Raw genomic sequence first — 54,077 nt, 5'->3', positions numbered from 1 at the left:
CCGCGCGTCGTCGACCTGCGCGTCGTAGTAGGTGAGGCCGCCGACGAGCGCGTCGTTCGACAGCGACGGGATCGCGCGCATCACTTGGCGCTTCGACAGGTGCCGGTGGTGCGGAACGCCGGGCGGGCGCCCCCCGGTGTAGCTGAAGATGTCGTAGAGCATCATGCCCGCGCCGATGTAGAAGCGCTCGAACACGCGCTTCTTCAGCGGGTACAGGAACCGCACGGGCTTCACGAGGTGCGGGGCGATGCGCTGCAGCAGCAGTCCGCGTTCGATGAGGGCCTCGCGCACCAGCCTGAAGTCGAGCTGCTCGAGGTAGCGGATGCCGCCGTGCACGAGCTTCGACGACCGGCTCGACGTGCCCGACGCCCAGTCGCGCGCCTCGAGCAGCCCGGTCGACAGGCCTCGCGTCACGGCGTCGAGCGCCGCCCCCGTGCCGACGATGCCGCCGCCGACGACGAGGATGTCGAGCTCCTTCTCCTTCAGGCGGGAGATCGCCGCCTCGCGTTCGTCGGGGCCGAGCTTCGTCGACCGGGCGACGGATGCCGGGGCCTCCGTCGTGGTGGCCTTCGCCCTCGACTTCGTCGCGGGCTGTGCCGCTGCGGACCTCTGTGTCGCCATCGTCGTCCCCATCCTCGCGATCGCAGACGGCGACCGCGTGATCCGGGTTCAACGCTACCCGAGCGTCGGCCCGATCAGGAGGGGTTCACAGCTCGATCGCGGGAATCAGCGATCAGACCGACTGGTACGGCGCGACGACGACCTCGACGCGCTGGAACTCCTTGAGGTCGGAGTAGCCGGTGGTGGCCATCGACCTGCGCAGCGCGCCGACGAGGTTCGCCGTGCCGTCGGCGGCGGGCGCGGGTCCGTAGAGCACCGACTCGAGCGTGCCGACCTGGCCGACCTCGACCCGGCGGCCGCGCGGCAGCTTGGCGTGGTGCGCCTCGGCGCCCCAGTGGTACCCGCCGCCGGGCGCATCGGTCGCCCGCGCGAGCGCCGTGCCGAGCATGACCGCGTCGGCGCCGCACGCGACGGCCTTCACGATGTCGCCGGAGGTGCCGAGTCCGCCGTCGGCGATGACGTGCACGTACCGCCCGCCAGACTCGTCGAGGTAGTCGCGACGTGCGCCTGCCACGTCGGCCACGGCGGTGGCCATGGGTGCGTGGATACCGAGCGTCGCGCGCGTGGTCGAGGCCGCGCCGCCGCCGAAACCGACGAGCACGCCCGCGGCGCCCGTGCGCATGAGGTGCAGTGCCGCCGTGTAGGTGGAGGCGCCGCCCACGATGACGGGCACGTCGAGCTCGTAGATGAACTTCTTGAGGTTGAGGGGCTCCACGTTCTTCGACACGTGCTCGGCCGAGACCGTGGTGCCGCGGATCACGAACAGGTCGACGCCGGCGGCGACGACGGTCTCGTAGAGCTCCTGCGTGCGCTGCGGCGACAGCGCGCCCGCGACGGTGACGCCGGCGGCGCGGATCTCGGCGAGGCGCTGCGTGACGAGCTCGGGCTTGATGGGCTCGGAGTAGAGCTGCTGCATGCGCACGGTCGCCTGCTCGGGCGCGAGGTTGCGGATCTCGGCGAGCACGGGCTCCGGGTCTTCGTACCTGGTCCAGAGGCCCTCGAGGTCGAGCACGCCGAGGCCGCCGAGCTGCCCCATCATGATCGCCGTCTGCGGCGACACCACCGAGTCCATGGGCGCGGCGATGAAGGGGGTGTCGAACTGGTACGCGTCGATCGACCAGGCGACCGAGACGTCTTCGGGGTCGCGCGTGCGCCGGCTCGGCACGATGGCGATGTCGTCGAACGCGTAGACACGACGGCCCCGCTTGGAACGGCCGATCTCGATCTCCTGAGTCACCATGACAGCCTATCGAACGGATGTCGCGGGGCCGGGCGGATGCCGCGTGCACGCGTCCGCACGCGGCATCCGCTGCCCTGCCGATCGCCGCCGGTTCACCGCACGCGCTCGACCCGCGACTCGTCCCAGACGGGCGCGTCGGTCTCGGCGACCCGCCCGTCGGAGCGGAACACGACGAACCGGTCGAAGCTGCGCGTGAACCAGCGGTCGTGCGTGACCGCGAGCACCGTACCGTCGAAGCGCGAGAGCGCGTCCTCGAGCGCCTCGGCCGAGACGAGGTCGAGGTTGTCGGTCGGCTCGTCGAGCAGCAGCAGGGTCGCGCCGGAGAGCTCGAGCAGCAGGATCTGCAGTCGCGCCTGCTGCCCGCCCGAGAGCTCGTCGAACCGCTGCAGCGCGGCGCCCGCGAGCCCGTAGCGGTCGAGCGCCGAGCTCGCGGCCTCGCGCGCCATGCCGTCGCGGTTCGCGTCGCCCCGGTGCAGGATGTCGAGCAGCGTGCGCCCGCGGAACTCGGGATGCTCGTGGTTCTGCGCGAACCAGCCGGGCACGACGCGGGCGCCGAGCACCGCGCGACCCTCGTGCGGCACGCGCGCGAGCGTCTCGCCCACGCTCGTGACGTGTCCGAGCGTGCGGTCGGGCACGGTGCCCCCGCCCGCGAGCAGGCGCAGGAAGTGCGACTTGCCCGAGCCGTTCGAGCCGAGCACGGCGACGCGGTCGCCGTACCAGACCTCGAGGTCGAAGGGCTTCATGAGCCCGCTGAGCTCGAGGCCCTCGCACACGACCGAGCGCTTGCCCGTGCGGGAGCCCCGCAGGCGCATCGACACCTCCTGAGCCGGTGGCCGCTCCTCGGGCGGGCCGGCCTCCTCGAACTTGCGCAGGCGCGTGAGCGCGGCCTGGTACCGCGAGGCCATGCCGTCGTTGTACGTGGCCTTGACCTTCAGGGTGTTCACGAGGGTCTTCAGCGCGAGATGCTGCTCGTCCCAGCGGCGACGCAGCTCGTCGAGCCGTGCGAAGCGCTCCTCGCGGGCCTCGTGGTAGCCGCCGAACCCGCCGCCGTGCACCCACGCGCTGCTGCCGGCGGGCGACGCCTCGAGCGTCACGATGCGGTCGGCCGCGTTCGCGAGCAGCTCCCGGTCGTGCGAGACGAGCAGCACGGTCTTCGGCGTCGCCTTCAGGGCGCCCTCGAGCCAGCGCTTGCCCGGCACGTCGAGCGAGTTGTCGGGCTCGTCGAGCAGCAGCACCTGCTCCGGCCCGCGCAGCAGCGCCTCGAGCGCCAGGCGCTTCTGCTCGCCGCCCGAGAGCGTCGAGAGCTCGCGCCACCTGGCCCGCTCGAACGGGATGCCGAGCGCGGCGGACGTGCAGTGGTCCCAGACGACCTCCTGCTCGTACCCGCCCGCCTCGGCGTACTCGGCGAGCGCCGACGCGTACCGCATCTGGTTCGCCGTGTCGTCGGCCTCGATGAGCGCGTTCTCGGATGCCTCGAGCTCGAGCGCCGCGGCACGGATGCGGGTCGGCGCGACCGACACGAGCAGGCCCGCGACCGTCGTCGGGCGTGCGGATGCGGCATCCGCCCACTGATCGTCTGCGGCAGCGCCCGCGTCGGAGCCGACGGCGGCCGAGCGGCCCACGAACTGGTCCATGACGCCGAGCCCGCCGTCGACCTGTACGCTGCCCTCGTCGGGGCGCAGCTCGCCGCGGATGATGCGCAGCAGCGTCGACTTGCCCGCGCCGTTCGCGCCGATGAGCGCGGTCGTGCGCCCATCGACCACGCGGAACGCGAGGTCCGAGAGCAGCGGCCTGCCGTCGGGCAGCGAGAAGGAGACGCCGTTGACGTCGATGAACCCCATGGGACGATCCGTTTCCGATTCGCGTCGCACGTCGGGTGACGGGTGCGAGGCGGCGCCGAGGCAGCCGATCAGGATACATGCGCGCGGCGCGGGCCGCGACCGCGCGGGCCGCGGGCCGGTCGCGGTCGCGCGATCGGGGGCCGCGAGGAGGGCGGCTACGCCTGACCGGGGCTGCGCGGCAGGGAGGCCGGCCCGAGACATCCGCCGACCGGATGCCCCATGCTGGAGGCATGCCCGCACTGCACCGCATCCCGGCCGATCCCATCGACGCGCTGCGCCTGCGCACGAGCGTCAAATGGCGCGCCTACCCCGACGACGTGCTGCCGCTGTTCATCGCCGAGATGGACTACCCGCTCGCCGGGCCGATCGCCGAGGTGCTGCACGACGCGGCGCGCCGCTCCGACACCGGCTACGCCGGGATGCTGCCCGCATTCGCCGAGTCGTTCGCCGGGTTCAGCGCCGCGCGGTTCGGCTGGCGCGTCGATCCGGCCAGGGTCTCGCTCGCGAGCGACGTCGGCACGGGCATCGTCGAGGTGCTCCGCGCTTCGATCGAGCCGGGCTCCGGCGTCATCCTCACTCCCCCGGTCTACCCGCCGTTCTTCGGATACGTCGGCGAAGCGGGTCACCGCCTCGTCGAGGTGCCCATGCACGGCGGCATCGACGACGGATGGGCGCTCGACCTCGACGGCATCGACGCCGCGTTCGCCGCGGGCGCCCGCGCCATCGTGCTGTGCAACCCGCACAACCCGCTCGGGTACGTGCCCGACGCCGCGTCGCTCGCCTCGCTCGCCGAGATCGCGCACCGGCACGGCGCCGTCGTCGTCGCCGACGAGGTGCACGGGGCGCTCGCCTACGCTTCGTCGGCCGCATCGGGTTCATCGGGTGCGTCGGGTTCTCCGGGTGCGTCGGCGGATGCCGCGTTCACGCCGTTCCTCACCGTGTCCGACGCCGCACGCGAGGTCGGCGTCGTGGTGACGGGCGCGACCAAGGCCTTCAACCTCGCGGGGCTCAAGGCCGCCGCGATCGTCACCGACTCCGAGCGCGCCGACCGCGTGCGCTCCCGCATGCCCGAGGCCGTCGGCTGGCGTGCGAGCCAGTTCGGCGTGCTCGCCTCGATCGCGGCGTTCGCCGAGGGCACGTGGTGGCTCGACGGCGTGCTCGGCTCGCTCGACGACAACCGGCGCCTGCTCGCCGACCTCGTCGCCGACCAGTTGCCGGGCGTGCGCTACCGCGTGCCCGACGCCACCTACCTCGCCTGGCTCGACCTCGGTGCGCTCGGCTGGGGCGACGACCCGGCCGCCCACGCGCTCGAGCACGCGCGCGTCGCGCTGTCCGCCGGCCCGGAGTTCGGCGCCCCCACCGGCCGCGGCCACGCCCGCCTCAACTTCGCCTGCGCGCCCGAGGTGCTCGCCGAGGCCGTGCAGCGCCTCGCCGACGCGCGCGTCGCACCCGCGGATGCGTGACCCGCGCCACCGGATGCGTGACCCGCGTCGGCCGGGTGTGACCAGCGTCGGCCGGCCAGCCTAGGATCGCTGGACAGGCCCCGACGCGCTCGCCTCGGGGCGGACTCGACGACGAGAAGGGGTCACGCGATGGAGCGCGACATCTACGACGAAGACCACGAGGCCTTCCGCGACCTGGTGCGGGAGTTCGTGAAGCGGCACGTCACCAACGCCGACCGCGCCCGCTGGGACGCGGACGGCGAGGTCGACCGCGACACGATGAAGGCGGCCGCCGAGGCCGGCATCCTCGGCCTCTCGGTGCCCGAGGAGTTCGGCGGCGGCGGCATGCTGCAGGACTACCGCTTCCGCACCGTCGTGAACGAGGAGATCATCGCGGCGGGCGCCGGATCGCTGGCGGGCGCGTTCGGCATCCAAGACGACCTGGCCGTGCCCTACCTCGTGCACATGGGCACGCCAGAGCAGCAGGCGAAGTGGCTGCCCCGAATGGCGACCGCCGAGGTCATCGGCGCACTCGCGATGACCGAACCCGGTGCGGGTTCCGATCTCCGCGGCATCCGCACGACCGCGAAGAAGGTCGACGGCGGCTACCTCGTGAACGGCGCGAAGACGTTCATCTCGTCGGGTGCCACGGCCGACGTCGTCGTGACCTTCGTGAAGACCGGCGAGGGCAACCGGCCCGACGCCTTCAGCATCCTCCTCGTCGAAGACGGCACGCCGGGGTTCGATCACGGCAAGAAGCTCGAGAAGATCGGCTTCCACGGGCACGACACCGCCGAGCTCTCGTTCACCGACGTCTTCGTGCCCGACGAGAACCTGCTCGGCGGCGAGGAGGGGCACGGCTTCGTGCAGCTCATGCGCAACCTCCCCCTCGAGCGCCTCTCGATCGGCGTCGCCGCGGTCTCCGCCGCGCAGGCCGGCCTCGACTGGACGCTCGCGTACGTGCGCGAACGCGAGGCGTTCGGCTCGCGCATCGCCGACTTCCAGAACACGCGCTTCCAGCTCGCCGACATCGCCGCGACGGTCGATGCGCTCTGGGCGTACATCGACCGGGCGCTCCTCGCCTACGCGGCAGGCAGGCTCTCGGCCGAGGAGGCCGCGAAGGTCAAGTTCTGGACGACCGAACGCGAGTGGGAGGTGCTCGACGCCTGCCTCCAGCTCTTCGGCGGCTACGGCTACATCCTCGAGTACCCGATCGCGCGCGCCTTCGCCGACGCCCGCGTGCACCGCATCTACGGCGGATCGAACGAGATCATGCGCGACATCGTGAGCCGCGCGCTCGTCGGCAAGGCCTGATCGCACCGGCGGTCGGATGCCGCGGCGCCGGTGCCGAGGCATCCGACCGCCCTCTCAGAAGGGGCCGGCAACGACGAACGGCTCCGGCGGAATCCCGCCGGAGCCGTTCGCGTCGATCGGCGTCGCCGATCAGCGCTTGTAGTTCGGCGCCTCGACCACGATCTGCACGTCGTGCGGGTGCGACTCCTTGAGGCCCGCCGCAGTGATGCGCACGAACTTGCCCTTGGCCTTAAGCTCGGCGATGGTGTGCCCGCCCACGTAGAACATCGACTGGCGGAGGCCGCCGACCAGCTGGTGGGTGACGGCCGCGACCGAACCGCGGTACGCGACCTGGCCCTCGATGCCCTCGGGGATGAGCTTGTCGTCGCTCGGCACGTCGGCCTGGAAGTAACGGTCCTTCGAGTACGAGGTGTTCTTGCCGCGCGTCTGCATCGCGCCGAGCGAGCCCATGCCGCGGTAGAGCTTGAACTGCTTGCCGCCCTGGAACACGACGTCGCCGGGCGACTCGTCGGTGCCGGCGAGCAGCGAACCGATCATGACGGTGTCGGCACCCGCGACGAGCGCCTTGGCGATGTCGCCCGAGTACTGCAGGCCGCCGTCGGCGATGATCGGCACCCCGGCCTCGCGCGCCGCGAGGTACGACTCGTAGATGGCCGTGACCTGGGGAACGCCGACGCCGGCGACGATGCGCGTGGTGCAGATCGAGCCGGGCCCGACGCCCACCTTCACGGCGTCGACTCCGGCGTCGATGAGCGCCTGGGCGCCCTCGCGGGTCGCGGCCTGGCCGCCGATGACGTCGATGTGGTCGAAGGTCGGGTCGGCCTTGATGCGCTTGACCATGTCGATCACGCCGGCCGAGTGGCCGTTGGCGGTGTCGACGACGATGACGTCGACACCCGCGTCGCGCAGCGCCTCTGCGCGCTCCCACGCGTCGCCGAAGAAGCCGATCGCGGCACCGACGCGCAGACGCCCCTCGGCGTCCTTCGTGGCGTTCGGGTACTGCTCGGACTTGTCGAAGTCCTTGACCGTGATGAGGCCCGTGAGGCGTCCCTCGTCATCGACGAGGGGCAGCTTCTCGACCTTGTGCTTCGCGAAGATCGCGAGCGCCTCGTCGGGATTCATGCCCACGCGACCCGTGATGAGCGGCGCCTTCGTCATGACGTCGGCCACCCTGGTGGTCGACTTCTCGAACTCGGAGACGAAGCGCATGTCGCGGTTCGAGATGATGCCCACGAGGATGCCGTCGTCCTCGACGACCGGCAGGCCGCTCACGCGGTAGGTCGCGCAGAGGGCGTCGACCTCGGCGACCGTCGCATCGGGTGTCGTCGTGACGGGGTTCGAGACCATGCCCGACTCGCTGCGCTTCACGCGGTCGACCATGTCGGCCTGGTCGGCGATCGAGAGGTTGCGGTGCAGGATGCCGATGCCGCCCTGCCTGGCCATGGCGATCGCCATGCGCGCCTCGGTCACCGTGTCCATGGCCGCCGACAGCAGCGGCGTCGCCACGGTGATGCGGCGGGTGAGCCGCGAACTCGTGTCGGCCTCGCTCGGGATCACGTCGGTGGGCCCGGGGAGCAGCAGCACGTCGTCGTACGTGAGTCCGATGAATCCGAACGGGTCGTGCTGTTCCATTGGGGCGCCCCTTTTATCGCGTGGTCGGCATCGAAGTGCACCGCCGGCGCGAAGGGCCTTGCACGGTGTCTACCGAGTCTAATCGAGGCGGCGCTGGGAGTATTCCCCGCGCGCGCACGAGCGTGGGAGCGCGCGGGAGCGTACGCGCGAGCGGTGCGCGCAGGTCCCGTGCGCGAGATCGCCCCGTGCCGCACGTCCGTTGCGTTTCTCACGATTCGGCTGCGGTTCCCGAACGTGGGGCATGCGAAACACGGACGACACACTACGCTCATAACGTCTCCTTCACGGTCGATGGGACTCCTGTCGCCGTGGTGTCCCAACCTGGAGGTTTCGTGAGATCCCCATCCCCTGCCGTCGCGTACCCACCCGGTCGCATGATCAGGCTGCTCGGCGCCATCATCGCCGTCACAGCTGCCATGCTCGGCGTCTTCGCATTGACCGCTTCACCCGCCATGGCCGCCGAGGGCGACCCGTACCGCATCAGCGGCAACGTCCAACTCGACGGCGAACCCCTCGAGGGCGTGAAGCTCACGATCGACGGGCCGGGCGGTGAACAAGAGGTCGAGACCGACGAGAACGGCCAGTGGCGCGTGAGCGTGCCCGAGAAGGACGACTACACCGTCACGCTCGACGAGGAGACCCTCCCCGAGGGCATCGCGGTCGTCGACCCCGAAGACGACAGCCCGAACGAGAAGGACGTCACGGTGGGCGCCGGTGGGCGCGTGACCGTGAACTTCTTCATCGGCGAGGGCGAGCGCAACGTCACCAGCATCTGGGACCAGTTCATCCAGCGCTTCGTGCAGGGCATCAACTTCGGCCTCATGCTCGCGCTCGCGGCCGTCGGCCTCTCGCTCGTGTTCGGCACGACCGGGATCTCGAACTTCGCGCACGGCGAGATGGTCACGTTCGGCGCGGTCGCGGCATCCTTCCTGGTGAGCGCCGGGTCGATGGCGCTCCCGCTCTGGATCGGGCTCCCGCTCGCCGTCGTGCTCAGCGCGGGCCTCGGCCTCCTGCTCGACGTAATCCTGTGGCGGCCGCTGCGGCGCAAGCGCGTCGGCGTGGTGCAGCTCATGATCGTGAGCATCGGCCTCTCGCTCGCCATGCGGTACACCTTCCAGTTCTTCATCGGCGGCGGCACGACGCAGCTGCCGTACGCGACCGCGCCGAAGATGTCGTTCGGGCCGATCCAGCTGAGCGGCATCGACATCGCGTCGATCGCGATCTCGGTCATCGTGATCGTCGGCTTCGCCATCTGGCTCACGCGCTCCCGTCTCGGCAAGGCCACCCGCGCGATCAGCGACAACCCGTCGCTGGCCTCGGCATCCGGCATCGACGTCGACCACGTCGTGCGCGTCGTCTGGATCATCGCCGGCGCACTCGCCGGCCTCGCGGGCATCCTCTACGCGTACTACCGCCCGGGCATCAAGTGGGACATGGGCGCGCAGGTGCTGCTGCTGATGTTCGCCGCGGTCACCCTCGGCGGTCTCGGCACGGCCTACGGCGCCCTCATCGGCTCGCTCATCGTGGGCGTGATCGTCGAGGTGTCGGGCCTCTGGATCCCCGACGACCTCAAGTACGCGGGTGCCCTCGTCATCCTCATCGTCATCCTGCTGTTCCGGCCACAGGGCATCCTGGGCCGACGAGAGAGAATCGGTTAGGCGCGCATCATGGACTGGCTTCAGATTCTCTCCAACACGGCATCGTCGATCCTCAGCCCGGCGACGATCGGCTACGCGCTCGCGGCCCTCGGCCTCGCGGTGCACTTCGGCTACGCGGGCCTGCTCAACATGGGCATCGCGGGCTTCATGGCCATCGGCGCGTACGGCTACGCCATCTCGATCCTCACGTTCGACCTGCCCTGGTGGCTCGCCGCGATCATCGGCCTCGCGGCCGCCGCGGTCTTCGCCCTCATCCTCGGTGTGCCGACCCTGCGACTGCGAGGCGACTACCTCGCGATCGTGACGATCGCGGCCGCCGAGGTCGTCCGCCTGCTGTTCCTGACGACCGCGTTCGACGAGGTCACCGGGTCGGCCGACGGCCTGAGCGGCTACCACGCGAGCTTCCGCGGCGACAATCCGCTGCCGCAGGGCACGTACGGCATCGGCCCGTGGACCTACAACGAGAACGACTGGTGGGTCCGCATCCTCGGCCTCGTCACGCTCGGCCTCGCGGTGCTCGTCGTCTGGATGCTCATGCGCAGCCCGTGGGGCCGCGTGCTCAAGGGCATCCGCGAAGATGAAGACGCCGTGCGCGCGCTGGGCAAGAACGCCTTCTCGTACAAGCTGCAGGCGCTCGTGCTCGGTGGCGTGCTCGCGGCGGCCGGCGGCATCGTCTACGCCCTGCCCTCGGCGGTCAGCCCCGGCGTGTACGTGACCTCGCTCACGTTCTTCGTCTGGACGGCGCTGCTGCTCGGCGGCGCGGCGACGGTCTTCGGCCCGCTGCTCGGCTCGCTCATCTTCTGGGTGCTGCAGACCTTCCTCAGCAACTTCCTGCCGGCACTCGTGCAGGCGGGCGTGCTGCCGTTCATGACGCAGATCCAGGCAGGCACCCTGCGCTTCATCCTCGTGGGTGTCGCGCTCATGCTGCTCGTGATCTTCATGCCGCAGGGCCTCCTCGGCAACAAGAAGGAGCTGACCTTTGTCAAGTGAGATCCCGGCTCCCACCGAGCCCACCACCGACGATGCGGTCGACACGACGACCGCGTCCGCACCCGTCGCCCGCCCCAAGACGACGGGCCTGCACGTCGGAGACGCCAGGCCCGGCGTCGCCAAGGTCGACCCGATCATCGTGGTCGACGGCGTGCGCCGCACCTTCGGCGGCCTCACGGCCGTCGACGTCGAGCACCTCGAGATCCCGCGCAACGCGATCACGGCCCTCATCGGACCGAACGGTGCGGGCAAGACCACGCTGTTCAACCTGCTGACCGGGTTCGATAAGCCCAACGAGGGCACGTGGACCTTCGACGGCCGTTCGATCTCGGGCGTTCCCGCGTTCAAGATGGCCCGCATGGGCCAGGTCCGCACGTTCCAGCTGACCAAGGCCCTCGGCCTGCTCACGGTGCTCGAGAACATGAAGCTCGGCGCCAAGGGCCAGCGCGGCGAGCGGTTCTGGCAGAGCCTGATCCCCGCCGCCTGGCGCGGGCAGGACGCCCAGATCGAGCGGCGCGCCATGGAGCTCCTCGCGAAGTTCAAGCTCGACACCAAGGCACCCGACTTCGCGGCGAGCCTCTCGGGCGGGCAGCGCAAGCTCCTCGAGATGGCGCGAGCGCTCATGAGCGACCCCAAGCTCGTGATGCTCGACGAGCCGATGGCCGGCGTCAACCCGGCGCTCACCCAGTCGCTGCTCGACCACATCCTCGACCTGAAGGACGAGGGCATGACCGTGCTCTTCGTCGAGCACGACATGCACATGGTCCGCCACATCGCCGACTGGGTGGTCGTGATGGCCGAGGGCAAGGTGGTCGCCGAGGGTGATCCGTACACCGTGATGCAGGATCCTGCCGTGATCGACGCCTACCTCGGCGCGCACCAGGAGCTCGACCTCGGGGTCGTGACCGGCCGTGTCGCGGCCGAAGAGGCCGACCCGACGACGGATGCCTCGGCATCCGAGTCGGTCGACGCCGACGAGCTCGCCAACGCGGGCGTCGCCGAAGCCGAAGCCGAGTTCGGCGACGGCAGCAAGGAGAAGGACCAGTGACCGACGTGACCGCGACCCGCACGCCCGTCGTCTTCATCGACGACGTGCACGCGGGCTACCTGCCCGGGGTCAACATCCTGAACGGATGCTCCCTCGTCGCCGAACAGGGCGAACTCATCGGCATCATCGGCCCGAACGGCGCCGGCAAGTCGACGCTGCTCAAGGCGATCTTCGGCCAGGTGAACATCCGCCAGGGCACGATCTCGCTCGAGGGCGAGGACATCACGGGCCTCAAGGCGAACAAGCTCGTCGGACGCGGCGTCGGGTTCATCCCCCAGACGAACAACGTGTTCCCGAGCCTGACCATCGAGGAGAACCTGCAGATGGGGCTCTTCCAGCGCCCCGGCATCTACAAAGAGCGCCTCGAGTTCGTCACGGGCATCTTCTCGGAGCTCGGCAAGCGGCTGAAGCAGCGCGCCGGATCGCTCTCGGGCGGCGAGCGCCAGATGGTGGCCATGAGCCGGGCGCTCATGATGGACCCGAAGGTGCTCCTGCTCGACGAGCCCTCCGCCGGCCTCTCCCCCGTGCGTCAGGACGAGGCGTTCATCCGCGTCTCCGAGATCAACAAGGCGGGGGTGACCTGCATCATGGTCGAGCAGAACGCTCGTCGATGCCTGCAGATCTGCGACCGCGGGTACGTGCTCGACCAGGGCCGCGACGCCTACACGGGCACCGGCCGCGAGCTGCTGAACGACCCGAAGGTCACCGAGCTCTACCTCGGCACGCTCGGCAAGTAGCCGACGACCGAACACCCGAACGGCGGGTCCTCGCGAGAGCGAGGGCCCGCCGTTTCGCGTCGCCGCCGGCCGGCCCCTTGAGCCCCTTCTGCGCGGAACGCCCACGCTGCCGCTAAACGCCACGGGCGGCACAGCGCATGCGCCCGCCGCCGCGCGGGAGGACGCAGTCGGGAAGGCGCAGTCGGCGTGCAAAGGCCGCACAGGGCGCCTCCGCCACGCGACCGGCCCGGTTCATCCTCCGCGAGGCCCGGGCTGCTTTGGACGTGCAGGGACGCACCGAACCTGACTGGCGGCCGGTCCGCCGGAATGCTCGGCCGCCGACACCAGGCGCTGGTCGGCCGGAGGCACGCGCTGACACACGACCCCGCCTGCCGGGGACGGACGGCCGAACACCGCCCGGGCCTGCCGCGGACGCCCGGCCTCCAAACGCAGCCGGGGCCTCATCACCCGTCGCAGGCATCCCCAGCCCGCAGCGGCTCCGCTCCGGGACGCTCGGGGTTCGCCGGGCCCGAGGGGGCCGTCGACCGCGAGACGTCCGCGAGCGCGCGTCGAGCGGGCGCACGAAAGGGCCCCGGTCCGAAGACCGGGGCCCTTCCGTGTTCGGGTCGGACTGAGTCTGACTCAGCCCTCGTACGCGACGTAGTTGTTGTCGTCGCCGTACTGGTAGATGCCGATCGACGCCTCGGTCGGGTCGCCGACCTCGTCGAACGTGATCGGACCGGAGATGCCGTCGTAGTCGGCCGTGCCGCCACCGACGATGATGTCCGCGCACTCGGCGTACGTGGAGCACTTCTCGCCGTCGCCCGAGCCACCGGAGACCTCGATCAGCTTCTCGGCGATCGCGGCCGGGTCGGTCGAGTTCGCGGCGAGCGATGCGAGGGCCAGCAGCACCGTGGCGTCGAAGGACTCGGCAGCGTAGCTGTAGTCCTCGAGTGCCGGGGTGCCTTCTTCTTCGAGGAACGTGTCGAGCTCACCGGTGAAGTCCGAGATCGAGTCGATCGTCAGACCCGGCAGCGTGCCCTTGGCGCCCGTGAGGGAGCCGGCGGGGAACGCGTCGGCGAAGTTCTTCAGGTTGCCGTCGACGAAGTAGAGCTTGTCGGCCGGGAACGCCCCGAAGAGGCTGGGGAGGATGGTCGAGACCTCGTCGAACGTCACCAGTGCGATGGCGTCGGGGTCGGCCGCGAGGACCTCGCTGACCTGCGCGTCGAACGTCGTGTCACCCGTGTTGTACGTGGGCGCCGCGACGACCTCGCCACCGGCGGCCTCGAAGGCCTCGGTGATGTACTTCGCGAGACCGGTGCCGTACGAGTCGTTCAGCACGATGAGGCCGAGCGTCTGGTTGCCGTCTTCGGCGATCAGGTTGCCGAGGACCTCGCCCTGGAGCACGTCGGACGGAGCCGTGCGGAAGTACAGGCCGTTGTCGTCGTACGTGGTGAACGCGTCGGACGTGTTGGCCGGCGAGAACTGGATGACGCCGGCACCGACGACCTGGTCGATGAACTGGAGCGAGGTGCCCGACGACGCCGCGCCGATGATGGCGGAGACGTCCTCGCCGAGGAGGCGGGGGATCTCGGTCTCGTAGGCCTTGTTGTCGGTGTCGCCCGAGTCGCCGTAGACGACGTCGAGGCTCAGCCCGGTGTCGGCCGTGGCGGCGTTGATCTGCGACGTCGCGTACGCCACGCCGGCCTCTTCGGGCGGGCCGAGGAAGGCCAGGTTGCCGGTCTGGGGCAGGGCCGTGCCGATGGTGAGGGCCAGCTCGTCGCGCTGGCCCGAGCCGCCCTCCGATCCGGAATCGGTCTCGCCGCTCGCGCAGGCGGAGAGGAGGAGGGCGCTCGTCGCGGCGACCGCGACCCCTGCCCAGACCTTGCCGCGCGAACGAGCGGGTCGGGACGTGCCGAATACGCTCATGTTGCTCCTTGGGACTGAAGGATTGTTTCAAACCAGCGGGCTGAGGCTCGCCGTTCTGTCACAGTATTCGGCGAGCGGCCCCGTGCAAAGGAATCCCGGTCACAACCCGATAACACTGTCCGAAGTGTTACCTCGCCGTCACAATTCGATCGTCGAGGGGCGTTCTCACGCAGGAATCCACCGTCGGCGTTGCCTCCGGCGGCCCCGGTTCGGGGGGGTGACGCATGCACGGCGGTCGCGGACGGACGGCCAGCCGCCCGGCGGCTGAGGCGAGCGATCGGCCGCGCCGCGGCATCCGTCGGTCAGGTGAGGTCGACGACCTGACGCCTCGCTGCGCGCGCGCCCCGCACGAGGTCGAAGGTCAGCACGACGAGCGCGAGCCAGACGAGCCCGAACCCGACCCACCGCTCGGGCGGCATGGGCTCCTGCAGCACGACGACGCCCACGATGAACTGGATGAACGGCGCGAAGTACTGGATGAATCCCATGTAAATGAGGGGCAGGCGGCGCGCGGCCGCCGCGAACAGGAGCAGCGGCACCGCGGTCACCGCTCCGGCGCACAGCAGGAGCACCGCATGCCAGGCGCTCGACGTGCCGAGGGTGAGCCCCGAGGTCGACCCGACGACCACGAGGATCACGACGGCGATGGGCGTGAGCCAGGCCGTCTCGAGCGTGAGCCCCGAGACGGCGTCGACCTTCGGGCCCACGCGCTTCTTGATGAGCCCGTACGTGCCGAACGAGAACGCGAGCACGAGCGCGATCCAGGGCAGCTGCCCGTAGCCGACCGCCAGCACCACGACGGCGACGATCGAGATGCCGACGGCGATCCACTGCGTGACGTTCAGGCGCTCGCGCAGCACGAGCACGCCGAGGAAGACCGTGACGATCGGGTTGATGAAGTAGCCGAGCGCGGCCTCGACGACCTGGCCCGACACCGTCGCGTAGACGTAGGTCTGCCAGTTGACGTAGATCAGGGCTCCGGCGAGGCCCATCGTCAGCACGATGCGGCGATCGCGCAGCAGGGTGCCGAACGGCCTCCACGAACGGGTCACCGTGAGCAGCAGCACGCAGAACACGAGGGACAGCACGACCCGCCATCCGACGATCTCGAACGGTCCGGAGGGCGCGAGTGCGATGAAGTAGATCGGCAGGAAGCCCCAGAGCACGTACGAGCCGATCGCGTAGGCGAGGCCCGGGCGGCTGAGCGTGCTCCCGGTCGAGGCGGTGTCGGCGATCGCGGGGCGGGTGCTGGAGCTCACCGGTCAACCGTACGCCTGCCGTCGCACGCGTCGACGCCGCGCGACTGCCGTCGTCCGACGAGATCCGGCCGTCGTCGGTCTCGGCACCCGCCGCTCGGCACTCGCCGCTCACCACCCGCCGGGACGCGACGAGGCCCGGATGCCGTCTGGCATCCGGGCCTCGGAAAGCGCGGGTCGAACTAGCGGACGACGACCGCGAGCACGTCGCGGGCCGACAGCACGAGGAAGTCCTCGCCGCCGAACTTGACCTCGGTTCCGCCGTACTTGGAGTAGATCACCTTGTCGCCGACTGCGACGTCGAGCGGAACGCGGTTGCCGTTGTCGTCGATGCGGCCGGGGCCGACCGCGATGACTTCACCCTCCTGGGGCTTCTCCTTGGCGGTGTCGGGGATGACCAGACCCGATGCGGTGGTCTGCTCTGCCTCGACCTGCTTGATGACGATGCGGTCCTCGAGCGGCTTGATGGAAACCGACACGGTTGCCCCTTCTCTCAATGAAGAAAACTGTCTTGATGAAGACTGGTTAGCAGCCTCAACGCGAGAGTGCTAATAGAAGTCTAGGCGCGATTTGGCACTCGTGCAACGTGAGTGCCAACCCGTCGGAGCGGGGTGCTAGCGTGGCCGGGTGGACCGCTCCGAGCTCGTCGAACTGCTCTCCCCCGAAGGCCTGCGACTGCTCGACTCGCTGCCCGAGTGGCACGCCAAGACCGACATCGTCGCCGCCGTCTCCGACCTCCGCCGCCAGGGGCACTCCCCCTCGCTCGTGGCCGCCGTGCTCACGCAGTCCAAGCTCCGCGCCAAGGCGAAGGCCAAGTTCGGCGAGTTCGCCGAGCGCATGCTCTTCACCGAGGCCGGCCTCGAACAGGCCACGCGGCTGCAGGTCGCCGCGCTGCACGCCGGACGCTTCGCCCGCGCCGGCATCCGCCACGTCGCCGACCTCGGCTGCGGCATCGGCGGCGACTCGCTCGCCCTCTCGGCCGTCGACCTCGAGGTGACGGCCGCCGAGGCCGACGAGGTCACGGCCACGATCGCCGCGTTCAACCTCGCACCGTTCGACAAGGCGCGCGTGCTGCACACCACGGCAGAGGAAGTGCACCTCGGCGGCATCGGCGGGGCGTGGCTCGACCCCGCGCGGCGCGTCACGAGCGGCGGGCGCACGCGCAGGCTCTCGGATGCCGCGGACTACACCCCGAGCCTCGACTTCGCGTTCGGCCTGGCCGACCGCATGGCCGTCGGCGTGAAGCTCGGCCCCGGCACCGACCGCGACGTGATCCCAGCCGGCGCCGAGGCGCAGTGGGTCTCGGTCGGCGGCGACGTCGTCGAACTCGGCGTCTGGTTCGGCCAGGTCGCACGACCGGGCATCGGTCGTGCCGCCCTGGTCGTCGGCGAACGCGGCGCCGACGAGCTCACCGCGGCCGCCGACAGCGAAGACGCTCCGGTCGGCCCGCTCGGCGACTACCTCTACGAGCCCGACGGCGCCGTGATCCGCGCGCGGCTCATCGGCGATCTCGCCCGCGCCCACGGCGCGTGGATGCTCTCCGACGGCATCGCCTACCTGACCGGCGACACCGCATTCGACTCGCCGTTCGCCCAGGGCTTCCGGGTGATCGAGCGGCTGCCGGTCGACGAGCGCCAGCTGCGGCAGGCCCTGCGCGCACGCGGCATCGGCACGCTCGAGATCAAGAAGCGCGGCATCGACGTCGACCCCGCCGTGCTGCGCACGAAGCTCAAGCTGCAGGGCGAGGCATCCGCGACCCTCGTGCTGACCCGTGAGGAGGGGCGCCACGTCGCGCTGCTCGTCGAGCGTCTCCCGCGCTGACACACTCACCCGCTGGGCCGCTGACCCGCTGGACCGCCGTGCCGCCGTGCCGCACACGCTCGAGTCGGCTGTCGTCGCGGGCGATCAGATCTGCAGCGTGTCGAAGACGATCGCGTAGTAGCCGATCCAGACCGCCGAGAAGACGAGGCCGCCGACCCCCGTGCCGATCGCGACGAAGGCGAGCGTGCGCCCGGTCTCCTCGCGCCGCAGGCCGAGCACGCCGAAGATGATCGCGACGATGGACAGCGGCAGCATCCAGCCGACGAAGAGCGACGCGGCGGCGCCGATCACGCCGAGGACGGCGCCGACCCAACTGTAGACGCGACGCTGGGTCTCCTCCTCCTCGACCTCTTCGGATGCCTCGGCGAACGCCTCGGGCCGGTGCACGATGAGCAGCTGGCCCGTCGGAACGGTGCGCAGCTCGCCGGTGTCGAGCGGCATGTCCCACCTGCTCGGTGCGACGGCCATCGGCACCGACGCGCCATCGGCCGTCGGCGCGGCGGACCTGAGCGCCGCCTCGTCGATCGGAGGCTGCGCAGGCCCGGTTCCGGATGCCTCGTCGGAGGCATCCGGAACCGTGCGCGGTCGCGCTGGCTCTGCGGGCAGGTCGGTCACGGTCAGTAGTAGTAGACCGAATTCGACGCCGACGCGAAGATGATCGCCCAGAACAGCAGCGAGATGAGACCGATCGCGACGCCCACGAAGCCGAGGATGATGCCCGTGAGCCACATGCCCTTTGCCGCGGGCTCGCGCTTGCGGCCGATGAAGCCGAGCACGACGGCCGCGGCGGGGATGAAGAGCTGCATGATGCCCCCGACGAACGGGATGAACACCACGAAGAAGCCGACGAGGCCCACGATGCCCGCGATGAGCGAGATCAGGCTGTAGACCGGCGTGGACTTCGCGGGCGCACCCGACTGGTAGGGGTTCGCCGCCGCAGGTGCACCGTACGCGGGTGTCGCCGCGGGGGCGCCGTACGCGGATGCAGCCGGCGGCACGGGCGGCGCGGGCGGAACCGCGGCACCGTAGGCCGGGGGCGCAGCGGGCGCACCGCCGTACGACTGCCCCGCCGCGGGCGGCGTCGGAGCGCCGTAGGCCGGCGGCGCCGGAGGAGCGGGCGGAGCCGGGGGCTCGGGTGCGGCGGGCGGCGTCGGAGCGCCGGGCACCTCGGGCACGCTCGGCGCGTCGGGCACGTCTGGCGTGGACGCCGCCGCGTCGGCACTCGCCGAGGACGCGGCCTCGGATGCCGCCGCCGCGCCGGACGCGTCGGGAGCCTTCGCGTCGGCGCCGTCGGCCGGAACGTTGGGATCGCTCATGGTTCGACCTTTCGTGGGGTGAGTTCGATCAGTACGTCGTGTAGGTGCCGTACGACGCGGCGATCGCGAAGAGCACGATGAAGACGATCGTGAGGATGATCGAGATCACGAGACCGATGTAGCCGATCACGAGCCCCGCGATGGCCATGCCGCGACCCTGTTCGCCGGTCTTCTTGATCTGGCTGATGGAGATGTGCCCGCAGACGATGCCGACGATGAAGCCGATGCCCGTGAAGAAGCCGACGAGCGAGGCGACGAGCGAGACGATCGCGAGCACGTTGGTCTTGGCCGGGGTCGGCGCTCCGTACGCGGGTGCCGAGGTATCGTAGGCTCCCCCGTAGGCGGGAGCGGCGGGCGGCGCGCCGGGAGCCGGCGCCTCCGGGGCCGTGTAGGCGGGCGGGGCTGCAGGCGCCGCCGGAGCAGCGGGCGCGGGCGGGGCCGCAGGAACCTCGGGCGCTGCGGGAACCTCGGGCGTCTGGTCGGACTTGTTGGGAAGGTTCGGGTCGCTCACGGTGATCTCCTCGATGCTGTACCGGCCACGATGGGACAACCGTGTCGGCTCGAATGCGTGCAGGAGCGACATCCGCCCCCGTTCGTCACTTTAGCGCTGTCGCAGGATCGCGCGCACCCCACGCCGTCGACGGCACGGCGCGGCCGTCGGCCGGTCAGGCGACCTGCACCTCGGTCGCCGGCAGCGTCGAGTCGGCCCCGAACGCGAGGCCGGACGGCTCGTGGCCGGCCATGATGAGCTGCGAGCCGAGTGCGGCGATCATGGCGCCGTTGTCGGTGCAGAGCGACAGCGGCGGGATGCGCAGGTCGATGCCCGCGGCCTCCGCGCGCTCCCGTGCGAGCTCGCGCAGGCGCGCATTGGCGACCACGCCGCCGCCGAGCAGCAGGCGCGGCACGCCGAGGTCGACGCAGGCGGCGATCGCCTTGGTGACGAGCACGTCGGCGACGGCCTCCCGGAAGCTCGCCGCGACATCGGCGACGGGCACCGGCTCGCCGGCCGCCTCGCGCTGCTCCACCCACCTGGCGACCGCGGTCTTCAGGCCCGAGAAGCTGAAGTCGTAGCGGTGCGCCGCCTGGTCCTTCGGCTGGGTGAGGCCGCGCGGGAACCGGATCGCGTTCGGGTCGCCGCCGACGGCCGCCCGGTCGATCTCGGGCCCGCCCGGATAGGGCAGCCCGAGCACGCGCGCGACCTTGTCGAACGCCTCGCCCGCGGCGTCGTCGATGGTCTCGCCGAGCAGCTCGACATCGGCGACGAGATCGCGCACGAGCAGCAGCGACGTGTGCCCGCCCGAGACGAGCAGTGCGACGGTCGGCGTCTCGAGCGGCGCCTCGGCGTCGAGCAGGTCGGCGCCGACGTGGCCGACGAGGTGGTTGACGGCGTAGATCGGCTTCTCGAGGGAGAGCGCGAGCGCCTTCGCCGCACCGACGCCGACCATGAGCGCTCCGGCGAGGCCGGGCCCGCTCGTCACGGCGACCGCGTCGAGCTCGTCGAGCGTGACGCCGGATGCCGCGAGCGCGGCGTCGATGCTGGGCCCGAGCGCCTCGAGGTGGGCGCGGGCCGCGACCTCGGGCACCACGCCGCCGTAGCGCGCATGCTCGTCCATCGACGAGGCGATGACGTTCGCGAGGAGCTCGGTTCCGCGCACGATGCCGACGCCGGTCTCGTCGCACGAGGTCTCGATGCCGAGCACGAGCGGGGCTTCGCGGTTCACCGGGCACCTCCGGTCGACGGGGCCGGTCTCGACGTGGCCGGCCCCGATGCGGCCGGCCTCGAGGCCGTTCCGGATGCCGCGCGGCCGCCGTGCCGTGCACCGCTCGCGTCGGAGGCGGGCTGCGCCACGGCCTCGGGCACGTCGAGCCGCATGCTGATCGCATCGACGCCGTCGGGCTGGTAGTAGCCCTTGCGCACGCCGATCTCGACGAAGCCGAGCGAGTCGTAGAGGGACTTGGCGATCGGGTTGTCGGCGCGCACCTCGAGGAAGACCCGGGCGACGCGCATGCGACGGGCGTGGGTGATGAGCGCGTGCATGAGGCCGCGCCCGAGGCCCACGCCGCGGGTGAACGGGGCGACCGCGATGGTCTGCACGTCGGCGTCGCCGGTGCCGGCCGGCGCGTACAGGCCCGCGTAGCCCATCAGGCGCCGTTCGGGCTCGGCCTCCTCGTCGACCGCGACGAGGTAGTACCCGTGCTCGCCCGAGATCTCGGCGCGCATCAGGTCTTCGGACCAGGCGTCGGTGACGAAGGTCTCGCGCTCGAGCGCCATGATCGCGTCGACGTCGGCGGGCCGCGCCCTTCGCATGAGCACGCTCACCGCAGCACCCGCTTTCCGGCAGAGGGCGTCACGTCGGGCGCCCGGAGGTAGAGGGGGGCGTCGCCCGTGAGCGGCAGCCTGCCCGAGGCGAAGGCGAACTCGGCGACCATGCCGATGCCGCCGGCCGAGACGATCGTGGCGTCGAGGCGCGTGCCCGTGCGTTCGGGCACCGCGTCGCGCGGGTGCAGCTCGGGCCCGTGCACGCGGATCGGCAGGCGGTCGGCATCGACGCCGTCGTAGGCCGACACCGCGAACTCGCGCCGGCGGGCGTCGGTCACGACCTGCATGGGGCCCGAACCGCCGTCGCGGTACCACGTGAACGCGACCGCGTCGTGGCTGACCACGGGCACGAAGGGCTTGCGGATGCCGAGCGCGAACGCGTGCGCCGCGGCGATGCCGACGCGCAGGCCGGTGAACGGCCCGGGGCCCATGCCCGCGGCGACACCCGACAGGCGGGCGGGCCGAACATTCGCGGACTCGAGCGCCTCGCGGATGAGTTCGCCCACGACCTCGGCGTGCCGCATGGTGTCGGCCGTGCCGACCTCGGCGATCACGCCGGCGTCGTGGTCGACGACGGCGACGCTCGTGCCCGTCGAGGTGTCGATCGCGAGCAGCATGCCTCAAGCCTACCGAGCGTCGGCGTAGGCGGTGCCCGCCCAGCGCGGTCCGAAGCCGCGCACCGTGACGACGCGCGGCTCGTCGGCGCCCAGCGACTCGGCGTCGGACGCGTCGCCGCCCGGCGCGCCGGTCGCGGCACCGGGCTCGCCCGCGGCATCCGGCACCACGGCGCCGCCCTGCGGACGCTCGATGCCGACCTCGAGCCACGACTCGCTCACGTCGTCGAGGAGCCCGGTGCCCCACTCGACGACCACCACCGAGCGTGCGAAGTCGAGGTCGAGGTCCTCGACCAGCTCGGCGCTGCCGAGGCGGTACGCGTCGACGTGCACGAGCGGAGCGCCGCCGACGAGGCTCGGGTGCGTGCGTGCGAGCACGAAGGTCGGCGACTGCACCGGTCCGCGCACGCCGAGTCCGCCGCCGAGCCCTCTGGTGAGCGTCGTCTTGCCCGCCCCGAGGGGCCCGGAGAGAATGAGCAGGTCGCCGGCGACCAGCCGGGCACCCAGGTCGCGGCCGAACTCCTCCATGGCCGCGGCATCCGCGACCTCGACGCGCATCATGCGCGCGTCCGGTAGGTGCGGGGAACGCGGTGGCCGATGCGCGTGACGATCTCGTACCCGATGGTGTCGGCGGCCGCCGCCCAGTCGTCGGCCGAGGGCGCGCCCGTCTCGGGGTCGCCGAACAGCACGACCTCGTCGCCGACCGAGACGTCGGCGTCGCCCACGTCGACGACGAACTGGTCCATCGCGATCCGGCCGACGATCGGCCGCCTGCGCCCGGCGAGCAGCACCTCGGCACGGCCGGATGCCTGACGCGGGATGCCGTCGGCGTAGCCGAGGGGCACGAGCGCGAGCGTCGTCGGGCGCTCGGCGCGCCAGGTGTGGCTGTACGAGACGCCGACGCCCGCCTCGACCCTGCGCACCGCGGCGACGCACGCGCGCAGGGTCATCACGGGGCGCAGCCCGAGGTCGGCCGAGGTCGTGCCGTCGCCGTAGGGCGGGATGCCGTAGGTGCCGATGCCCGCTCGCACGAGGTCGAACCGCGAGGCGGGCAGGCGCAGGGCCGCGGCGGTCGAGGCCAGGTGGCGCAGCTCGGGGTCGAGCCCGGCGGCGGATGCCCCGGCGAGCGCGTCCTCGAATGCGGCGAGCTGGGCCAGGTCGGCCTCCTCGTCGGTGTTGGCGAGGTGGCTGAAGACGCCCCGCACGCGGATGCGCCCCTGCGCCTCGAGCATGGCCGCGAACGCGACCGCCTCGACCCACTCCTCGGGCGGGACGCCGTTGCGGCTGAGCCCGGTGTCGATCTTGAGGTGCACCGACGCGCGCGCACCCGGCGAACCGACGCTCGCCGCGGCATCCGAGATGCGGCGCAGCTGGTCGATCGACGAGACGCCGAGGTCGACGTCTCGGGCGATGGCCTCGGCGAACGGCGCGTCGGGTCCGTGGAGCCAGGCGAGCACCGGCGCGTCGACGCCCGCGTCGCGGAGCTCGAACGCCTCGTCGAGGTCGGCGACGCCGAGCCACGCTGCACCGCCGTCGAGGGCGGCCCGCGCGACGGCCACGGCGCCGTGGCCGTAGGCGTTCGCCTTCACCACGGCCATGATCGCGGCAGGTGCGACCGCCTCGGCGAGCACGGCGAGGTTCTCGCGCACGGCGTCGAGGTCGACGACCGCCTCGCGGAACGACGCGTTCGCGGCGGGGCGCACGTTCATGCGGTCGCCCCGCTCGCCTCGAGGATGACGAACGCGCTCGCGATGCCGGCGTCGTGGCTCATAGAGAGGTGCACGCGGTCGATGCCGAGCGCGGCGACGTGGTCGGCGAGTCCGCCGCTGAGCGCGAAGTCGGGGTTGCCGTCGGCGTCCTGCACGATCGTCATCTCGTGCCAGCGCACGACGGCGTGACCGCCCAGGGCCTTGATGAGCGACTCCTTGGCCGCGAACCTGGCGGCCAGGGAGCGTGCCGGGCGCCCGCGTTCGCTCTCAGCGAACAGGCGCTCGGCGAGCGCGGGGGTCCGCGCGATCGACCGTTCGAACCGTGCGATGTCGACCACGTCGATGCCGATTCCGACGATCACGCGAACACCCCCGACGAGGTCACTCCACCGTCACCGACTTCGCGAGGTTGCGGGGCTGGTCGACGTCGAGGCCCTTGGCCTGCGAGAGCTCCATCGCGAACACCTGCAGCGGAACGACCGCGAGGAGCGGTTCGAACAGCGGTGCGGCGAGCGGGATCCGGATCACCTCGTCGGCGAACGGCAGCACCGCGGCGTCGCCCTCCTCGGCGATCGCGATGACGCGGGCGCCTCGCGCGCGGATCTCCTGGATGTTCGAGACGACCTTCGGGTGCAGGTGCGCCGAACCGCGCGGGCTCGGCACGACCACGAACACCGGCTGACCGGGCTCGATCAGCGCGATCGGGCCGTGCTTCAGCTCACCGGCGGCGAAGCCCTCGGCGTGGATGTACGCGAGCTCCTTGAGCTTCAGCGCGCCCTCCATGGCGATCGGGTAGCCCACGTGGCGGCCGAGGAAGAGCACCGAGCGGGTGTCGGCCATCCAGTGCGCGAGCTCCGCGACGCGCTCGGACTGGCCGAGGGCGGTCTCGAGCTTCGCGGGGATCGCCTGCAGCTCGGCGAGCGCGTCGGCCAGCACCTCGGGCGAGACGGTGCCGCGCACGCGGGCCAGGTGCAGGCCGAAGAGGTAGAGCGCGGTGATCTGCGCCACGAACGCCTTGGTCGACGCGACCGCGACCTCGGGGCCGGCGTGCGTGTACACGACCGCGTCGGACTCGCGCGGGATCGTCGCGCCCTGCGTGTTGCAGATCGAGATCGTGCGCGCACCCTGCTCGCGGGCGTACTTCACGGCCATGAGCGTGTCCATGGTCTCGCCCGACTGGCTGATCGAGAGCACGAGCGTGCCGTCGTCGATGACCGGCTCCCGATAGCGGAACTCGTGGCTGAGCTCGATCTCGACCGGCACCCGCGCCCACTGCTCGATCGCGTACTTCGCCACCTGGCCGGCGTACGACGCCGTGCCGCACGCGACCACCGTGATGCGGCGCACCGCGCGCAGCTCGTCGTCGCCGAAGGACTCGAGCTCGGGGATGTGCACCTCGCCGTCGGCGATGCGACCGCGGATGGTGTTCGCGACCGCCTCGGGCTGCTCCGCGACCTCCTTGCGCATGAACGACGACCAGCCGCCCTTCTCGGCGGCCGAGGCGTCCCACGCGACCTCGAACGGCTCCACCTCGACGGGCGCGCCGTCGAAGTCGGTGACCGTGACGGCGTCGGCCGTGATCGCGACGATCTGGTCCTGGCCGATCGCGACGGCGCGCTTCGTGTACTCCACGAAGGCCGCGACATCCGACCCGAAGAAGTTCTCGCCCTCGCCGAGCCCGATCACGAGCGGCGAGTTGCGTCGCGCGCCGACCACGAGCCCCGGGGCGTCGCGGTGCACGGCGAGCAGGGTGAACGCGCCCTCGAGGCGGTTCACCACGAGCTGGAACGCCTCGCGCAGGTCGCCCGTGCGGCGCACCTCGCGACCGAGGAGCACGGCGGCCACCTCGGTGTCGGTCTCGGACTCGAACACGTAGCCGTCGTCGACGAGCTCCTGCTTCAGCTCGGCGAAGTTCTCGATGATGCCGTTGTGGATGAGCGCGAGCCGGCCCTCGTCGCCCAGGTGCGGGTGCGCGTTCCGGTCGGTGGGGCCGCCGTGCGTCGCCCACCGGGTGTGCCCGATGCCGGTGCGACCCTCGTGCAGCGGGTGCGCCGCGAGCTCGTCGGCCAGCACCTGGAGCTTGCCGGCGCGCTTGGCCGTCTCGATCGCCCCGTCGTCGTCGACGATGGCGACGCCCGCCGAGTCGTAACCGCGATATTCGAGGCGCTTCAGGCCTCCCATGAGCACGTCGACGCTGCTGCGCTGCCCGACGTATCCGACAATTCCACACATGGGGTCGATTCTACGTGGGCGCGCTCCACGGGGGCTCCACGGGGGCTCCGCGTGGGGCTCCACGGGGGCTCCGCGGGGGCTCCGCGGGGGCTCCGCCGACAGCCCGGCCGGCACGCCGACACTAGACTGTGCGGGTGCCGGATCCGCAGACCTCGTCGACTCCCATCGCGCAGATCTCACCGTTCATCGAGCTCCCCCGCGCAGACTGGTCCGAGCTCGCGCCGTCCGTGCCCGCCCCGCTCAGCGAGACCGAGATCGTGCAGCTCCGCGGGCTCGGCGAACCGCTCGACATGCGCGAGCTCGCCGAGGTGTACCTGCCGCTCAGCAGGCTACTGAACCTCTACGTCGGCGGCACCAAGGCCCTGCGCAATGCGACCGGCGAGTTCCTCCGCGAACGCGTCGAGTCCACTCCGTTCGTCATCGGGGTCGCCGGTTCGGTCGCGGTCGGCAAGTCGACGATCGCGCGCGTGCTGCGCGAACTGCTCGCCAGGTGGGAGCACACCCCGCGCGTCGAGCTCATCACGACCGACGGGTTCCTCTTCCCGAACGCCGAGCTCGAGCGCCGGGGGCTCATGGCGCGCAAGGGCTTCCCCGAGTCGTACGACCGGCGCGCGCTGCTGCGCTTCGTGAGCGAAGTGAAGGCCGGCGCCCCCGAGGTCCGCGCACCCTTCTACTCGCATCTCGCCTACGACATCGTGCCCGACGCGCAGATCACGGTGCGCCGCCCCGACGTGCTCATCGTCGAGGGCCTCAACGTGCTGCAGCCCCCCGGCCCCGGACACCGGCTCGCGGTGAGCGACCTGTTCGACTTCTCGATCTACGTCGACGCCCGCACGAGCGACATCGCACGGTGGTACGAGGAGCGCTTCCTGAAGCTGCAGCGCGGGGCGTTCACGAACCCGCGCTCGTACTTCCACCGCTACGCGAGCCTCACCGAGGAGCAGGCCAGGGCGAGGGCCGGCGAGATCTGGCGCTCGATCAACGAGCCCAACCTGCTGCAGAACGTGCGGCCCACCAGGTCGCGGGCCTCGCTCGTGCTGCGCAAGAGCGCCGACCACACCGTCTCGACCGTGCTGCTGCGCAAGCTCTGACGAACGCACGACGGCCGCGCGCGGCATCCGTGGTCCCGATGATCGGGGACGGATGCCGCGCGCGGCCGTTTCAGGGTTCGCGCGGGTCGTGCATGGCGGGTCGCGTCAGACGGGAAGCGCGAGACGCTCGCCGACGATCGCCGCGAGGGACGCCGCGTGGCGCTCGGCGTCGTCTTGGCTCAGCGCCTCGACCATGACGCGCACCATCGGCTCGGTGCCCGACGGGCGCAGCAGCACCCGGCCGGAGTCGCCGAGCTCGAGCTCGGCCGCGGCCACGGCTGCGGCGATCTCGTCGTCGCCCGCCAGCGCGTGGTGGTCGACGCCGCGCACGTTCACGAGCACCTGCGGGTACACGGTCATGACCGACGCGAGCTCGGCGAGGGACTTGCCCGTACGTGCCATCTCGGCCACGAGGTGCAGGCCCGTCAGCACGCCGTCGCCGGTCGTCGCGAACTCGCTCATGATCACGTGGCCGGACTGCTCGCCGCCCAGGGCGAGCCCTTCGGCCGCGAGCGCCTCGAGCACGTACCGGTCGCCGACCTTGGTCTCGACGACGCGGATGCCCCGATCGGCCATGGCCCGGCGCAGGCCCAGGTTCGACATGACGGTGACGACCAGCGTGTCGTCGGTGAGGGCGCCGCGCTCGTGCATGGCCACCGCGAGGATCGCCATGATCATGTCGCCGTCGACGATGTTGCCGTCGGCGTCGACGGCCAGGCAGCGGTCGGCGTCGCCATCGTGGGCGATGCCCACGTCGGCGCCGTGCTCGCGCACGGCCGCGGCGAGGTGGTCGAGATGGGTCGACCCGACGCCGTCGTTGATGTTCAGGCCGTCGGGGTCGGCACCGATGACGGTGACCTTCGCGCCCGCGTCGCGGAACGTCTCGGGCGAGACTCCGGCCGCCGCGCCATGGGCGCAGTCGAGCACGACGTGGATGCCGTCGAGCCGGTTCGGCAGCGTGCCGAGCAGGTGCACGACGTAGCGGTCCTCCGCATCGGCGAACCGGCGGATGCGCCCGACGCCGCCGCCGATGGGGGCGAGCTTCTGGCGGCCGAGGTAGGACTCGATGCGGTCCTCGACCTCGTCGGGGAGCTTCGTGCCGCCGAACGAGAAGAACTTGATGCCGTTGTCGGGGGCCGGGTTGTGCGACGCCGAGATCATGACGCCGAAGTCGGCGTCGATCGAGTCGATCAGGAATGCCGTGGCGGGCGTCGGGATGACGCCGGCGTCGAGGACGTCGACACCGGAGCTCGCGAGGCCGGCCGAGACGGCGGCGGTGAGGAATTCACCGGACACGCGCGGATCGCGCGCGACCACGGCGACGGGTCGACGACCCGCCGCGCGGAGTTCATCGGCGTGCCGGCCCTGCGTGAGCACGGCGGCAGCCGCCTGGGCGAGGCCCAGGGCCAGGTCAGCCGTGAGTTCACGGTTGGCCAGGCCCCGGACCCCGTCCGTTCCGAAGAGCCGAGGCATTCGGAGGCGTCCGAGAAGCGATTAACGCTTCGAGAACTGGGGAGCCTTGCGGGCCTTCTTGAGACCGGCCTTCTTGCGCTCGATGACGCGGGCGTCGCGCGTGAGGAAGCCGGCCTTCTTCAGGGTCGGGCGGTTGTTCTCACGGTCGATCTCATTGAGTGCACGGGCGATCGCGAGACGCAGTGCGCCGGCCTGGCCCGAGGGGCCGCCGCCGGTGATGCGGGCGATCACGTCGTACGAGCCGGTGAGCTCGAGCACGGTGAACGGGTCGGTGATGAGCTGCTGGTGCAGCTTGTTCGGGAAGTAGTCCGCGAATGCACGGCCGTTGACCGTGATGGTGCCGGCGCCGGGGACGACGCGCACGCGGGCGATGGCCTGCTTGCGGCGGCCGACGGCTGCGCCCGACACGTTGAGGACGGCACGGGGGGTGCTGGGAGCCGCCGCGGGGGCGCTCTCGGTGGTGTAGCTCTCCGGAGCCGCGTCGAGCTGGTCTGCGATCTTCGCCATGGTGGTGTGAATCCTTTTCGAGAACGTCGAGGGTGCCGGAATTACTGGGCGACCTGGGTGAGGGTGTACGGCTTGGGCTGCTGAGCCGCGTGCGGGTGCTCCGAGCCGGCGTAGACCTTCAGCTTCTTGAGCTGGGCGCGGCCGAGCGAGTTCTTCGGGAGCATGCCGCGGATCGCCTTCTCGACGGCGCGGACGGGGTTCTTCTCGAGGAGCTCGGCGTAGCCGACCGCCTTGAGGCCGCCCGGGTAGCCCGAGTGGCGGTACGCCTTCTTCTGGAGGAGCTTCTGGCCGGTGAGGGCTACCTTCTCGGCGTTGACGATGATGACGAAGTCACCGGTGTCCATGTGGTTGGCGAAGGTCGGCTTGTGCTTGCCGCGCAGCAGGGCTGCGGTGTGGCTCGCGAGACGGCCGAGAACGATGTCGGTGGCGTCGATGATGACCCAGTCGCGCTGGATCTCGTTCGCCTTGGGGGTGTAGGTGCGCGTCACTGTCGTGCTGCTTTCTGATCGAGTGAGGGGTTCGTGAATCCCACTCCGTGGGCGTTCGGCCGCGATGCGGACGAGCCACCCGGTGGAGGGCTCAACTTCGGGTGCCGGCGCAGATGGCGGCACCAAAGAGATAGCTTAGCCGACGACCTCGCCGACGTCCAATCGGCGTCGTGCCCTCGTCTGCGTCGCACGCGCCTCGAGCTCGTCGTCGGCCGGGTAGCCGACCTCCGTCAGCACGAGGCCCTTCGCGGGCATCACCTTGAACGCGCTCGTGCGTTCGGTCGCGCGCAGCAGCGCGAGCGGGTCGGATGCCTCGAGCCGCCCCTCCCCCACCGCGACGCACGCGCCGACGAGCGCCCGCACCATCGAGTGGCAGAACGCATCGGCCTGCAGCGAGGCCACGAGCACGCCGTCGGCGCGCCTGCGCCAGCCGTAGTGCTGGAGGGTGCGGATGGTGGTCGCCTCCTCCCGCGGCTTGCAGAAGGTCGCGAAGTCGTGGAGCCCGAGCAGCGAACCGGCCGCGGCATCCATCGCCTCGACGTCGAGTGCGCGCGGATACGCGACGGTCGAACGCCTGGCGAGCGGGTCGCGTGCGGCTCCGGTGTCGGCCACGGCGTAATCGTAGCGTCGCCAGATGGCCGAGAACCGGGCGTCGAACCCGGCCGGGGCGAGGTCGGCGCCCGTGATCACGACGTCGGCGTCCGCGCCGATGATGCCGGTGAGACGGCGAGCCAGCACACCGGCGGGGGTGCTCGCCTCGCCCGCGTGACCGCGGCGGGCCCGCGTCACGGACTCGAGCGCGGCCGCCGGCAGGTCGAGGTGCGCGACCTGGCCCCGCGCGTGCACGCCCGCGTCGGTGCGTCCGGCCACGGTGAGCTTCGGCACGACCCCCGTGCGCCGGAACAGCGTCGCGAGGGCGGCCTCGATGACGCCCTGCACCGTGCGCAGCGACGGCTGGCGGCTCCATCCGTTGAAGTCGGTGCCGTCGTAGGCGATGCCGAGCCTGATGCGCACGACGGATGCCGCGTCTTCGGCCTCCGGGGCCGCAGGCGCCTGCTCGTCGTCACCGGTCATGCCCACCAGCCTAGAGCCGGCGCGGGGGCCGCTCACGCACCCGGAGACGCCGAGAGGCCCCGATGCAGCGGATGCATCGGGGCCTCTCGGACGACAGGCGTCGACTACTTGGCGTCGGCCGACTCCTCGGCGGGAGCCTCGTCGGCGGCCTCTGCAGCCTCGACGGTCTCCTCGGCCTCGGCGACCTCGACGGTCTCCTCGGCCTCGACCACGGGCTCCTCGGCGGGAGCCTCGTCGGCGACGGGCGCAGCAGCCGGCTTCGCGGCGCGCACCTTGGGGGTCACGGGCTCGAGGACGAGCTCGATGACCGCCATGGGGGCGTTGTCGCCCTTGCGGTTGCCGATCTTCGTGATGCGGGTGTAGCCGCCCTCACGGTCGGCGACCTGGGGTGCGATGACCGTGAACAGCTCGTGGACGACGGCCTTGTCGCCGATCACGGCGAGCACGCGACGACGCGCGTGCAGGTCGCCGCGCTTCGCGAACGTGATGAGACGCTCGGCGAGCGGACGAAGGCGCTTCGCCTTGGTCTCGGTCGTGGTGATCGACTTGTGCGTGTAGAGCGCAGCAGCGAGGTTCGCGAGCAGGAGCCGCTCGTGCGCGGGGCCGCCTCCGAGGCGGGGGCCCTTGGTGGGCTTCGGCATGGTTCGTTATCTCCAGTAGTGGGGGTTCAGTGCGGCGGGCGCGAAGGACTAGTTCTCTTCTTCGAAGCCCGTGTAGAAGTGGGCGCCGTCGAAACCGGGAACGGAGTCCTTCAGCGAAAGACCCATCTCGGTGAGCTTGTCCTTGACCTCATCCACCGACTTCTGACCGAAGTTGCGGATGTTCATGAGCTGCGACTCCGAGAGGGCGACGAGCTCGGACACGGTGTTGATGCCCTCGCGCTTGAGGCAGTTGTAGCTGCGCACCGAGAGGTCGAGGTCCTCGATCGGGATCGAGAGCTCGCTCGAGAGCACGGCGTCGACCGGCGCCGGGCCGATCTCGATGCCCTCGGCCGCGACATTGAGCTCGCGGGCCAGGCCGAACAGCTCGGTGAGCGTGCGACCGGCCGACGCGATGGCGTCGCGGGGGCTGATGGCGGGCTTCGACTCGACGTCGACCACGAGGCGGTCGAAGTCGGTGCGCTCACCGGCACGGGTGGCCTCGACGCGGTAGGTGACCTTGAGCACCGGCGAGTAGATCGAGTCGACCGGGATCTGGCCGGCCTCGGAGTACTCGTTGCGGTTCTGGCTGGCCGAGACGTAGCCGCGGCCGCGCTCGATGGTCAGCTCGAGCTCGAACTTCGCCGACTCGTTGAGCGTGGCGATGACGAGCTCGGGGTTGTGCACCTCGACGCCGGCCGGAGCGGAGATGTCCGCCGCGGTGACCTCGCCGGCACCCTGCTTGCGCAGGTACGCCGTGATGGGCTCGTCGTGCTCGCTCGAGACGACCAGGTTCTTGATGTTCAGGATGATCTCGGTGACGTCCTCACGCACACCGGGAACGGTCGAGAACTCGTGCAGCACGCCGTCGATGCGGATGCTGGTGACAGCCGCGCCGGGGATGGACGAGAGGAGCGTACGCCGAAGCGAGTTGCCCAGGGTGTAACCGAAGCCCGGCTCGAGGGGCTCGATCACGAAACGCGAACGGAACTCCGAGATGTTCTCTTCGGTGAGCGTCGGGCGCTGTGCGATCAGCACTGTGGATTCCTTTCGGCAGGGTGTCCGCTATATGACACCTGCGAGTTCGAGGATCTTGAGTTGTGAGAGAACTGGTCCGCCGGCCGGGCAGGACGCCTGCGCCGTCTCGGACTCGCGGATGCCGCGGGGTCCGAGACGAGCGCAGCGCGCCCCGCTCGACCAGCGTGGAGGGACTTAGACGCGGCGGCGCTTCGGCGGGCGGCAGCCGTTGTGAGCCTGAGGCGTCACGTCGTTGATGCTGCCGACCTCGAGGCCCGCGGCCTGGAGCGAACGGATCGCGGTCTCGCGGCCCGAGCCGGGGCCCTTCACGAAGACGTCGACCTTCTTCATACCGTGCTCCTGCGCCTGACGGGCGGCCGACTCGGCGGCGAGCTGCGCGGCGAACGGGGTCGACTTGCGCGAGCCCTTGAAGCCGACGCCACCCGAGGAGGCCCAGCTGATCACGGCACCGGTGGTGTCGGTGATCGAGACGATCGTGTTGTTGAACGTCGACTTGATGTGGGCCTGGCCCACGGCGATGTTCTTCTTTTCCTTCTTGCGCGGCTTGCGAGTAGCCGCCTTGGATGCTGCCATGTGTGAAATCTCCTAGATCTGGCGACGAGCGGTTACTTGCGGCCGGGCTTCTTCTTGCCGGCGACGGTGCGCTTCGGGCCCTTGCGGGTACGAGCGTTGGTCTTGGTGCGCTGACCGCGGACCGGAAGGCCGCGACGGTGGCGCAGGCCCTCGTACGAGCCGATCTCGACCTTGCGGCGGATGTCGGCGGCGACCTCGCGGCGGAGGTCGCCCTCAACCTTGTAGTTGCCCTCGATGTAGTCGCGCAGCGCGACGAGCTGGTCGTCGGTGAGGTCCTTGACGCGGATGTTCCCGTCGATACCGGTCTCCGCGAGCGTCTCGAGCGCGCGCGTGCGGCCGACGCCGTAGATGTAGGTGAGTGCGATCTCCACGCGCTTCTCGCGCGGGATGTCGACTCCTGCAAGACGTGCCATGTTCGGCTTCTCCTGTGTTCGAGTGGAGGTGTGGAGCAACACCGGTGCCCGGGCCTCCGCCCCGAGGTGTCCCCGCGGCATCCGGAGATGCCTCGGTTCTGGTGTTGCCGAATGCAGTGTTCAGTTATGTGGAACGAGCCGCGCCCTGAGGCCGGCCCGAAGTCTTCTGACTAGCCCTGGCGCTGCTTGTGGCGCGGGTTCTCGCAGATCACCATGACGTTGCCGTGGCGGCGGATGACCTTGCACTTGTCGCAGATGGGCTTGACGGAGGGGTTGACCTTCATGAGTGTTTCCTTGGTTTCGCTGTCTTCGTGCCCGTGGGGTGCCTCGGGCCGTTACTTTCCAGCAGGCTTACTTGTAGCGGTAGACGATGCGCCCGCGCGTCAGGTCGTAGGGGCTCAGCTCCACGATCACGCGGTCCTCGGGGAGGATTCGGATGTAGTGCTGACGCATCTTGCCTGAGATGTGTGCGAGAACCTTGTGCCCGTTCGTGAGCTCAACCCGGAACATCGCGTTCGGGAGAGCCTCGATGACCGAGCCTTCGATCTCGATGACGCCGTCTTTCTTGGCCATAGCCTCACTATCGCTTGGAGTTTGGGATGCTGGTCGTGCGATGATGCTCGGAGTCGACCTCGACCGCTCGACAGGACGTCGGGCACGCCAAGGCGCACGTGCAGAGCACCAAGGGTCAACTTTACGTCATCGCGCCTGATTAAGCGAACCGGGGCCGCGATCGGCCCGCATGGCCTCCACCGCGGCGCGCACCGCCGCTCGCGCCTCGGCCGCACCCTCCGCGGCGAGGGCCTCGCGGGCGAGGCCCGCGACATCCGCTCGGTCGAATTCGCGCAACGAGGCGCGCACGTCGCCGAGGGCCGACGGCGACATCGACAGCGACGTGGCGCCGAGTCCGACGAGCACGAGCGCCAGCAGCGGATCGGCGGCGGCCTCGCCGCAGATGCCCACCGGGCGCCCGGCTTCCGCACCCGCTTCGCCGACCTCGCCGATCAGGCGGAGCACGGCGGGGTGCCACGGGTCCTGGAGCGCCGCGACCGAACCGAGCAGCCGGTCGGCGGCCATCGTGTACTGCGTGAGGTCGTTCGTGCCGATCGAGGCGAAGTCGGCGACGGCGAGCACCCGGTCGGCGATGAGGGCGGCCGCCGGGGTCTCGACCATCACGCCGGCAACCCCGATGCCCAACTCGCGGGCGAGCGCGACGAAGTACCGGGTCTCCTCGACGGTCGCGACCATGGGCGCCATGACCTGCAGCTCGGCATCGGTCTCGGACGCGGCCCGCGCGAGCGCGGTGAGCTGGTCGCGCAGCACCTGCTCCGCCGCACGGAGCGCCCTGATGCCCCGGAGCCCGAGGGCCGGGTTCGGCTCGTCGTCGTCGTTCACGAACGAGAGCGGCTTGTCGGCACCGGCGTCGAGCACCCGCACGACGACCTTGCGGCCCGGGAACGCCTCGAGCAGGCGCGCGTACTCGGCCCGCTGCTCGTCGACGGTCGGTGCGACGTCGGCGTCGAGGAACACGAACTCGGTGCGGAACAGGCCGACGCCCTCCGCCCCGAGCCGCACGGCCTCGGCGGCGCCGTCGGCCGACCCGAGGTTCGCGAGCAGCGGCACCGGCGTGCCGTCTGAGAGCCGCCCCGGCTCGACGGGCGCCGCGGCGCGTGCCGCGCGGGCGGCGATGCGCCGCTCGGCGTCCGCGAGTTCCTCGCCGTCGGGCGACGCGATCACCGCGTCGGCCCCGGCGTCGACGACCACGAGGTCGCCGTCGGCGAGGTCGACGGCACCGGCCGCGCCCACCACCGCGACGATGGACTTCTCCCTGGCGAGGATCGCCGTGTGCGAGGTCGGACCGCCCTCGGCGGTCACCACGGCGAGCACCTGATCGAGGTCGAGCGCTGCCGTGTCGGCCGGCGAGAGGTCGCCGGCGACGAGCACGAACGGATGCCCCGGTGCGGGCACGCCCGGCGCAGGCACCCCGGCCAGGTGGGCGCGCACGCGCTGCGAGACGTCGTCGAGATCCGGCGCACGCTCGGCCAGGTACCCGCCCATGCCGGCGAGCATGTCCCGGTAGCCGACGAAGGCGTCGAACACCGCACGCTCAGCCGTCGATCCCGCACGCACCCGGGTCTCGACCTCGGTCGCGAGCGATGGGTCGGCGGCCATGAGCGCCTGCGCCTCGAGCACGTCCTTGGCCGCGCCTCCGGCAGCGCTGCCGCGAGCAGTGAGGTCGGCCGCCGTCGCGGCGAGCGACGCACGGGCGCGCTCGAGCTCCGTCTCGGGGTCGGCCTCGCTCCGACGATCGGGCGGCTCCGGCAGCGGATCCGCCATCCGGACCACCGTGCCGACCGCGATGCCGCTCCCGACGCCGGTCCCCCTGAGCTGCATGCCCGCTCCTCCCGTCACGGTCGTCGACGCTGCACGAGCCCCGGCGACTCCCCGCCTTTCACCCTACCCAGCGCGGTCGCCGCAGGCGATGCCGTCGGGCGTCTCCTGGCAGGCCGAAGAGCGGGCGTTCCGTTTCGGGGCAGGGTTCCGTCCGGAACGGGAGACTGCGACGCCGTCGACGGATGCCGCGGCGAGCCGTCAGGCGATCGGCACCGGCACGACGCCGAACGGCGCGAGGCCCGCGGCACCGCCGTCGTTGGCGGTCAGCACCCAGATGCCGTCGGCGTGCACGGCGACCGAGTGCTCCCAATGAGCCGAATCCGCTCCGTCGGAGGTCGTGACGGTCCAGCCGTCGTCACGGACGAACGTCTCGATGGACCCCGCGACGACCATCGGCTCGATGGCCACGACCAGGCCGGGCCGCACGGCCGGCCCGCGGCGATCGACGCGGTAGTTGAAGACCGGGGGTTCCTCGTGCATCGAGCGGCCGATGCCGTGACCGACGTAGTCGGTGAGGATGCCGTACTCGCCCGCGTCCTCGATGTACTCCTCGATCGCGTCGCCCACCTCGTTGAGCCTGCGGGCTCCGGCCAGCGCGGCGATGCCGCACCAGAGCGAGCCCTCGGTGACCTCGCTGAGACGCGTCCGCGCCGCGACGACCTCGGGGCGTGTCGGGTCGGGGACCACGACCGTGAAGGCCGCGTCGCCGTTCCAACCGTCGACCTCCGCGCCACCGTCGACCGAGACGATCGAACCGGGGCGGAACGGCCGGTCGGTCGGGATGCCGTGCACGACGTCGTCGTCGACCGACACGCACAGCGTGTGGCGGTAGCCGGGCTCGAGCTGGAAGTTCGAGCGCCCGCCGAGTCGCGAGATCACGCGTTCGGCGGCGGCGTCGAGTTCGAGTCCGTTCGCTCCGGGAGCGATGAGCGCACGCACCTCGGCCAGTGCCGCTGCGGTCGCTGCGCCGGCCGGGCGCATCGCACGCAGTTCCTGCGCGGACTTGTAGATCGAGCGCCGGAACACGCCGGGTCAGGCAGCCGCGCCGTTGCCGCCGTCGCCCTGTGCGACGAGCCCGCGGTCGGCGAGCGCGTCGAAGATGCGCTGCGTCACCTCGTCGAGCGTGCCGACGCCGTCGATCGTGAGCACGAGGCCCTGGGCGCGGTACACGTCGAGGATGGGCGCGGTCTCGCGCTCGTAGATCGCGAGCCGGTTGGCGATGACCTCTTCGGTGTCATCGGTGCGGCCCTGCTTGACGGCGCGGTCGTGCAGACGGGCGATGCTCTCGTCACGAGGGACCTCGAGCTCGATCACCGCGTCGAGCGCTTCGCCCCGACCGGCCAGGAAGCCCGCCAGGTCGTCGACCTGGCCGCGGTTGCGGGGGTAGCCGTCGAGCAGGAAGCCCGCGGCGGCGTCGGGCTGCTCGAGCCGGTCGCGCACGAGTTCGCTGGTGAGGGCGTCGGGAACCAGGTCGCCGGCTTCGATGATCGCCTGCACGCGCTTGCCCAGCTCGGTGCCGCCCGAGACGTTCGCCCGGAAGATGTCGCCCGTGGCGACCTGGGGAACGCCGAAGGCCTCGGCGACGAGTACGCCCTGAGTGCCCTTGCCCGAGCCCTGGGGGCCGACGATGAGCAGACGAGCGGAGGCGGTCGAGTCGGCCGTCATCGGAGGAGCCCTTCGTAGTGGCGCTGCTGGAGCTGCGCATCGATCTGCTTCACGGTCTCGAGGCCGACACCCACGATGATCAGGATCGAGGCGCCGCCGAACGGGAAGTTCTGGTTCGCGCCGAACGCCGAGAGGGCGATGAGCGGGAGCAGGGCGATCAGACCGAGGTACAGCGAGCCCGGGAGGGTGATGCGCGTGAGCACGTAGTCGAGGTACTCGGCCGTCGGGCGCCCGGCACGGATGCCGGGGATGAAGCCGCCGTACTTCTTCATGTTCTCGGCGACCTCGTCGGGGTTGAACGTGATCGCGACGTAGAAGTAGGTGAACCCGACGATGAGCACGAAGTACAGGAGCATGTAGAGCGGGTGGTCGCCCTTGGTCAGGTAGTTGGTGATCCAGACGACCCACGGCTGCGGCTCCTCGCCCTGCGCGGGCTGGTTGAACTGCGCGATGAGAGCGGGCAGGTAGAGCAGCGACGACGCGAAGATCACGGGCACGACACCGGCCATGTTGACCTTGATCGGGATGTACGTGTTGTTGCCGCCGTAGGTGCGGCGTCCGACCATGCGCTTGGCGTACTGCACCGGCACGCGCCGCTGGGACTGCTCGACGAACACGACCGCGACGACCACGAGGAGTCCGACCGCGAGCACCACGAAGAAGGTGTCGAGGCCGCGGGCCTGGGCGATCGACCAGAGCGAGCCGGGGAACGTCGAGGCGATCGACGTGAAGATGAGCAGCGACATGCCGTTGCCGATGCCGCGCTCCGTGATGAGCTCGCCCATCCACATGATGAGGCCGGTGCCGGCGGTCATGGTGATGACCATGAGGAGGATCGCGTACCAGGCGTCGTTCGTGATCAGCTGCGAGCACGACGGGTCGCCCGACGGGAACAGTGCGCCGGAACGGGCCACCGTGATGAGCGTGGTCGACTGGAGCACGCCGAGGGCGATGGTCAGGTAGCGGGTGTACTGCGTGAGCTTGCCCTGGCCGGCCTGGCCCTCCTTGTAGAGGGTCTCGAAGTGGGGGATGACCACGCGCAGCAGCTGCACGATGATCGAGGCGGTGATGTACGGCATGATGCCCAGCGCGAAGATCGACAGCTGGAGCAGCGCTCCGCCCGAGAACAGGTTGACGAGCTCGTAGAGGCCCGTCGTGCTCTGGCTGGCCGCGAGGCAGGCCTGCACGTTGCCGAAGTCCACGAACGGCGCGGGGATGAACGAGCCAAGCCGGAACAGGGCGACGATGCCCAGCGTGAACCCGAGCTTGCGGCGAAGATCCGGCGTGCGGAAGATCCGCCCGATGGCGTTGAACACTCGTCCTCCTGTTACTCCGTCGTGGAGTCAGTCTTACTCCGTCGTGGAGTCAGTCCAAATATGGCTCGAGCCTGTCGAGACCCTCGTGAATCATACGCGAGGTCCCGACAGGCTCGAACCGGTTGTGGTGCTTTGGTCTTACTTGACCGAGCCGCCGGCGGCGACGATCTTCTGCTCAGCCGAGCCGGAGACCTTGTCGACAGCCACGGTCAGCTTGACCTGGATGTCGCCGTTGCCGAGCACCTTGACGCGCTCGTTCTTGCGGACTGCGCCCTTCTCGACGAGGTCGGCGATGGTGACATCGCCGCCCTTCGGGTAGAGCTCGGCCAGCTTGTCCAGGTTCACGACCTGGTACTCCACGCGGAACGGGTTCTTGAAGCCGCGCAGCTTCGGCGCACGCATGTGGTACGGAAGCTGTCCACCCTCGAAACCGGGGCGGATGTTGTTGCGGGCCTTCGAACCCTTGGTGCCGCGACCGGCCGTCTTGCCCTTGGAACCCTCACCGCGTCCGACGCGGGTCTTGTCCTTCTTGGCACCGGGGGCCGGACGAAGGTGGTGCACCTTCAGCACGGACTCGCGGGGCTCGGCGACGTCGGCCTTGGGAGCGGCCTTCTTCGCGGGGGCCTTCTTCGCGGGAGCCTTCTCGGCAGCCGCGTCGTCGGCCTTCGCAGCGGCGGCCTTGGCCGGCGCCTTCTTCGCGGCGGCGGCCTTGGGGGCAGCGGCCTTCTCGGCTGCGGGCTTGGCCGCGGCCTTCTTCGCAGGAGCCTTCTTGGGGGCCTCTGCGGTGGCGTCGATGTTCTCGTCAGCCATTAGTCAATCTCCTCAACCTTCACGAGGTGCGCGACCGTGTTGACGTAGCCGCGGTTCTGCGGGGTGTCTTCACGCACGACCGACTGGCCGATTCGCTTGAGCCCGAGGCTGCGCAGCGTGTCACGCTGGTACTGCTTCTCGCTCACCTTGGACTTGATCTGGGTCACCTTGAGCTGCTTGGCCATCAGGCACCTGCCTTCGCTGCTGCGGCGGCCTCGGCCGCCTGGGCCTCGGCACGCAGCAGACGGGCCGGTGCGACCTCGTCGTAGTCGAGACCACGACGGGCGGCGACGGCGCGCGGCTCTTCGAGCTGCTTGAGCGCCTCGACCGTGGCGTGCACGATGTTGATCGTGTTCGACGAACCGAGCGACTTGCTCAGGACGTCGTGGATGCCGGCGCACTCGAGCACGGCACGCACCGGACCACCGGCGATGACACCGGTACCGGGCGAAGCCGGGCGCAGCAGCACGACACCGGCCGCAGCCTCACCCTGGACGGGGTGGGGAACGGTCGCGCCGACGCGCGGGACGCGGAAGAAGTTCTTCTTCGCCTCCTCGACGCCCTTCGAGATCGCGGTCGGGACTTCGCGGGCCTTGCCGTAGCCGACGCCCACGAGGCCGTTGCCGTCGCCCACGACGACGAGCGCCGTGAAGCTGAAGCGACGACCGCCCTTGACGACCTTCGACACGCGGTTGATGGTCACGACGCGCTCGAGGAACTGGCTCTTCTCGGCGTCGCGGCCACCGCGGTCGCGGCCACCCTGGTTGCGGTCGCGACCGCCGCCACGGCGGTTGTCGCGCTCGTTGCGAGCCGGCTCAGAAGCAGCAGCCGTCTCGACGGGTGCCTCTGCAGTCACCTCGGTCTCCTTAACGGTGTTCTCACTCACAGGTTGAGCCCTGCCTCTCGCGCTCCATCGGCGATCGCTGCGACACGACCGGCGTACTTGTTGCCGCCGCGGTCGAAGACGACCGACTCGATGCCGGCCTTCTTGGCGCGCTCTGCGACGAGCTCGCCGACCTTCTTGGCCTTGGCGGTCTTGTCACCGTCGAACGCGCGGAGGTCTGCCTCCATGGTCGAGGCGCTGGCGACCGTCAGGCCCTTGCTGTCGTCGACGACCTGCACGAACACGTGGCGGGCCGAACGAGTGACGACGAGGCGCGGGCGCAGCTCGGTGCCGACGACCTTCTTGCGAAGGCGGGTGTGGCGGCGCGAACGCGCAGCCGTCTTGGTCTTCACAGCCATGATTACTTACCTGACTTTCCGGCCTTGCGACGCACGACCTCGCCGGCGTAGCGGATGCCCTTGCCCTTGTAGGGCTCGGGCTTCTTGATCTTGCGGATGTTCGCGGCGGTCTCGCCGACGGCCTGCTTGTCGATACCCGCGACCGTGAGCTTGTTGTTGCCCTCGACGGTCAGCGTGATGCCGGCAGGCGCCTCGACGGTGACGGGGTGCGAGAAACCGAGCGCGAACTCGATCGCCGAACCCTTCTGCGCGACGCGGTACCCGGTACCGACGATCTCGAGGCCCTTGGAGTAGCCCTGGGTGACGCCGATGATCTGGTTCGCGATGAGCGTGCGGGTCAGGCCGTGCAGCGAACGCGATGCGCGCTCGTCGTCGGGGCGGGTGACGAGCACCTGGTTCGCCTCGACCTTGACCTCGATGGGCGACGCGACGACGAGCGCGAGCTCGCCCTTCGGGCCCTTGACGGCGACGGCGGAGCCGTCGACCTTGACCTCGACACCTGCGGGGATGTCGATGGGAAGTCGTCCGATTCGTGACATGGAATTACCACACGTAGGCGAGGACTTCCCCACCCACGCCCTTCTTCTCGGCCTGGCGGTCGGTCAGAAGACCGCTGGAGGTGGACAGGATCGCGACGCCGAGGCCGCCGAGCACCTTGGGGATCTCGGTGGACTTCGCGTAGACGCGGAGGCCGGGCTTCGAGACGCGCTTGATGCCCGCGATCGAACGCTCGCGGTTCGGGCCGAACTTGAGGGTCAGCGTGAGGTCCTTGCCGACGCGTGCGTCGGTCACCTCGAAGCCGGCGATGTAGCCCTCTTTGGTGAGGATCTCGGCGATGTGCGCCTTCAGCTTCGAGTTCGGCATCGTCACGGAGTCGTGGTGCGCCGAGTTCGCGTTGCGAAGGCGGGTCAGCATGTCAGCGACCGGGTCGGTCATCGTCATGGCAGATGGTTCCTTACGTTCACCAGGTTTCAGCACCCGTTACACGAGTGTTGACCTGTGGTGGTGGCGGCACGCGGTTGCGAACCGCCGGTATGCCGGTGCCGGCGGGGTCTCGGATTGCTCCGAGACCCGCCGGCGCTGGCACAAACCCGTAGATCTTACTACGAATTACTGAGCGGCCTCGGCCGACCGGAACGGGAAGCCCAGCTGCTTGAGCAGCGAGCGGCCCTCGGCGTCGGTCTTGGCAGTGGTCACCACGGTGATGTCCATGCCGCGGACGCGGTCGATCTTGTCCTGGTCGATCTCGTGGAACACGGACTGCTCCGTGAGACCGAAGGTGTAGTTGCCGTTGCCGTCGAACTGCGCGTCCGAGAGGCCGCGGAAGTCGCGGATACGGGGCAGCGCGAGCGAGAGCAGGCGGTCGAGGAACTCCCACATGCGGTCGCCGCGCAGCGTGACGTGCGTGCCGATCGCCTGGCCCTCGCGCAGCTTGAACTGCGCGATGGACTTGCGGGCCTTGGTGACCTGGGGCTTCTGACCGGTGATCTTGGTGAGATCGGCGATCGCGCCGTCGATGACCTTGCCATCGCGTGCGGCCTCGCCAACACCCATGTTCACGACGATCTTCACGAGACCCGGAACCTGGTGCACGTTGGTGTAGCCGTGCTCCTCGGTGAGGGCCTTGGCGATCTCGTTCCGGTACTTGGTCTTCAGTCGCGGCTGGATTTTGCCAGCCTGCGTAGCCGTGTCGGTCATCAGATGTCCTTGCCTGACTTCTTTGCGTAACGAACGCGGACCGTCTTGGTGACGCCGTCCTTCGTGATCTGCTCTTCGCGGAAGCCGACGCGGGTCGGCTTCTTCGTCTCGGGGTCGACGAGCGCGACGTTCGAGACGTGGATCGGAGCCTCGTGGGTCTCGATGCCGCCGGTCTTCGAACCGCGCTGCGTCTGGCCGACGCGCACGTGCTTGGTGATGAAGTTCACACCCTGCACGACGACGCGGTTCTCGGCGACGAGCACCTCGATGACCTTGCCCTGCTTGCCGCGGTCTCCGCCGCGAGCCTGGCTGCGGCCCGAGATGACCTGCACGAGGTCACCCTTCTTGATGTTGGCCATGACTAGATAACCTCCGGTGCCAGCGAGATGATCTTCATGAACTTCTTGTCGCGGAGCTCGCGACCGACCGGTCCGAAGATACGGGTGCCGCGGGGCTCACCATCGTTCTTCAGGATCACTGCGGCGTTCTCGTCGAACTTGATGTAGGAGCCGTCGGGACGACGGGTCTCCTTGACGGTGCGGACGATGACGGCCTTGACCACATCGCCCTTCTTGACGTTGCCGCCGGGGATCGCGTCCTTGACCGTGGCGACGATGACGTCACCGAGGCCGGCGTAGCGACGCTTCGACCCGCCGAGAACGCGAATGGTGAGCAGCTCCTTGGCGCCGGTGTTGTCGGCGACCTTGACTCGTGATTCCTGCTGAAGCACTGTTGTCTCCTTCTCTCAAGCAAGCCAGGGGCTTACTTGGCCTTCTCGGCGATCTCGACGAGGCGCCAGCGCTTCGTGGCGGAGAGCGGACGGGTCTCGGAGATCACGACGAGGTCGCCGATGCCGGCGGTGTTCGCCTCGTCGTGCGCCTTGATCTTCGAGGTGCGGCGGATGACCTTGCCGTACAGCGGGTGCTTCACGCGGTCCTCGACCTCGACGACGATGGTCTTGTCCATCTTGTCGCTGACGACGTAGCCGCGACGCACCTTGCGGTACCCGCGAACGAGCTCGGCCGACTCGGCGACCTCGGCTGCAGCAGCCTTCTTGGTCTCAGCCATGATCAGGCCTCCTTCGTCTCTGCGACCTCAGCAGGGGCTTCCGCCTCGGCCTTGGCCTTCTTCGTCTTCTTCTCAGCCTTGGCCGGAGCCTCGACCGGTGCGGGAGTGGCACGGATGCCGAGCTCGCGCTCACGGATGACCGTGTAGATGCGGGCGATGTCGCGCTTGACCGCACGGAGGCGGCCGTGGCTCTCGAGCTGGCCGGTGGCCGACTGGAAGCGCAGGTTGAACAGCTCTTCCTTGGCCTTCTTCAGCTCGTCGACGAGTCGCTCGTCTTCAAAGGTGTCGAGCTCGACGGTGGCGAGCTCCTTCGTTCCGACGGACATTATGCGTCGCCCTCCTCGCGCTTGATGATGCGTGCCTTGAGGGGCAGCTTGTGGATGGCACGGGTCATGGCCTCGCGGGCGAGCTCCTCGGAGACGCCCGAGACCTCGAACAGGACGCGACCCGGCTTGACGTTGGCGACCCACCACTCGGGCGAACCCTTACCGGAACCCATGCGGGTCTCGGCCGGCTTCTTCGTGAGCGGACGGTCGGGGTAGATGTTGATCCACACCTTGCCGCCACGCTTGATGTGACGCGTCATGGCGATACGAGCGGACTCGATCTGACGGTTGGTCACGTAAGCGGGCGTCAGCGCCTGGATGCCGAACTCACCGAACGACACCTTGGTGCCACCGGTGGCCTGGCCCGAGCGGCCGGGGTGGTGCTGCTTGCGGTACTTGACTCGACGGGGAATCAACATGGTTATGCCTCAACTCCTGCTGCAACCGGCTCCTGCGCCTTGGGCGCACGGCGGGGACGGTCATTGCGGTCGCCGCGCGAGGGCTTCTGCGAAGCCTGCTCGCGTGCGAGCTCCTTGTTGGTGATGTCGCCCTTGTAGATCCAGACCTTCACGCCGATGCGGCCGAAGGTGGTCTTGGCCTCGTAGAAGCCGTAGTCGATGTTCGCGCGGAGCGTGTGCAGGGGCACACGGCCTTCGCGGTAGAACTCCGAGCGGCTCATCTCGGCGCCGCCGAGGCGGCCGGAGACCTGGATGCGGACGCCCTTGGCGCCGGCGCGCTGTGCACCCTGCAGGCCCTTGCGCATCGCGCGGCGGAAGGCCACACGTGCGGAGAGCTGCTCGGCGATGCCCTGCGCGACGAGCTGGGCGTCGGCCTCGGGGTTCTTCACCTCGAGGATGTTGAGCTGGATCTGCTTGCCGGTCAGCTTCTCGAGGTCGGCGCGGATGCGCTCGGCCTCGGCGCCGCGGCGGCCGATCACGATGCCGGGACGCGCGGTGTGGATGTCCACACGCACGCGGTCACGGGTGCGCTCGATCTCGATGCGCGAGACTCCCGCGCGGTCGAGCGAGGTCTGGAGCAGGCGACGGATCTTGACGTCCTCGGCGAGGTAGTCGGCGTAGCGCTGTCCGGGCTTGGTCGAGTCGGAGAACCACCGCGACACGTGGTCGGTGGTGATGCCGAGACGGAAGCCGTACGGGTTGACTTTCTGACCCATTACTTCGTACCCTCCTCGGGCGTGGCGAGCACGACGGTGATGTGGCTCGTTCGCTTGTTGATGCGGAAGGCACGACCCTGCGCGCGCGGCTGGAATCGCTTGAGGGTGGTGCCCTCATCGACGAATGCGCGGCTGATGTAGAGGTCCTGCTCGTCCAGGTAGGTGTTCGTTGCATCGGCCTTGACGCGAGCGTTCGCGATGGCCGAGGCGACGAGCTTGTACACCGGCTCGCTCGCACTCTGGGGTGCGAACTTCAGGATGGCGAGTGCCTCCTGTGCCTGCTTGCCGCGGATCAGGTTGACGACGCGACGGGCCTTCATGGGGGTCACGCGGATGTGACGCACGCGTGCGATCGACTCCACCATTTCTCTCCTCCTTTTCGCCCCCGCGTCAGCGGCGGCGACCCTTCTTGTCGTCCTTCACGTGTCCACGGAAGGTGCGAGTGGGCGCGAACTCTCCGAGCTTGTGACCCACCATGGTCTCGGTGACGAACACCGGGATGTGCTTGCGGCCGTCGTGCACGGCGATCGTGTGCCCGAGCATGGCCGGGATGATCATCGAGCGACGGGACCACGTCTTGATGACGTTCTTGGAACCGGCTTCGTTCTGGACGACGACCTTGCGAAGCAGGTGCTCGTCGACGAAGGGGCCCTTCTTAAGACTGCGAGGCATCTTCTCTTACTCCTACTTGCGCTTCTTGCCGACGGTGCGACGACGGACGATGAGCTTGTCGCTTTCCTTGTTGGGGCGACGCGTGCGTCCCTCGGACTTGCCCCAGGGGCTGACCGGGTGGCGACCACCGGAGGTCTTGCCCTCACCACCACCGTGCGGGTGGTCGATCGGGTTCATCGCGACACCACGCACGGTCGGGCGGACGCCCTTCCAGCGCATGCGGCCGGCCTTGCCCCAGTTGATGTTCGACTGCTCGGCGTTGCCGACCTCGCCGACGGTCGCGCGGCAGCGCGCGTCGACGTTGCGGATCTCGCCCGAGGGCAGACGGAGCTGCGCGTAGGGGCCGTCCTTGGCGACGAGACGCACCGAGGCGCCGGCCGAGCGAGCCATCTTCGCGCCGCCACCGGGGCGCAGCTCGATGGCGTGCACGACGGTACCGGTCGGGATGTTCTTCAGCGGCAGGTTGTTGCCCGGCTTGATGTCGGCGCCGGGGCCCGACTCGATCGGGTCGCCCTGCTGCAGCTTGGCCGGTGCGAGGATGTAGCGCTTCGTGCCGTCTGCGAAGTGCAGCAGCGCGATGCGGGCGGTGCGGTTGGGGTCGTACTCGATGTGAGCGACCTTGGCGGGCACGCCGTCCTTGTCGTTGCGACGGAAGTCGATCACACGGTACTGGCGCTTGTGGCCACCACCGATGTGACGGGTCGTGATGCGACCCTGGTTGTTGCGACCACCGGTCTTCGAGAGCGGCTTGAGCAGCGACTTCTCGGGCGTCGAACGCGTGATCTCCGCGAAGTCGGCGACGGACGAACCGCGACGACCCGGGGTCGTCGGCTTGTACTTACGAATAGCCATGTTCTTCCTCTGCTCCTTAGCCGACAGCCGTGAAGATGTCGATCGAGCCGGACTTGAGGGTGACGATCGCGCGCTTGGTGTCCTTGCGCTTGCCCATGCCGAACCGGGTACGGCGGGTCTTGCCCTGACGGTTCAGGGTGTTGATCGACGCCACCTGGACGTTGAAGATCTTCTCGATGGCGAGCTTGATCTCGGTCTTGTTCGAGCGGGGGTCCACGATGAACGTGTACTTGCCCTCGTCGATCAGGCCGTAGCTCTTCTCCGAGACGACCGGCGCGATGATGATGTCGCGCGGGTCCTTGTTGTGTGCGGCGCTCATGCGGCGACCTCTTCCTTCTTCGCCGTCTTCGAGGCGATGAAGGCCTCGAGCGCGGCGGTGCTGAAGACGATGTCGTCGGAGACGAGCACGTCGTAGGCGTTCAGCTGGTCGACCGGCAGCACGTGCACGGTCGGGATGTTGCGCACGGCGCGCTCGGAGAGCTCCTCGCCGCGGGTCAGCACCACGAGGTAGCGCTTGGCCGGCGCGATCGACGTGAGGAGCGCGAGGGCGTCCTTCGTCTTCGCGACGTCGCCGGCGACGAAGCCCTCGACTGCGTGGACGCGGCCGCCGCGAGCGCGGTCGGACAGCGAGCCGAGCAGAGCGGCGGCGATCATCTTCTTGGGGGTGCGCTGCGAGTAGTCGCGCGGCTGCGGTCCGTGGACGATGCCACCGCCGGTCATCTGAGGAGCGCGGATCGAGCCCTGACGAGCGCGGCCGGTGCCCTTCTGCTTGAACGGCTTGCGGCCGGCGCCGGAGACCTCACCACGGGTCTTGGTCTTGTGGGTGCCCTGACGCGCTGCGGCGAGCTGGGCGACGACGACCTGGTGGATCAGCGGCACGTTGGTCTGCACGTCGAAGAGCTCGGCGGGGAGCTCAACGGTGCCGGACTTCTTGCCGGTGACGTCGAGGGTGTCGATGGTGTTGGTCGCGGTAGCCATGGACTACGCCCCCTTCACTGCGTTGCGGACGAAAACGAGACGGCCGCGCGCACCGGGGACGGCGCCCTTGACGAGCAGCAGGCCCTTCTCGGCGTCGACGGCGTGCACGCGGAGGTTGAGCACGGTCACGCGCTCGCCACCCATGCGGCCGGCCATGCGCATGCCCTTGAAGACGCGGCTGGGCGTCGACGAGGCACCGATGGAACCGGGCTTGCGGTGGTTGCGGTGCGAACCGTGCGAAGCGGAGACGCCCTTGAAGTTGTGGCGCTTCATGACACCGGCGAAGCCCTTGCCCTTGCTCGTGCCGACGACGTCGACGAGCTGGCCGGCCTCGAAGGCACCCTCGACGGGGAGCTCCTGGCCGAGCGCGTACGACGCGGCGTCCGCGGTGCGGACCTCGGTCACGTGGCGGCGGGGGGTCACGCCTGCGGCGGCGAAGTGGCCGGTCGCGGGCTGGTTGACCTTGCGGGGGTCGATGGCGCCTGCGGCGATCTGCACAGCCTCGTAGCCGTCCTTCTCGACGGTGCGGAGCTGGGTGACCACGTTGGGGGCGATCTCGATGACGGTCACGGGCACGAGCTTGTTGTTCTCGTCCCACACCTGGGTCATGCCGAGCTTGGTGCCGAGCAGACCCTTCACGTTCTTGGTAGCGGAAGACATCGGTTACCTCAGAGCTTGATCTCGATGTTGACGTCGGCCGGGAGGTCGAGACGCATGAGCGAGTCGACGGCCTTGGGCGTCGGGTCCACGATGTCGATGAGACGCTTGTGGGTGCGCATCTCGAAGTGCTCGCGGCTGTCCTTGTACTTGTGGGGCGAACGGATGACGCACACCACGTTCTTCTCGGTCGGAAGCGGCACGGGGCCGACGACCGTGGCGCCCGCGCGGGTCACCGTGTCGACGATCTTGCGCGCCGAGGTGTCGATGACCTCGTGGTCATACGACTTCAGTCGAATGCGGATCTTCTGTCCCGCCATGTCGAACTCTCTCTCTGTCAAGGCGTCTTACCCCTTCCGAGGGCATCGGACGCCGCGTAGCGACTTCTGTGCTGAAGCAACCACTGTTCTTCTGTCAATGCCCGTGATCGAGCCTGTCGAAACCACCGCTCGGAACTGCTTCCGTCCGGTGACCTCGGCACGCTCGACCCGCGAGCCACTCCCCGACCCCGCGCTCGGGCGTGTCGTCCTCGCGGAAGACATGATTCGCCCAAGGCTGTGTTGGTTTCGGTTCAGTCGTGTTCTGCTGCCCGCGGCCTAACCTGACCCCTGGCGCGCGGCGACCCGGTGGCCTGAGGCCCTCGGCGCTGCTGCGCGGGTGGTTATGCACTGCCTGGCAGTGATCCGGACGCACGCAGAGCGCACGCCCGAAATGTTGAACTCACCAAGTTTGCCATATTCGGCACATTGCTGCAACCCGGGCGTGTCGCGCATGATTCCGGGCGAAACCCCGGATCACGACCCCCCCGAACCGCGCATCGTGCGGAACCTCGCATCGTCGGTACTCCTCCATCATCCCACGGGGGCCTGTGAGTCTTCCGGGCATCGGCCCTCCCCTACCGCCATGCCCGATGCGGCGAGGAGGATGACGGTATGACGAAGACTCCCGCCACCGGCATCCATCACCGAGAGAGCGCTCGCGCCGCCGACGGAAGCGTGTCGGCCGCGCGAACGGGCGTGCGCACGTTCGAGGGACGCAATGCGTCGGGTGCGACCGTGGCGGTCGGCCCGCTGGGCACGCCCGGGCACTTCTCGCCCGGAGAGCTGCTCAAGCTGGCCCTGGCGGCCTGCTCCGGCATGAGCGCCGACGCCGTGATCTCCCGGCGGCTCGGCGACGACGTCGCCTTCACGGTCTGGGCGCACGGCGGCTCCGACCCCGACAACCGCTACGACCGCATCGACGAGGAGCTGCTGATCCCGCTCGCCGAACTCGATGACGCCGAGCGCGCGAAGCTCGCGAAGCTCATCGACGCCTCGATCGCACGGAGCTGCACCGTGGCGCGCAGCGTCGAGCAGGACATCGAGATCGTCAAGGAGATCGTCGACGTCGGCGAGTGAGGCCCCGGGCGATCAGCGCTCGGTGCCGTGCTTGCGGCAGACGAGTTCGTCGGCCGCGATCCCCGGGGCGACCGACCCGAGCGCGACCACGCCCGCGAGCGTGAAGGCCAGCGCTCCGGCGAGCACCCGTGGGTGCGACCCGACCGGGCCGACGCGTCGCCGGAACGGGTCTTCGATGAACCGCTTCGACAGGGCCGAGACGCCGAGCGCGACGGCGACGAGCACGACCATGAGCGCCGGCGGGCTCGGCACGCCCGTGATCATCGGCACGAACATGAAGATCGGCCAGTGCCAGAGGTACAACGAGTACGAGATGTCGCCCACCCACTGCACGGGGCGGAGCCCGGCGAGGCGCGCGGTCGACCACGGGAGGTCGGGCATGCCGGCCCAGATGATCGCCAGCGTGCCGACGACCGGGAGCAGCACCCACAGGCCGGGGAACGCCTCGGTGTCGTGGAACGTGACGATGGGCACCGCGATGAGCGCGAGGCCGGCCCACGAGGCCCAGGAGCGTGCGACCTTCAGGTGCACGGCCGCAGCACGCGGCACCGTCGCCGTGAGGAGGGCCAGCAGCCCCCCGACGCCGAACTCCCACGCCCGGGAGAGGGTCGAGAAGTAGGCGAGGTTGTGGTCGTCGGCCGTCAGCACGAGCGACCAGGCGAACGAGAGCACCGACACCGAGCCGAGCACCGCCCAGAGCACGCGGCGCAGCGGCACGCCCCTGCGATGGAAGACCCACAGGGCGAGCAGGATCAGCAGCGGCCAGGCCAGGTAGAACTGCTCCTCGACCGAGAGCGACCAGAAGTGCTGCACGGGGGTCGACTCGAGGTCGGCCGACGCGGGCGTCTGCGAGTCCGCGGCGAGGCGCCAGTTCTCGACGTAGAAGGCGCTCGCGACGATCTCGCGGAAGTACGCGGCCCAGTCCCGGTACGGCGCGAACGCGAGCGTCGCGGCGGAGACGGCGAGCAGGACGGCCATCGCGGCGGGCAGGATGCGGCGGGCCCGTCGCACGTAGAACTGCCGCAGCGAGATGCCGCCGGTGCGGTGCACCTCGCGCAGGAGCAGTGCCGTGATCAGGTACCCCGAGACGACGAAGAAGACGTCGACGCCCATGTACCCGGCGGGGGCGACGGCCGGCCACCCGTGGTGCAGCACCACGGCCGCGACCGCCACGGCCCGGAGCGCCTGGATCTCGGGCCGCACGGTGGTCGTACGGGGTACCGCGGGGGATGATGCCATCCCAACCAGCGTAACCCTCTCGGGGGGTCGAGAACATGTCGGACCGGTTACACGGTGCCGTGCATCTCGTGCGAGTCTGCCCGCGGACGCGGGAACGACAGAACGGGGCCGGACCCGAAGGTCCGACCCCGTTCAAGGTCGCTGTCGCGAAGTCGTTACTTGACGATCTTCGTGACGGTACCGGCGCCGACGGTGCGGCCACCCTCGCGGATGGCGAAGCCGAGGCCCTCCTCCATGGCGATCGGCTGGATGAGCTCGACCGTCATGTCGGTGGTGTCGCCGGGCATGACCATCTCGGTGCCCTCGGGCAGCGTGATGACGCCGGTGACGTCGGTGGTGCGGAAGTAGAACTGCGGACGGTAGTTCGCGTAGAACGGGTTGTGACGCCCACCCTCATCCTTGGACAGGATGTACGCGGTGCCCTCGAAGTTCGTGTGCGGGGTGACCGAACCGGGGGCCACGACGACCTGGCCGCGCTCGACGTCCTCGCGCTTGGTGCCGCGGAGCAGGAGACCGCAGTTCTCGCCGGCCCAGGCCTCGTCGAGCTGCTTGTGGAACATCTCGATACCCGTGACCGTGGTCTTCTGCGTCGGGCGGATGCCGACGATCTCGACCTCGGAGTTGATCTTCAGCGTGCCGCGCTCGGCGCGACCCGTGACGACGGTGCCACGACCGGTGATCGTGAAGACGTCCTCGACGGGCATGAGGAAGGGCTTGTCCTTGTCGCGGACCGGGTCGGGGATGAACTCGTCGACCTTGTCCATGAGCTCGACGATCGACTCGACCCACTTCTCGTCGCCCTCGAGAGCCTTGAGGCCCGAGACGCGGACGACGGGGGCGTCCTCGGCGAAGCCCTGGCTGGCGAGCAGCTCGGAGACCTCGAGCTCGACGAGCTCCAGGATCTCCTCGTCGTCGACCATGTCGGACTTGTTCAGCGCGACGAGCAGGTAGGGCACGCCGACCTGCTTGGCGAGCAGCACGTGCTCACGCGTCTGAGCCATCGGGCCGTCGGTGGCGGCGACCACGAGGATCGCGCCGTCCATCTGAGCCGCACCGGTGATCATGTTCTTGATGTAGTCGGCGTGACCAGGGGCGTCGACGTGCGCGTAGTGGCGCTTCGGCGTCTCGTACTCGACGTGCGAGATGTTGATCGTGATGCCGCGCTGGCGCTCCTCGGGAGCCGAGTCGATCGACGCGAAGTCGCGCTGAACGTTGGTCGCCGAGGGGTACTTGTCAGCAAGCACCTTCGAGATCGCCGCGGTGAGCGTGGTCTTGCCGTGGTCGACGTGACCGATCGTTCCGATGTTGACGTGCGGCTTGGTCCGCTCGAACTTGGCCTTAGCCACTGTGGGTCCTCCTCAGGACTCGTGTAGAACCTCCGGGCGCTGGATTGCGACCGGCGATCTACGGGGTTTGTAGATATGTTACGCGAACCGGCTGGCTCGTGCGTCGGAGAGGGCCGAGGCCCCCGCCAGGGAGGTTATTCGCCCTTGTTCTTCTGGACGATCTCGTCGGCGACAGCCTTCGGGACCTCCGCGTAGCTCTCGAACTCCATCGAGTACACCGCGCGGCCCGAGGTCTTGGACCGCAGGTCGCCGATGTAGCCGAACATCTCCGAGAGCGGGACGTGCGCACGCACGACCTTCACGCCTGCGGCATCCTCCATCGACTGGATCTGACCGCGACGCGAGTTCAGGTCGCCGATGACATCACCCATGTATTCCTCAGGGGTGCGGACCTCGACGGACATGAGCGGCTCGAGCAGAACCGGGTTCGCCTTCCGAGCGGCTTCCTTGAAGCCCATCGAGCCGGCGATCTTGAACGCCATCTCCGAGGAGTCGACGTCGTGAGCGGCGCCGTCAAGGAGCATGGCCTTGACGCCGACCATCGGGTAACCGGCGAGGATGCCGTACTGCATGGCGTCCTGGAATCCGGCGTCGACCGAGGGGATGTACTCGCGCGGAACGCGGCCACCCGTGACCTTGTTCTCGAACTCGTACGTCTTGTCGGCCGTGACCTCGAGGGGCTCGAGCGCGAACTGGATCTTCGCGAACTGGCCCGAACCACCCGTCTGCTTCTTGTGGGTGTAGTCGTGCTTCTCGACCGCGCGCTTGATGGTCTCGCGGTACGCGACCTGGGGCTTGCCCACGTTGGCCTCGACGTTGAACTCGCGCTTCATGCGGTCGACGAGGATGTCGAGGTGCAGCTCGCCCATGCCCTTGATGACGGTCTGGCCGGTCTCCTGGTTGAGCTCGGTGCGGAACGTCGGGTCTTCCTCGGCGAGCTTCTGGATCGCGGTGCCCAGCTTCTCCTGGTCGGCCTTGGTCTTCGGCTCGATGGCGACCTCGATCACGGGGTCGGGGAAGGTCATCGACTCGAGCACGACCTGGTTGTCGGGGTCGCACAGCGTGTCGCCGGTCGTCGTGTCCTTGAGACCGATGACGGCGTAGATGTTGCCCGCGGTGACCGAGTCGACCGGGTTCTCCTTGTTGGCGTGCATCTGGAAGATCTTGCCGATGCGCTCCTTCTTGCCCTTGGTCGAGTTGATGACCTGGGCACCCGAGTCGAGGTGACCCGAGTAGACGCGCACGTAGGTGAGACGGCCGAAGAACGGGTGCACGGCGACCTTGAAGGCCAGCGCCGAGAACGGGTCGTTCGCGTCGGCGTGACGCTCGATGATCTCGTCTTCGTTGCGGGGGTTGCGGCCCTCGACGGCCGGCACGTCGAGCGGCGACGGCAGGTAGTCGATGACGGCGTCGAGCATGGGCTGCACGCCGCGGTTCTTGAACGCGGAGCCGCAGAGCACGGGGTAGATCTCGGAGTTGACGGTCATCTTGCGAATCGCGCCCTTGATCTCGGCGACCGTGAGCTCCTCGCCGCCGAAGTACTTCTCGAGCAGCGCGTCGTCGGACTCGGCGACGGTCTCGAGCAGCGCGGTGCGGTACTCCTCGGCCTTCTCGACGAGGTCGGCCGGGATGGGCTCGATCTCGTACTTGGCGCCCATCTGGACGTCACCCTTTGCGTCACCGCGCCACGTGAGCGCGCGCATCTCGATGAGGTCGACGACGCCCTCGAAGCTCGACTCGGAGCCGATCGGGAGCTGCATGACCAGGGGCTTCGCGCCGAGGCGCGAGATGATCGTGTCGACCGTGAAGTAGAAGTCCGCGCCGAGCTTGTCCATCTTGTTGACGAAGCAGATGCGGGGGACGTTGTACTTGTCGGCCTGACGCCACACGGTCTCGGACTGGGGCTCGACGCCCTCCTTGCCGTCGAAGACGGCGACCGCACCGTCGAGCACGCGGAGCGAGCGCTCGACCTCGACCGTGAAGTCCACGTGGCCGGGGGTGTCGATGATGTTGATCTGGTTCTTGTTCCAGAAGCAGGTCACGGCGGCAGACGTGATCGTGATGCCGCGCTCCTTCTCCTGCTCCATCCAGTCGGTCGTCGAGGCGCCGTCGTGGGTCTCGCCGATCTTGTGGTTGACGCCCGTGTAGAACAGGATGCGCTCAGTGGTGGTGGTCTTGCCGGCATCGATGTGGGCCATGATGCCGATGTTGCGGACCTTGCTCAGGTCGGTGAGCACGTCTTGTGCCAC

The 54,077-nt window shown here is 69.7% G+C and carries 63 protein-coding genes (1 of these 63 cut by a window edge); 9 read left to right on the top strand and 54 right to left on the bottom strand.

Annotated elements, in window-relative coordinates; translation table 11 throughout:
- From ACFVS8_RS05155 to ACFVS8_RS05145, 3 genes are all read right to left on the bottom strand, one after another.
- Window positions 1-621, bottom strand: partial view of a glycerol-3-phosphate dehydrogenase/oxidase gene (locus tag ACFVS8_RS05155; RefSeq protein ID WP_387058455.1) — the beginning only. It extends 1,173 nt beyond the left edge of the window; the window shows 621 of its 1,794 coding nt (coding positions 1-621); its start codon is at window positions 619-621; the stop codon falls past the left edge of the window.
- Window positions 622-733: 112 nt separating this feature from the next.
- Window positions 734-1,861, bottom strand: a complete 1,128-nt coding sequence (locus ACFVS8_RS05150) for a GuaB3 family IMP dehydrogenase-related protein (RefSeq protein WP_387058453.1) — start codon at window positions 1,859-1,861, stop codon at window positions 734-736.
- Between the two features lie 92 nt (window positions 1,862-1,953).
- Window positions 1,954-3,702, bottom strand: coding sequence for an ABC-F family ATP-binding cassette domain-containing protein (locus tag ACFVS8_RS05145; RefSeq protein ID WP_387058450.1), 1,749 nt, complete (start codon window positions 3,700-3,702; stop codon window positions 1,954-1,956).
- Window positions 3,703-3,932: 230 nt separating this feature from the next.
- Here ACFVS8_RS05145 and ACFVS8_RS05140 point away from each other — a divergent pair, with 230 nt between their 5' ends.
- Complete coding sequence (locus ACFVS8_RS05140) at window positions 3,933-5,165, top strand: MalY/PatB family protein (protein ID WP_387058448.1); 1,233 nt, start codon at window positions 3,933-3,935, stop codon at window positions 5,163-5,165.
- A gap of 129 nt (window positions 5,166-5,294) precedes the next feature.
- The gene (locus tag ACFVS8_RS05135) at window positions 5,295-6,458 is read left to right on the top strand and encodes an acyl-CoA dehydrogenase family protein (RefSeq protein ID WP_387058445.1); all 1,164 of its coding nucleotides are present in this window, start codon (window positions 5,295-5,297) and stop codon (window positions 6,456-6,458) included.
- 129 nt (window positions 6,459-6,587) lie between these two features.
- Here ACFVS8_RS05135 and guaB read toward each other — a convergent pair whose 3' ends face one another.
- Window positions 6,588-8,090: an IMP dehydrogenase gene (guaB, locus tag ACFVS8_RS05130; protein WP_387058442.1), complete on the bottom strand. Its 1,503-nt coding sequence runs from the start codon at window positions 8,088-8,090 to the stop codon at window positions 6,588-6,590.
- Window positions 8,091-8,464: 374 nt separating this feature from the next.
- On the opposite strand from guaB, the gene ACFVS8_RS05125 reads away from it, so the two are divergent.
- Genes ACFVS8_RS05125 through ACFVS8_RS05110 form a run of 4 tightly spaced genes read left to right on the top strand, consistent with a single transcriptional unit; the run spans window position 8,465 to window position 12,523 of the window.
- Complete coding sequence (locus ACFVS8_RS05125) at window positions 8,465-9,748, top strand: branched-chain amino acid ABC transporter permease (RefSeq protein ID WP_387058439.1); 1,284 nt, start codon at window positions 8,465-8,467, stop codon at window positions 9,746-9,748.
- Window positions 9,749-9,757: 9 nt separating this feature from the next.
- Window positions 9,758-10,738, top strand: coding sequence for a branched-chain amino acid ABC transporter permease (locus ACFVS8_RS05120; protein ID WP_387058436.1), 981 nt, complete (start codon window positions 9,758-9,760; stop codon window positions 10,736-10,738).
- Complete coding sequence (locus tag ACFVS8_RS05115; protein WP_387058433.1) at window positions 10,728-11,786, top strand: ABC transporter ATP-binding protein; 1,059 nt, start codon at window positions 10,728-10,730, stop codon at window positions 11,784-11,786. Before ACFVS8_RS05120 ends, ACFVS8_RS05115 begins: the two co-directional genes overlap by 11 nt.
- Entirely contained in the window at window positions 11,783-12,523 is a 741-nt protein-coding gene (locus ACFVS8_RS05110; protein WP_387058431.1) for an ABC transporter ATP-binding protein, read from the top strand. The genes ACFVS8_RS05115 and ACFVS8_RS05110 overlap by 4 nt, the downstream gene beginning before the upstream one ends.
- A 621-nt stretch (window positions 12,524-13,144) precedes the next feature.
- Here ACFVS8_RS05110 and ACFVS8_RS05105 read toward each other — a convergent pair.
- From ACFVS8_RS05105 to groES, 3 genes are all read right to left on the bottom strand, one after another.
- Window positions 13,145-14,431 (bottom strand): ABC transporter substrate-binding protein, encoded by a 1,287-nt coding sequence (locus ACFVS8_RS05105; RefSeq protein ID WP_387058428.1) that lies wholly within the window; start codon window positions 14,429-14,431, stop codon window positions 13,145-13,147.
- A gap of 302 nt (window positions 14,432-14,733) precedes the next feature.
- Window positions 14,734-15,666: an EamA family transporter RarD gene (gene rarD / locus ACFVS8_RS05100; protein WP_387059732.1), complete on the bottom strand. Its 933-nt coding sequence runs from the start codon at window positions 15,664-15,666 to the stop codon at window positions 14,734-14,736.
- A gap of 203 nt (window positions 15,667-15,869) precedes the next feature.
- Window positions 15,870-16,166 carry a co-chaperone GroES gene (gene groES, locus ACFVS8_RS05095; protein WP_129190217.1) on the bottom strand — a complete coding sequence of 99 codons (297 nt, stop codon included), beginning with the start codon at window positions 16,164-16,166 and terminating at the stop codon, window positions 15,870-15,872.
- Window positions 16,167-16,314: 148 nt separating this feature from the next.
- On the opposite strand from groES, the gene ACFVS8_RS05090 reads away from it, so the two are divergent.
- Window positions 16,315-17,508 (top strand): SAM-dependent methyltransferase, encoded by a 1,194-nt coding sequence (locus ACFVS8_RS05090; RefSeq protein WP_387058426.1) that lies wholly within the window; start codon window positions 16,315-16,317, stop codon window positions 17,506-17,508.
- Between the two features lie 84 nt (window positions 17,509-17,592).
- On the opposite strand, the gene ACFVS8_RS05085 is transcribed toward ACFVS8_RS05090, so the two are convergent.
- The 10 genes from ACFVS8_RS05085 to glmS form a co-directional block, all read right to left on the bottom strand.
- Window positions 17,593-18,123 (bottom strand): DUF4190 domain-containing protein, encoded by a 531-nt coding sequence (locus tag ACFVS8_RS05085; protein ID WP_387058423.1) that lies wholly within the window; start codon window positions 18,121-18,123, stop codon window positions 17,593-17,595.
- A gap of 2 nt (window positions 18,124-18,125) precedes the next feature.
- Complete coding sequence (locus tag ACFVS8_RS05080) at window positions 18,126-18,824, bottom strand: DUF4190 domain-containing protein (protein WP_387058421.1); 699 nt, start codon at window positions 18,822-18,824, stop codon at window positions 18,126-18,128.
- Window positions 18,825-18,852: 28 nt separating this feature from the next.
- Window positions 18,853-19,335 (bottom strand): DUF4190 domain-containing protein, encoded by a 483-nt coding sequence (locus tag ACFVS8_RS05075; RefSeq protein ID WP_387058419.1) that lies wholly within the window; start codon window positions 19,333-19,335, stop codon window positions 18,853-18,855.
- 154 nt (window positions 19,336-19,489) lie between these two features.
- Window positions 19,490-20,545: a tRNA (adenosine(37)-N6)-threonylcarbamoyltransferase complex transferase subunit TsaD gene (gene tsaD, locus ACFVS8_RS05070; protein ID WP_387058417.1), complete on the bottom strand. Its 1,056-nt coding sequence runs from the start codon at window positions 20,543-20,545 to the stop codon at window positions 19,490-19,492.
- Window positions 20,542-21,144 carry a ribosomal protein S18-alanine N-acetyltransferase gene (gene rimI / locus ACFVS8_RS05065; RefSeq protein ID WP_387058415.1) on the bottom strand — a complete coding sequence of 201 codons (603 nt, stop codon included), beginning with the start codon at window positions 21,142-21,144 and terminating at the stop codon, window positions 20,542-20,544. Before rimI ends, tsaD begins: the two co-directional genes overlap by 4 nt.
- The gene (gene tsaB, locus ACFVS8_RS05060; protein ID WP_387058413.1) at window positions 21,141-21,761 is read right to left on the bottom strand and encodes a tRNA (adenosine(37)-N6)-threonylcarbamoyltransferase complex dimerization subunit type 1 TsaB; all 621 of its coding nucleotides are present in this window, start codon (window positions 21,759-21,761) and stop codon (window positions 21,141-21,143) included. The genes rimI and tsaB overlap by 4 nt, the downstream gene beginning before the upstream one ends.
- Window positions 21,762-21,770: 9 nt before the next feature.
- The gene (tsaE, locus tag ACFVS8_RS05055; RefSeq protein ID WP_387058410.1) at window positions 21,771-22,319 is read right to left on the bottom strand and encodes a tRNA (adenosine(37)-N6)-threonylcarbamoyltransferase complex ATPase subunit type 1 TsaE; all 549 of its coding nucleotides are present in this window, start codon (window positions 22,317-22,319) and stop codon (window positions 21,771-21,773) included.
- Window positions 22,316-23,467: an alanine racemase gene (alr, locus tag ACFVS8_RS05050; protein ID WP_387058407.1), complete on the bottom strand. Its 1,152-nt coding sequence runs from the start codon at window positions 23,465-23,467 to the stop codon at window positions 22,316-22,318. Before alr ends, tsaE begins: the two co-directional genes overlap by 4 nt.
- On the bottom strand, window positions 23,464-23,829 hold the full coding sequence (locus ACFVS8_RS05045; protein ID WP_387058404.1) for a holo-ACP synthase: 366 nt from the start codon (window positions 23,827-23,829) through the stop codon (window positions 23,464-23,466). Before ACFVS8_RS05045 ends, alr begins: the two co-directional genes overlap by 4 nt.
- Before the next feature lie 19 nt (window positions 23,830-23,848).
- Window positions 23,849-25,699, bottom strand: coding sequence for a glutamine--fructose-6-phosphate transaminase (isomerizing) (glmS, locus tag ACFVS8_RS05040; protein ID WP_387058401.1), 1,851 nt, complete (start codon window positions 25,697-25,699; stop codon window positions 23,849-23,851).
- A 134-nt stretch (window positions 25,700-25,833) separates the two neighbouring features.
- Here glmS and coaA point away from each other — a divergent pair, with 134 nt between their 5' ends.
- Entirely contained in the window at window positions 25,834-26,790 is a 957-nt protein-coding gene (gene coaA, locus ACFVS8_RS05035) for a type I pantothenate kinase (protein WP_387058398.1), read from the top strand.
- Window positions 26,791-26,895: 105 nt separating this feature from the next.
- On the opposite strand, the gene glmM is transcribed toward coaA, so the two are convergent.
- From glmM to rpsJ, 34 genes are all read right to left on the bottom strand, one after another.
- Window positions 26,896-28,263: a phosphoglucosamine mutase gene (gene glmM / locus ACFVS8_RS05030; protein ID WP_387058395.1), complete on the bottom strand. Its 1,368-nt coding sequence runs from the start codon at window positions 28,261-28,263 to the stop codon at window positions 26,896-26,898.
- Between the two features lie 21 nt (window positions 28,264-28,284).
- Entirely contained in the window at window positions 28,285-28,770 is a 486-nt protein-coding gene (gene rpsI, locus ACFVS8_RS05025; protein ID WP_387058391.1) for a 30S ribosomal protein S9, read from the bottom strand.
- 41 nt (window positions 28,771-28,811) lie between these two features.
- The gene (gene rplM, locus ACFVS8_RS05020) at window positions 28,812-29,258 is read right to left on the bottom strand and encodes a 50S ribosomal protein L13 (protein ID WP_092967758.1); all 447 of its coding nucleotides are present in this window, start codon (window positions 29,256-29,258) and stop codon (window positions 28,812-28,814) included.
- A gap of 135 nt (window positions 29,259-29,393) precedes the next feature.
- Window positions 29,394-30,332, bottom strand: coding sequence for a tRNA pseudouridine(38-40) synthase TruA (truA, locus tag ACFVS8_RS05015; protein ID WP_387058387.1), 939 nt, complete (start codon window positions 30,330-30,332; stop codon window positions 29,394-29,396).
- Window positions 30,333-30,436: 104 nt separating this feature from the next.
- The gene (gene rplQ, locus ACFVS8_RS05010) at window positions 30,437-30,973 is read right to left on the bottom strand and encodes a 50S ribosomal protein L17 (protein WP_387058384.1); all 537 of its coding nucleotides are present in this window, start codon (window positions 30,971-30,973) and stop codon (window positions 30,437-30,439) included.
- Between the two features lie 48 nt (window positions 30,974-31,021).
- Complete coding sequence (locus ACFVS8_RS05005; protein ID WP_055860115.1) at window positions 31,022-32,008, bottom strand: DNA-directed RNA polymerase subunit alpha; 987 nt, start codon at window positions 32,006-32,008, stop codon at window positions 31,022-31,024.
- A 174-nt stretch (window positions 32,009-32,182) separates the two neighbouring features.
- Window positions 32,183-32,581 (bottom strand): 30S ribosomal protein S11, encoded by a 399-nt coding sequence (gene rpsK, locus ACFVS8_RS05000; RefSeq protein ID WP_156999966.1) that lies wholly within the window; start codon window positions 32,579-32,581, stop codon window positions 32,183-32,185.
- A 32-nt stretch (window positions 32,582-32,613) separates the two neighbouring features.
- Complete coding sequence (gene rpsM, locus ACFVS8_RS04995) at window positions 32,614-32,994, bottom strand: 30S ribosomal protein S13 (protein WP_387058380.1); 381 nt, start codon at window positions 32,992-32,994, stop codon at window positions 32,614-32,616.
- 170 nt (window positions 32,995-33,164) lie between these two features.
- Window positions 33,165-33,278, bottom strand: coding sequence for a 50S ribosomal protein L36 (rpmJ, locus tag ACFVS8_RS04990; protein WP_047561540.1), 114 nt, complete (start codon window positions 33,276-33,278; stop codon window positions 33,165-33,167).
- Window positions 33,279-33,345: 67 nt separating this feature from the next.
- Window positions 33,346-33,567 carry a translation initiation factor IF-1 gene (gene infA / locus ACFVS8_RS04985; RefSeq protein WP_011186713.1) on the bottom strand — a complete coding sequence of 74 codons (222 nt, stop codon included), beginning with the start codon at window positions 33,565-33,567 and terminating at the stop codon, window positions 33,346-33,348.
- 126 nt (window positions 33,568-33,693) lie between these two features.
- Window positions 33,694-35,388, bottom strand: coding sequence for a phosphoenolpyruvate--protein phosphotransferase (gene ptsP / locus ACFVS8_RS04980; protein ID WP_387058376.1), 1,695 nt, complete (start codon window positions 35,386-35,388; stop codon window positions 33,694-33,696).
- 198 nt (window positions 35,389-35,586) lie between these two features.
- Window positions 35,587-36,414, bottom strand: coding sequence for a type I methionyl aminopeptidase (map, locus tag ACFVS8_RS04975; protein ID WP_387058373.1), 828 nt, complete (start codon window positions 36,412-36,414; stop codon window positions 35,587-35,589).
- A 6-nt stretch (window positions 36,415-36,420) separates the two neighbouring features.
- Window positions 36,421-37,053 (bottom strand): adenylate kinase, encoded by a 633-nt coding sequence (locus ACFVS8_RS04970; RefSeq protein ID WP_387058370.1) that lies wholly within the window; start codon window positions 37,051-37,053, stop codon window positions 36,421-36,423.
- Complete coding sequence (gene secY, locus ACFVS8_RS04965; protein ID WP_387058367.1) at window positions 37,050-38,369, bottom strand: preprotein translocase subunit SecY; 1,320 nt, start codon at window positions 38,367-38,369, stop codon at window positions 37,050-37,052. Before secY ends, ACFVS8_RS04970 begins: the two co-directional genes overlap by 4 nt.
- Window positions 38,370-38,507: 138 nt before the next feature.
- The gene (rplO, locus tag ACFVS8_RS04960; protein ID WP_387058364.1) at window positions 38,508-39,179 is read right to left on the bottom strand and encodes a 50S ribosomal protein L15; all 672 of its coding nucleotides are present in this window, start codon (window positions 39,177-39,179) and stop codon (window positions 38,508-38,510) included.
- Complete coding sequence (gene rpmD, locus ACFVS8_RS04955) at window positions 39,179-39,364, bottom strand: 50S ribosomal protein L30 (RefSeq protein WP_022889741.1); 186 nt, start codon at window positions 39,362-39,364, stop codon at window positions 39,179-39,181. Before rpmD ends, rplO begins: the two co-directional genes overlap by 1 nt.
- Complete coding sequence (gene rpsE / locus ACFVS8_RS04950; RefSeq protein WP_255368844.1) at window positions 39,364-40,035, bottom strand: 30S ribosomal protein S5; 672 nt, start codon at window positions 40,033-40,035, stop codon at window positions 39,364-39,366. The genes rpmD and rpsE overlap by 1 nt, the downstream gene beginning before the upstream one ends.
- A 26-nt stretch (window positions 40,036-40,061) precedes the next feature.
- The gene (gene rplR / locus ACFVS8_RS04945; protein WP_387058361.1) at window positions 40,062-40,421 is read right to left on the bottom strand and encodes a 50S ribosomal protein L18; all 360 of its coding nucleotides are present in this window, start codon (window positions 40,419-40,421) and stop codon (window positions 40,062-40,064) included.
- A 2-nt stretch (window positions 40,422-40,423) separates the two neighbouring features.
- Window positions 40,424-40,960 carry a 50S ribosomal protein L6 gene (gene rplF / locus ACFVS8_RS04940; RefSeq protein ID WP_387058358.1) on the bottom strand — a complete coding sequence of 179 codons (537 nt, stop codon included), beginning with the start codon at window positions 40,958-40,960 and terminating at the stop codon, window positions 40,424-40,426.
- Between the two features lie 4 nt (window positions 40,961-40,964).
- The gene (gene rpsH / locus ACFVS8_RS04935) at window positions 40,965-41,363 is read right to left on the bottom strand and encodes a 30S ribosomal protein S8 (RefSeq protein ID WP_387058355.1); all 399 of its coding nucleotides are present in this window, start codon (window positions 41,361-41,363) and stop codon (window positions 40,965-40,967) included.
- 168 nt (window positions 41,364-41,531) lie between these two features.
- Window positions 41,532-42,119, bottom strand: a complete 588-nt coding sequence (gene rplE / locus ACFVS8_RS04930) for a 50S ribosomal protein L5 (RefSeq protein ID WP_387058353.1) — start codon at window positions 42,117-42,119, stop codon at window positions 41,532-41,534.
- Complete coding sequence (gene rplX / locus ACFVS8_RS04925) at window positions 42,119-42,478, bottom strand: 50S ribosomal protein L24 (RefSeq protein ID WP_387058350.1); 360 nt, start codon at window positions 42,476-42,478, stop codon at window positions 42,119-42,121. Before rplX ends, rplE begins: the two co-directional genes overlap by 1 nt.
- Window positions 42,479-42,480: 2 nt before the next feature.
- On the bottom strand, window positions 42,481-42,849 hold the full coding sequence (rplN, locus tag ACFVS8_RS04920) for a 50S ribosomal protein L14 (RefSeq protein WP_055860166.1): 369 nt from the start codon (window positions 42,847-42,849) through the stop codon (window positions 42,481-42,483).
- Window positions 42,850-42,881: 32 nt separating this feature from the next.
- Entirely contained in the window at window positions 42,882-43,187 is a 306-nt protein-coding gene (gene rpsQ / locus ACFVS8_RS04915) for a 30S ribosomal protein S17 (protein WP_387058347.1), read from the bottom strand.
- Between the two features lie 2 nt (window positions 43,188-43,189).
- Window positions 43,190-43,513: a 50S ribosomal protein L29 gene (gene rpmC, locus ACFVS8_RS04910; protein WP_157414685.1), complete on the bottom strand. Its 324-nt coding sequence runs from the start codon at window positions 43,511-43,513 to the stop codon at window positions 43,190-43,192.
- Complete coding sequence (gene rplP / locus ACFVS8_RS04905; RefSeq protein ID WP_149161171.1) at window positions 43,513-43,932, bottom strand: 50S ribosomal protein L16; 420 nt, start codon at window positions 43,930-43,932, stop codon at window positions 43,513-43,515. Before rplP ends, rpmC begins: the two co-directional genes overlap by 1 nt.
- A gap of 2 nt (window positions 43,933-43,934) precedes the next feature.
- The gene (rpsC, locus tag ACFVS8_RS04900; protein ID WP_130353515.1) at window positions 43,935-44,687 is read right to left on the bottom strand and encodes a 30S ribosomal protein S3; all 753 of its coding nucleotides are present in this window, start codon (window positions 44,685-44,687) and stop codon (window positions 43,935-43,937) included.
- Window positions 44,687-45,052: a 50S ribosomal protein L22 gene (rplV, locus tag ACFVS8_RS04895; RefSeq protein WP_055860181.1), complete on the bottom strand. Its 366-nt coding sequence runs from the start codon at window positions 45,050-45,052 to the stop codon at window positions 44,687-44,689. Before rplV ends, rpsC begins: the two co-directional genes overlap by 1 nt.
- Window positions 45,053-45,077: 25 nt before the next feature.
- Entirely contained in the window at window positions 45,078-45,359 is a 282-nt protein-coding gene (gene rpsS, locus ACFVS8_RS04890) for a 30S ribosomal protein S19 (protein ID WP_022889728.1), read from the bottom strand.
- A gap of 12 nt (window positions 45,360-45,371) precedes the next feature.
- A complete protein-coding gene (rplB, locus tag ACFVS8_RS04885; protein ID WP_387058340.1) occupies window positions 45,372-46,211 on the bottom strand; it encodes a 50S ribosomal protein L2 in 840 nt (279 codons plus the stop codon).
- Window positions 46,212-46,227: 16 nt separating this feature from the next.
- Complete coding sequence (rplW, locus tag ACFVS8_RS04880) at window positions 46,228-46,530, bottom strand: 50S ribosomal protein L23 (protein ID WP_153685731.1); 303 nt, start codon at window positions 46,528-46,530, stop codon at window positions 46,228-46,230.
- Entirely contained in the window at window positions 46,527-47,189 is a 663-nt protein-coding gene (gene rplD, locus ACFVS8_RS04875) for a 50S ribosomal protein L4 (protein ID WP_387058338.1), read from the bottom strand. Before rplD ends, rplW begins: the two co-directional genes overlap by 4 nt.
- Before the next feature lie 3 nt (window positions 47,190-47,192).
- Window positions 47,193-47,849 carry a 50S ribosomal protein L3 gene (gene rplC / locus ACFVS8_RS04870; protein ID WP_067878929.1) on the bottom strand — a complete coding sequence of 219 codons (657 nt, stop codon included), beginning with the start codon at window positions 47,847-47,849 and terminating at the stop codon, window positions 47,193-47,195.
- A gap of 8 nt (window positions 47,850-47,857) precedes the next feature.
- A complete protein-coding gene (gene rpsJ / locus ACFVS8_RS04865) occupies window positions 47,858-48,166 on the bottom strand; it encodes a 30S ribosomal protein S10 (protein WP_017201594.1) in 309 nt (102 codons plus the stop codon).
- A gap of 612 nt (window positions 48,167-48,778) precedes the next feature.
- On the opposite strand from rpsJ, the gene ACFVS8_RS04860 reads away from it, so the two are divergent.
- Entirely contained in the window at window positions 48,779-49,243 is a 465-nt protein-coding gene (locus ACFVS8_RS04860) for an OsmC family protein (protein ID WP_387058335.1), read from the top strand.
- A gap of 12 nt (window positions 49,244-49,255) precedes the next feature.
- Here the strand turns inward: ACFVS8_RS04860 and ACFVS8_RS04855 are convergent, their stop codons facing one another.
- The 3 genes from ACFVS8_RS04855 to fusA form a co-directional block, all read right to left on the bottom strand.
- Window positions 49,256-50,482: an acyltransferase family protein gene (locus ACFVS8_RS04855; protein ID WP_387058333.1), complete on the bottom strand. Its 1,227-nt coding sequence runs from the start codon at window positions 50,480-50,482 to the stop codon at window positions 49,256-49,258.
- A gap of 155 nt (window positions 50,483-50,637) precedes the next feature.
- Window positions 50,638-51,828: an elongation factor Tu gene (gene tuf, locus ACFVS8_RS04850; protein WP_387058331.1), complete on the bottom strand. Its 1,191-nt coding sequence runs from the start codon at window positions 51,826-51,828 to the stop codon at window positions 50,638-50,640.
- A gap of 134 nt (window positions 51,829-51,962) precedes the next feature.
- Window positions 51,963-54,077 carry an elongation factor G gene (gene fusA, locus ACFVS8_RS04845; RefSeq protein ID WP_387058328.1) on the bottom strand — a complete coding sequence of 705 codons (2,115 nt, stop codon included), beginning with the start codon at window positions 54,075-54,077 and terminating at the stop codon, window positions 51,963-51,965.

Source organism: Agromyces sp. NPDC058110 (assembly GCF_042884735.1).
In the GTDB taxonomy this organism is placed as follows: domain Bacteria; phylum Actinomycetota; class Actinomycetes; order Actinomycetales; family Microbacteriaceae; genus Agromyces.
Note: the sequence above shows the minus strand (reverse complement) of the source record. Positions and strands in the feature narration are given on the sequence as shown.

What these genes read in the sequence shown, in the direction of transcription:
- rpmC (WP_157414685.1), bottom strand. Translation starts at nt 43,513, where the DNA reads ATGTCCGTCGGAACGAAGGAGCTCGCCACCGTCGAGCTCGACACCTTT.
- rpsQ (WP_387058347.1), bottom strand. Translation starts at nt 43,187, where the DNA reads ATGGCTGAGACCAAGAAGGCTGCTGCAGCCGAGGTCGCCGAGTCGGCC.
- ACFVS8_RS05080 (WP_387058421.1), bottom strand. Translation starts at nt 18,824, where the DNA reads ATGAGCGATCCCAACGTTCCGGCCGACGGCGCCGACGCGAAGGCTCCC.
- rplW (WP_153685731.1), bottom strand. Translation starts at nt 46,530, where the DNA reads ATGAGCGCCGCACACAACAAGGACCCGCGCGACATCATCATCGCGCCG.
- rpmD (WP_022889741.1), bottom strand. Translation starts at nt 39,364, where the DNA reads ATGGCCAAGCAGCTCAAGGTGACCCAGATCAAGTCCAAGGTGAGCGAG.
- rpsC (WP_130353515.1), bottom strand. Translation starts at nt 44,687, where the DNA reads ATGGGTCAGAAAGTCAACCCGTACGGCTTCCGTCTCGGCATCACCACC.
- tsaE (WP_387058410.1), bottom strand. Translation starts at nt 22,319, where the DNA reads ATGATGCGCGTCGAGGTCGCGGATGCCGCGGCCATGGAGGAGTTCGGC.
- guaB (WP_387058442.1), bottom strand. Translation starts at nt 8,090, where the DNA reads ATGGAACAGCACGACCCGTTCGGATTCATCGGACTCACGTACGACGAC.
- ACFVS8_RS05125 (WP_387058439.1), top strand. Translation starts at nt 8,465, where the DNA reads ATGATCAGGCTGCTCGGCGCCATCATCGCCGTCACAGCTGCCATGCTC.
- rplQ (WP_387058384.1), bottom strand. Translation starts at nt 30,973, where the DNA reads ATGCCGAAGCCCACCAAGGGCCCCCGCCTCGGAGGCGGCCCCGCGCAC.
- rplC (WP_067878929.1), bottom strand. Translation starts at nt 47,849, where the DNA reads ATGTCTTCCGCTACCAAGAACGTGAAGGGTCTGCTCGGCACCAAGCTC.
- rplR (WP_387058361.1), bottom strand. Translation starts at nt 40,421, where the DNA reads ATGGCTGTGAAGACCAAGACGGCTGCGCGTTCGCGCCGCCACACCCGC.
- glmS (WP_387058401.1), bottom strand. Translation starts at nt 25,699, where the DNA reads ATGTGTGGAATTGTCGGATACGTCGGGCAGCGCAGCAGCGTCGACGTG.
- ACFVS8_RS05145 (WP_387058450.1), bottom strand. Translation starts at nt 3,702, where the DNA reads ATGGGGTTCATCGACGTCAACGGCGTCTCCTTCTCGCTGCCCGACGGC.
- rplP (WP_149161171.1), bottom strand. Translation starts at nt 43,932, where the DNA reads ATGTTGATTCCCCGTCGAGTCAAGTACCGCAAGCAGCACCACCCCGGC.
- rpsI (WP_387058391.1), bottom strand. Translation starts at nt 28,770, where the DNA reads ATGGCGAAGATCGCAGACCAGCTCGACGCGGCTCCGGAGAGCTACACC.
- ACFVS8_RS05150 (WP_387058453.1), bottom strand. Translation starts at nt 1,861, where the DNA reads ATGGTGACTCAGGAGATCGAGATCGGCCGTTCCAAGCGGGGCCGTCGT.
- rplF (WP_387058358.1), bottom strand. Translation starts at nt 40,960, where the DNA reads ATGTCACGAATCGGACGACTTCCCATCGACATCCCCGCAGGTGTCGAG.
- rpsK (WP_156999966.1), bottom strand. Translation starts at nt 32,581, where the DNA reads ATGGCAGCATCCAAGGCGGCTACTCGCAAGCCGCGCAAGAAGGAAAAG.
- ACFVS8_RS05135 (WP_387058445.1), top strand. Translation starts at nt 5,295, where the DNA reads ATGGAGCGCGACATCTACGACGAAGACCACGAGGCCTTCCGCGACCTG.
- ACFVS8_RS05140 (WP_387058448.1), top strand. Translation starts at nt 3,933, where the DNA reads ATGCCCGCACTGCACCGCATCCCGGCCGATCCCATCGACGCGCTGCGC.
- ptsP (WP_387058376.1), bottom strand. Translation starts at nt 35,388, where the DNA reads ATGCAGCTCAGGGGGACCGGCGTCGGGAGCGGCATCGCGGTCGGCACG.
- alr (WP_387058407.1), bottom strand. Translation starts at nt 23,467, where the DNA reads ATGAACGTGCGCCCCGCCGCGAACGCGTCGTTCCGCGAGGCGGTCGTC.
- ACFVS8_RS05105 (WP_387058428.1), bottom strand. Translation starts at nt 14,431, where the DNA reads ATGAGCGTATTCGGCACGTCCCGACCCGCTCGTTCGCGCGGCAAGGTC.
- rpmJ (WP_047561540.1), bottom strand. Translation starts at nt 33,278, where the DNA reads ATGAAGGTCAACCCCTCCGTCAAGCCCATCTGCGACAAGTGCAAGGTC.
- ACFVS8_RS04855 (WP_387058333.1), bottom strand. Translation starts at nt 50,482, where the DNA reads ATGGCATCATCCCCCGCGGTACCCCGTACGACCACCGTGCGGCCCGAG.
- rpsJ (WP_017201594.1), bottom strand. Translation starts at nt 48,166, where the DNA reads ATGGCGGGACAGAAGATCCGCATTCGACTGAAGTCGTATGACCACGAG.
- rplV (WP_055860181.1), bottom strand. Translation starts at nt 45,052, where the DNA reads ATGGTGGAGTCGATCGCACGCGTGCGTCACATCCGCGTGACCCCCATG.
- rplD (WP_387058338.1), bottom strand. Translation starts at nt 47,189, where the DNA reads ATGGCTACCGCGACCAACACCATCGACACCCTCGACGTCACCGGCAAG.
- truA (WP_387058387.1), bottom strand. Translation starts at nt 30,332, where the DNA reads ATGACCGGTGACGACGAGCAGGCGCCTGCGGCCCCGGAGGCCGAAGAC.
- rplB (WP_387058340.1), bottom strand. Translation starts at nt 46,211, where the DNA reads ATGGCTATTCGTAAGTACAAGCCGACGACCCCGGGTCGTCGCGGTTCG.
- rplE (WP_387058353.1), bottom strand. Translation starts at nt 42,119, where the DNA reads ATGACCGACACGGCTACGCAGGCTGGCAAAATCCAGCCGCGACTGAAG.
- infA (WP_011186713.1), bottom strand. Translation starts at nt 33,567, where the DNA reads ATGGCCAAGAAAGACGGCGTCATCGAGATCGAAGGCTCGGTCATCGAG.
- tsaB (WP_387058413.1), bottom strand. Translation starts at nt 21,761, where the DNA reads ATGCTGCTCGCGATCGACACCTCGACGGGCACGAGCGTCGCCGTCGTC.
- glmM (WP_387058395.1), bottom strand. Translation starts at nt 28,263, where the DNA reads ATGCCTCGGCTCTTCGGAACGGACGGGGTCCGGGGCCTGGCCAACCGT.
- rplO (WP_387058364.1), bottom strand. Translation starts at nt 39,179, where the DNA reads ATGGCTGACGAGAACATCGACGCCACCGCAGAGGCCCCCAAGAAGGCT.
- ACFVS8_RS04970 (WP_387058370.1), bottom strand. Translation starts at nt 37,053, where the DNA reads ATGACGGCCGACTCGACCGCCTCCGCTCGTCTGCTCATCGTCGGCCCC.
- rpsH (WP_387058355.1), bottom strand. Translation starts at nt 41,363, where the DNA reads ATGACGATGACCGACCCGGTCGCTGACATGCTGACCCGCCTTCGCAAC.
- rpsS (WP_022889728.1), bottom strand. Translation starts at nt 45,359, where the DNA reads ATGCCTCGCAGTCTTAAGAAGGGCCCCTTCGTCGACGAGCACCTGCTT.
- rplX (WP_387058350.1), bottom strand. Translation starts at nt 42,478, where the DNA reads ATGGCCAACATCAAGAAGGGTGACCTCGTGCAGGTCATCTCGGGCCGC.
- ACFVS8_RS05120 (WP_387058436.1), top strand. Translation starts at nt 9,758, where the DNA reads ATGGACTGGCTTCAGATTCTCTCCAACACGGCATCGTCGATCCTCAGC.
- rpsM (WP_387058380.1), bottom strand. Translation starts at nt 32,994, where the DNA reads ATGGCACGTCTTGCAGGAGTCGACATCCCGCGCGAGAAGCGCGTGGAG.
- ACFVS8_RS04860 (WP_387058335.1), top strand. Translation starts at nt 48,779, where the DNA reads ATGACGAAGACTCCCGCCACCGGCATCCATCACCGAGAGAGCGCTCGC.